The sequence below is a fragment of the Streptomyces tendae genome, assembly GCF_008632955.1.
Taxonomy (GTDB): domain Bacteria; phylum Actinomycetota; class Actinomycetes; order Streptomycetales; family Streptomycetaceae; genus Streptomyces.
The window spans coordinates 4103873-4159775 of record NZ_CP043959.1 but is presented as its reverse complement, the minus strand read 5'-3'; the positions used below and the strand labels follow the sequence as shown (position 1 = coordinate 4159775).

Sequence of the window (55903 nt, the reverse complement as noted above, 5' to 3'; positions counted from 1 at the left end):
TGAAGAGCAGGGGGCAGGGTGTGCCCGCACAGAGCGCCGGCGGCACCTGACTCTCCCGTTTCCGCAGCTAAGGCCACCGGACCTGGCTGTCAACGGCGGCTGCCGCGTCGAACGGATGGACCGCGACGACGAGCAGCTGATGCGCCGCCAGATCTTAGGTGTATTGATCACGACCACCCGAGCTCGCTACCGGACCAGGATTTCGTGAGGAGGCGCAACAGGACCACCAACCCGAATCGGGCAACGGGCGGTCCTGTTGAGGCACTGGTACCCGGCCAGGTTCGGCGTGGCGAACAGCACGCTCAGCCCCGCGCTGTAGATACCAGGCGATCCTCATCTGCATGTCGACGGCGCCGGACGGGCCGGGAGAGACAGTGACCTGCTTGATGTGTGGGACTAGAGTGATCGGCGCTCTGGTCCGATCCCATCCAGCCGCAGTGAGGTCGCCATGGAGTCCCAGGAAGCACCCTCGGCCGGGTATGCCGAAGTTCGCGTCGTCGCAGCGTCGCCCGAGGACGCACGGCGGGTGGCGGAAGTTCTCCGTCGTTGCTTCGCTGCCACCGAACAGCGCAGTTATCCGGCGAACGGCGAGGGCGGTACCCGTCTCGAACTCACCGTGGACACCACCCGTGCGGCAGAGCCCGCCCGTTCGTGGCTGGAGTCCAGCCGTTCAACGAACGCGAGCCCGGCGGGACTGATCGTCCGCCCACCCTGTATCGGAACGGCGTACGGCCTCGACTCGGCTCAGGTCCGATCGTGTGCCCGGGCGAGGTGAGCGTTTGATGCGCCATCCTCACCTGCGTCGTTTCCATGTGCGTGTCACGCGAGGGATCTCCTCGTACGACAATCGGCCGACCAGCGCGCCGCCGAAGATCACGACTCCCACGCCGAGCAGCCAGGACTCGACGACCAGGACGGTTCCGACGGGTCCGTAGGCGACGGCGTTGGATGCGATCAGCGGCGAGAAGACGACGGCGGAGAAGACTCGCAGACCGAGCAGCCCGATCACCGTGGCCACGGCGCCCGGCAGGAGGGCGCGCAGCGGATCCGCCCGCCGAGCAGCAGGTGCTGGACCAGAGGAACAGGACGGCGCTCAGCGACGCGACAGCCCCGCCTGCCAGCGGTTGCGGCCGTAGCGTGGTGGTGGCCGAGGCGAAGAGGTAGCCGGTGAGGACGCCGAGCCAGACCACATGCCGCCACCTGGCCACCAGCGGCCGGCGGCAGGTCCCAGACCTTCTCGTAGCCGGTCTGCACGGCCGCCCCGAAGGCCAGGCCGAACAGGGCGAGGGCGGCGATACCGAACACGGTCGTGCTCCGCAGCGCCTGGCCGGCCGGGCGAACAACATCTCGACCTGCTCCCTGGCGGCCGTCGACACGCCGAGTCCCTCCCCAGCCACTGTGCGAACCCTCGCCGTGCTCGGATCGGCGGAGGAGACGATGATCAGCAAAGGCACCAGCGTGAGCAACCCAGCGCCGAGAAGCCCAGCGCACGCGACCCCAGTTCCAACTGCACACTCCGCCGCCAGCCACGTCCGACCGGCGAACGACTGACGGCGCGGCGCAGCCGCCCGAACGGAAAGGAACGGTCCGCGGCCTCGAGGGCTTTTCAGGCATGTCTGTCGATTACCACGGGCGATGCCTTCAACAGGTGAGGGCGCGACATGACGTTTCCCGACAGGCTGTCCCGGATGGACGAGCCCACCGGTCCGGGGGTCGGGACACGCGTCGGGACTTCCGGTGTCCCGGCCGTCCCGGTCCACAGCACCGGTCTGCGCCATCCTGCAACTGAAGGTGTCACCACGGTGGGTACGGGCACTCGGCGAAGTGCCCGTTTCCGGTACACCCCCACGCGAAGGGAAGCCGAAGGATGATCCAAACTGCGGACATCCGTGAATGGCGCGCCCACGACGTCGTCGACGCGGATGGCCACAAGATCGGCACGCTGGAGGCTGTGTACGTGGACACCAGCACCGACGAACCTGCCATGGGCACCGTTCAGGTCGGACTGCCCACCCGCCGCCATTTGGTCTTCGTCCCCTTGCACCGCGCGGTCGTCGGGCCGGGCTACGTCAAGGTCGACTACAAGCGGGCGCTGGTGAAGCGGTGCCCGGCGATCGGGACCGACGACGTGCTGCCCGTCGAGGACGAGGCGGCGGTGTTCGCGCACTACGGCCTGCCCTATCAGCCCGGTGCGAACGGTGAACGGCAACTCGCCCGACGCTGACCGAACCCGCCACCGCACCCACGGCGTCCGCTACTTCCACGGCTGCTACTCCGTCGGAGACGACACCCTCTGGGGCGTCAACCGCTGCAAGAAGGGAGCTGGCAACACCCTGGCCGCACTCAGGTCGATCCGCGCGGCCCGGCCGGACGGCGCCCCGATCTACGTCATCTCGGACAACCTCTCCGCCCACAAGGGCGACATGATCCGGCGCTGGGCGAAGAAGAACCGGGTCGAGCTGTGCTTCACCCCGACCTACGCGTCCTGGGCCAACCCGATCGAGGCCCACTTCGGGCCGCTGCGGCAGTTCACCGTCGCCAATTCCCACCACCGCAACCACACCGTCCAGACCCGGGCCCTGCACGCCTACCTGCGATGGCGCAACAAGAATGCCCGGCACCCCGACGTCCTCGCCGCCCAGCGGAAGGAGCGTGCTCGCATCCGCAGCGAGAAGGGCCTGCGCTGGGGCGGACGACCAACGAAAGTCGCGTGACCTCGATCAGGGCACCGACAACACTGGCGCCATGACCGATGATCGTGAGGCTCTGCAGGCCAGCTGGAATCAGACCCATGACCACCTCGACGCCGCCCGAACCCACCTCACACACCTGCCGGACATCGATCTCTCAGCGACGCTGGAGTTCCTGGAGCACAACGAGCTGGGACTCGCCTTCGACTGCCTGGTCGATCTCGGTGACGACCTCGACCTGCCCCTCAGTTTCTGGCAGCACTTGGACCGAGCGGCTCGTGAGATGCGGCTTTACAGCGATGCGCTGCACAGGCCCCACCTCACGGCTGCCGACTTCTGCCGCCGTCACCTCGCCGCTGCCTCCGAGCAGGAATGATCCGCCAATCCGGCGAACCTTCCCGGTCAGAGCACTAGTGGCCTGCCGTCGCACGTCCCGCACCGACGAAGGCCACGAAGAAGTCGTGGGAGACGTGGCTGCGTGCTCACATCGATCCCGCGTGGCGGCCGGGGGAGTGGGACAGCGCCGGATGGCTGTTCACCGGAGACCTCGACTACCCGCGCACCTCGTCCTATCGCAGCCGGGACTCAGAGCTGGAATTCGGCCGGGGACAGCCCCAGCGTCGCGCAGGCCTCGCGCAGGACCGCCGCCTCTGCCTGGGAGAAGTGGCCGTCGGCACCGGCGATGATCATGCCGGTCTGGATCACGGCGCGGGCCTCGGTGGGTTTCTTGGCGGCCTTGGCGATCTCCTGCATGGCCTCGGCCTTGCCGTGCTGGAGGTTCATCGTGAGCTGGTCGACGTGCTTGTTGAAACGCTGCCGCAGCTGCTCCGGCGGGAAGTTCTGGAGCACGTCGTTGCTGAGGATCATCGACTCGACCTGCTGCCGCTCGGCCGGGTCCACCTGTCCGTCGGCTGCCGCGACCAGCGCGCACACCGCCATGCTCGCGTCCCGGTAGGCACCGCTCTTCAACTCGGTCTTCAGCGAGCCGAGCTGCGTCTTCAGCACACCGATCAGCTGGGCCTTGCTGCCACCGCCGGACCTCGTCCCCCCGCTCTGCCCACCGGTGGCGCCACGCCCGCCCTGATTCTGCTGGAGAGCCTTGGCCTGGTCCTTGAGCTTGTCCCAGACTGCCATTGAGTCACCTCGGTCATCGTCGGAAGTCATGTCGCGAACCCGCTCCCGCGCGCTCACTGGCCCAACGCCCGCCCCCGGGCAAAGGTTCCGTAAAACGCGCACCTCTCTCATCACCTGTTTCTCGGCGCGCGACACGGTGATTGCCCGCACCCGGTGATCGGGTACGGGCAGTCGTGGTGACGCGAGGTGGCAGTCGTGGTGATTCCTGGTTTCAGCCGCGGTGACGCCGCGTCACGCGTCGTGGCGCGAGCGGAGCTTCAGGCGCGGGGCGAGGCGGAATGCCGCGAAGCCCGCCGTGGTCAGGGCCGCGGCCGCGGCGAGGAGGAGGCGGATGCCACCGGTGGGCTAGGCAGGGGACGGCCGCAGGTGGTGCAGGCACCGGTCCAGAACCTCAGCAGGTCTTGAAGAACGTCCAGGACCTGGTAGAGGGTCAGGCCGGTGTGTGGGCTTTTGGGTCGAGCCGCCCTCGAAGTGGTCCAGGCCCAGGCCGTGCTTGAGTGTTCGCGGTAGTCGTGTTCGATCCGCCAGCGCATCTTCGCCCACCGCACCAGGTCGCCGGTCGACGCGAGGCTGCCGCTGTCGAGGTCCGTCGACTGCCGTCCGTGGTCGAGGAGCCGGTGCCGCCGGTCGTGCCCGAGGTGCTCGTGCTGGGCGTCGGGCTCGGGGACGCCGAGGGCTCGTCACCGGCGACGACCTAGACCGCGAGCTGGGTTATGGCGTCACCGACCGACGCGGTGCCCGTGCCCCTCACCGGCGGTCAGGGTCGGCGCCGTGGCCTCGCCCGAGTCGTCGGTCCTGACGCGGACGTCCTGCTCGCCGTCCTCGAAGCGGGGGCGTCGTCGCTGTCGTCCTCGACGCGGAACTCGACCTCCGTGCCGGCCGGCGCTGTGGCGCTCGACCTGATCAGGCGGGCCTGGAGGGCCTCCGCGGAGTCCTGGCCCTGTTTGGCCTGCTGGTCGTCACCGCCCGCGACGGTCACGGTGTAGGACGACTTCTTCATCTTCACGGTGAAGACCGTCGAGGCGCCGCCGGCCTCGGCGCGGACCGTGAACGTGCGTTCCTTGTCGGTGCCCGCCTGGAGCGGCGCGGCCCCGGGCGTCGGTCGGCACGGCCGGCTCGGTGGTGTCGGCGCCCTCGCCGATGCCGCCGCGCACCGGCTCGTCGGAGGCCCGCCAAAAGAGGTCGTTTTCGGCCGGGGCCTGGGTGCGGTCGCCGCTGAGCAGCCGGGTGCCGGTCACCCGGTTCGGGTCGACATAACTGCTGCCGCCCGCGCCGCTGCCGGCCACGCCCCGGTCTTCGTCCGTGCCGCCGTCACCGCCGCCTCCCACGTAGCCAGCGCCTCCGCCTTCGCCGCCCGTACCGTCCTTGCCGCCGCGGACGCGTCGGCGCCGGGGAGCCGTTGCCGCGCCCGCGCCGCCGGTGGGACCGGCCGCGCCCTTGCCGCCGCGCTCCAGCTTGGTGCCGTCCTGGCCGCGCTCGCCGCCACCGGGGCCGCCCTGGCCGGACTCCGGGCTGCCGTACCCACCGCCGCCACCACCGGTGCGGATGAGCAGCGGCTTGCCGTCGCCGGTGCCGACGCCGTCGTCTTCTTCGAGGGCATCGGCGTCGCCGACATGGAGGCCATCCTGAACGACCCGCGGTGGGTGGAGTGGCGTGGCGGCCCAGCCCACGAGTTCAGCGGCGTCCTGGGTCTGGCGGCCAAGGCTGCCGTCGACGGCGGTCATGCGGACGTGGTCACTGGTTTCCGCACCGAGGTGATCGAACGGGCGCATGACGGCCGCCTGATCCTGGTCGGTGAGGGCGGCTGCCGCCTGGACCCGGTCGACGAGGTTGTCGTGCTGACCGGCTTCCGCCCTGATCTGTCTTTCCTCGGGGAACTCCGTCTCGGGCTCGACGAGCGCCTCCAGGCGCCCGTTGCGCTGGCTCCGCTGATCGATCCGAACCAGCACTCCTGCGGGACCGTCTACCCGCACGGCTACCGTGAGCTCTCCCATCCCGAGCAGGGTGTGTATCTGGTCGGGATGAAGTCCTACGGCCGTGCCCCGACGTTCCTGGCGATGACCGGTTACGAGCAGGTCCGCTCCGTGGCGGCGGCGATCGCCGGTGACCTGGAGGCGGCCGACCGTGTGGAACTGACCCTGCCCGAGACGGGAGTCTGCGGCGGCGCCGGGCTGTTCGACGCTCCCGACGCTGCTGAGAGCGACGGCGGCTGTTGCGCGCCTACTCCGCAGCTCGTCCAGTTCGGCGTCCCCGCCGCGGCCAAGGCGGCGGCTGCCGAGGAGGCTCCGGCGGGCGGCTGCTGCGGCTCGTGAGCGACCTGGACACTCCCGTGGGTGGGGCCGCGACCGGAACAGGGGACCGGTCGCGGCCCCGCGCCGTCCTGCCCGCCCTTCGTGTCACGCAGGCCGTGGAGCGCGGCGGCTCCACGCGCCAGGGACCGGGACGGTGGGGACGCCGCCAGCGGTTCCGGTCGTCGTACGGCAACGCGGCATCGCCGGCTGGTCACGCCCCAGGGAGCCGGCGCTGTGCGATGTCTGCAGCGGCAGGGCCTCCGCCGCCTCCTTGCCCTCGTGGCCTCCGCCGTGGGCCCCGGCCTGGACGGCCAGAATCGTGGGCTGCTGACATTTCCGCCTATGGCCTGGACATCAGCGAGCCGGAGACGATTCGCGGAACGGGTCGGGGGCAACCGCACCTTCATGAGTCACGGTGCGATAGTGCAGGCCGCCTCAGAAAGCGACGGCGGCAGCCCGGTGTTCGTCCTGCTCTTGTGTTTCTTCCTGGTCATGGGGGTGGTCCAGGTCGTACGCCCTCAGTTGCTGTGGAAGGCCAACAGCCGCCTCCAGCGGGGCTGGGTGAGAAACCCCGAGGCGAGTGAGCCCACAAGCAAGGGCTACGCGATGAACCGTGTGGTCGGAGTGATCTTCTTGGGCTTTGTCATATGGATGCTGGTTCAGCAGTTCTGACCCCGCCCGTGTCACCGTCCCCGCAGCCGATCGGATCTGGCGCGGTGCTGGCTTGGCATGTTCTGGGGTAGGGCTCTCTCGGCCGACTTCGCGATCATGCGAGTCCACCAGCAGGTTGCCGGAGCCCGTAGGAAGAGGCCCCGGCCGGTGATCCGGACGACCATGCCGTCGGCGGGTTCCGTGGCGGACTGACCTGCAAGATCCACCTGCCGGCGAAAGCGGGTCCTGCCCCATGGCCTTCCTGTTCACGCCGGGCCGGTGGGCGACGCCCCGCAGCTGGTCGAGGTCCTGGACCGGATCCGGGTTGCCCGCCCGCTGGGCGGGCGCCCCCGAACCAGGCCGGGCCACGTCAGCGGCGACAAGGCATTCAGCTCCCGCCGAAACCGTGGCTACCTGCGAAGACGCCGCATCCGGCACACCATCCCGGAGCCGAAGGACCAGCGGGCCGACCGGCACCGCAGGGGCAGCGCGGGCGGCAGGCCAACCGGCTTCGACCGCGACCATTACCGACGCCGTGACGAGGTCGAGCGGACCATCGACCGGCTTGAGGACTCCCGTGCGGTCGCGGCCCGTTATGACAAGGGGGGCCTACGTCTTCAACAGCGCAGTTACCGCCGCTGCGATCCGGCGCTGGCTCCGTCAGTGATCCGCCGGACAGAACCTACTAACCGCTGTTCCGGTGTTCTCTGAGGCCGGAGTTCTGCGCCGAGTGTGGCTGGTGGGTGCAGGGCTGCCACCAGCAGAGTTGAGGAACTGAGGGGCGGGCGCCGCTCGCCGATGTCGAGTTCCGGGGTTCATTCCGAGGGGGCGTGCCGGTTGTGGCGCGGCGGATGGGCTCGGGAGTGGGTGCCCGCCGTGGGTCGGCGAGCGGGTTTCCGGTGCAGCGGCTTCTGTCAGTGCTGTGCGGGCCCGGTCTGTGGAGGTGTTTGGGAGGGCCAGGGGTTGGGTGGAGTGGCGGGGGCTGGGAAGGTTTGCCCTGCGCCGTAGGGTGCCGAGCTGATGGGCGCCGCGCCAGGGGGTGTTGGTGCGAATGAGGCTGGGGCGGTTGACGGTGAAGTCTGGTCCGGGTGTCTCTTGCGGGCTCCTACCGCGACGGAAACGCCCGCGATTTCCAGGGCGATGCCGGCCATGCCGAGGAGGATCGGAGTGTGCAGGCCGTCCTCGGTGCCGCAGATTTGCACCGGTTCCTGTCCTATTTTCGTGGCTCGGCACTGCCACCCTGTGGCGTCGTCCATGTCCCATAGGGCGGCATAGGCGAGTAGGGCGAAGCCGGAGAGCATCAGGGCGATCTGCAAGGTGCGGGCTATCGGTGACATGGGCAGTCACCATAGCGGCCTGGGTGGGTTCTTCGGGCGCTGTCACGTTGGCTGGCCGGACTGCCGATTCAGGCGCCCAGCTTCCGCGGCTGGTTCTTTCTGGCCTTCGCCGGCGATCCGTTCGACATGTTTCCCCGGGACCTGAAGGTGTCGTTCGCGCTCGTAAAACTGCTTGGCGGCCTGGTTGGTAGTTCATGGCCCATTTGTCGGTCTGCGTGCGGCGCGGTTTCGGTCTCGTCCTCGGTGGCGGGCTCGATTCCGAGGATTTGTTCGTACATCCGCTGCTGCACGGTGGTGAGCTGGTCCCCGGCGAGTCGCACCGACTGCACCCACCGTCCGAGAACCTCGACCTGGTGCAGAACCTGGCGAAGAACACCTGCGCCGTCACTCACTGAGGGCCTTCGTCGACCACGGGTCGGGTGGAGCCGGAGAGCCGGTCGCCGCGCTGCTCGGTTCCGGTGGTGTGTTCGGCGCAGCGAGTCATAGCGAGGGGGGTGTCTGTCTCCCTTGTTGGGTGGTTGGTGCCCTCCGGGCCGGGTCGGGCCGGGTGGTTGTGGGGGGTGGTGTGGCCGGTTGGCCGGTGTGTGCTGGGTGTGCGGGTGCCGGGGTGTCGTGGGTGTTGGCCGGCTGCGGGTGTGCGGGTGCCCGGGGTGCTGGCTGGCGGCTGGTCGGTGGCTGGTGGTGCTGGGTGGCTGGCCTGTTGGGTGGCGGCTGGGTGGGGTGCCGGGGTGCTGGTCGGTGGGCGGCTGGTGGTGCCGGGCTGGCTGGGTGGGTGGGTGTGTGGTCAGGGTTGGTGGGTGGTGATGTGGTGGTTGAAGTGGGTGAGGTGGTGGGGTGGGTGAGGGGATGTGGGTGAGGTAGGGGTGGGGAGGTGGAAGGCGTTGGTGAGGGTGGTGGTGTGGGGGTGAGGGTGTGGATGGTGTGGTCGTGGAGGGTGTGGAGGGTTTGGGTTTGGTGGGGGTGAGGTGGCCGGTGGTGAGGAGGTCGGTGGTGTGGGGGTGAGTTGGGTGAGGAGGAAGAGGCGGCAGAGGTGGGTGAGGAGGTGGTGGGTGGTGGGGTTGGTGGTGTGGTTGATGGTGGTGAGGAAGGCGTTGGCGGCTTGGAGTTGGGCGTGGGTTTCGACCATGCGCAGGGCGGGGTGGAGGCGGTGTTGAAGCGGGTGAGGGGGTCGTTGGTGGGGGTGGTGCGCAGGGCGTGGCGGGCGCGGGTCTGCCAGAGGTGTTCGGCGTGGGCGAGGAGGTTGCGTAGGTGGGTGTTGTCGGTGAGGTCGTGGGGTGGGGCGGGTGGGGGGTGGTGTGGTTGAAGATCATTTCGGCGGCGGCTTTGGTCCAGATGACGAGGTTGTCGCCTTCGGCGGTGATGGTGCCTTCGGTGTAGTGGGGGAAGTCGGCGAGGGCGTTGACGGAGAAGAGGGCGTGGGCGCCGCAGCGTTCGCGGGCTTCGGTGGTGAGGGTGCGGGCTTGCCAGGTGATCCAGGCTTTGGTGATGGCGATGAGGCGTTCGGTGTGGGGGTGGTCGGGGGGGTGGGTGTGCTGGTGGGTGACGGTGCGGTGGAGGAGGGTCATGGCGTAGGCGGTGGCGAGGGCGGTGATGAGGCGGGCGTGGTGGGTGCGGTGGGCGTGGAGGGGGGTGTGCTGGCCGGGGGGGGGCCGGTGATGTGGCGGTGGTGGGAGTAGCGGACGGCGATGGTGAGGGCGGCGCGGGTGGCGCCGACGGCGGCGGCGCTCATGCAGAGTTTGCCGGTGGTGACGCGGTTGATGGAGGTGAGGAAGCGTTTGCGGCGGTTGCCGAGGGGGCTGTGGAAGGTGTTGTCGTCGGTGAGGCGGCCGTGGTGGGCCTGGAGGAGGGCGGTGCGGGGGAGGGGAGGTGGTCGAAGGAGGTGAGGCAGTGGTCGACGGGGCGCCGGGGCGGTGGGGAGGCGGTGGACGCGGATGTGGGGAGGGTGCTGTGGGTGTCGGTGAGGGGGTGAGGAAGAGGTAGACGCCGTGGTCGGTGTTGTTGATGAGGAGACGGGCGGCGACGACGGCGGTTTTGGGGCCGCCGGTGGTGCTGGTGTTGGGCATGAATTTCTGGGCGCCGGGGTGGGGGGTGTGGAGGGTGAAGCCGCCGGTTTGGGGGTTGAGGGTGGCGGTGGTCTGGAGGTTGCCGGCGTCGTTGCCGTGGGCGAGTTCGGTGCACAGGAAGGTGCCGGTGTGTTGGAGGGTGGTGTAGGGGGTGAGGTCGCGTTCGGGGCCGTCGTTGTGGTCGAGGAGGCTGCCGAGGAAGAGGTTGTAGTGGATGCTGGCGAGGGTGCACAGGCTGCCGCCGCCGTGGGTGATGGCGGCCCATTCGTGCAGGGCGGCCAGTCGTTCGGGGTCGCGGGCGAGGTCTTCGGGGGAGGTCAGGGTGCGGTTGAGGGTGTGGAGGCGTTCGTAGGCGAGGGCGGTCTGTTGTTCGGGTGAGAGGCCTTCGCGGTGGCGGAACGATTCGCCGGAGATCATGTCGCGCCAGGGGGCGTGGATGCGGTCGTGGTCGTCGCCGTTGAACAGGAGGCGGATCAGGTCGGCGACGACGGGGGAGGACTCCTCCGCATCCGCCGCGTCGCCCGCGTCCGCCGGGCCGGCGGGGCCGGCGGTGTCCGTGGTGGTGTTCCAGGTGCCTGCCGCGTTCCAGGTGCCTGCCGCGTTCCAGGTTCCGGCCGGGTTCCAGGGGGTGGCGGCCGGGGTTCCGGCGGTTCCCGCGGTCCATGCGGTGGTGGCCGTGCCGCCGGCGGCGGCCGCTGCCGCGGTCCGCACGCCGTCGATGGTTCCCCGGCTCCCGGCGCTCCCGGCGCTCCCGGCGCTCCCGGCGGTCCTGGTGGTTGCGGCCGTCGCGGCGTCGCCGGCGGTCCCCGCGTCCCCGGTCACGGCAGCGGGGGCGGCGGCGGGGATGGTTGTCGCGGTCGCGGCGCCGTCGGTGTTCCCGGTGGTGCCGCTGCCGGCGGGGCCGGTGGCGGTTTCGGTGGTTGGGGCGGTTCCCGTGTCGTCGGGGTTCCCGGTGCTCCTGGCGGGTTCGGCGCTCGCGGCGCTCGCGGTGGTGCGGGCGGGTCTGGTGGTGGTGTCTTCGGCGGGCGGTCTGCTTTCGGCGGCTGTGGTGCTGCCGCCGGTGATGCTGGTGTCCTCGGTGTTTCCGGCCCCGCCGGCCCCGCCGGCCCGCCGGGCCCCCGCCGGCCCCGCCGGCCCCGCCGGCCCCGCCGGCCGGCGGCGCCGGCGGCGCCGGCGGGGCGGGAGGCGGCGGGGTCGGTTTCTGCGGGGCGGGGCGGGTGGGGGCGGCCCGGGGTAGTGGGGGAGTCGGGGGTGACGGTCAGCACGGTCATGCTCTCTCCGCGTGGTCGTGAAGCGACAGTGGGAAGCGCAGGCCGCAAAGATACGAACCCACCGGTTTGCTTTTCAAGGCACTCAGGGCACCGAGAAGTGGCGGGGGTCACTCCGTATGGCGGATGCCGGGGCGGGAACCGCACCCGGGACGGGTGATTCCGGTTCATATGCCGGTCGGTGAGCGGGGCATTGAAAAACCGGTCAGCAGGTTTTATTCTCCTGGTGCCGGGTCGGACCGCGACGAGGGGGGTGTGCAGTATGAGGCGTGCGGGAGCCGGTCTCACCATGATCCGCCGTCAGGCGTACTGGTAAGATACAAACCTGCCGGTTTTTTCTCGTGGCGGCAGGAGCGGCGGAGGTGTTCGGTGGCGCAGCAGGAGCGAGCGGTCAGGACGCGCAGGGCGATCCTGACGGCGGCGGGTGAGGTCTTCGACGAGGTCGGTTACGAGGCGGCGACCATCTCGGCCATCCTGCACAGAGCCGAGGTCACCAAGGGCGCGCTGTACTTCCATTTCTCCTCCAAGGAGGAGCTGGCGCAGGCGGTTCTGGCGCAGCAGCTGTCGTCGGTGCCGGTGGTGCCGGCGAGGGAGCTGGCGCTGCAGCGGGGCCTGGACGAGGCGCTGGTGCTGGCGCACATGCTGGCCGTGGGGGATCCGATGGTGCGGGGCAGTGTGCGGCTGACGGTCGAGCAGGGCTCGCCGCAGGACGGCCTGGACCGGCGGGTGCCGATGCAGGGGTGGATCGAGCACAACATGGACATCCTCTCCGCGGCGCGGGCCAACGGTGAACTGCTGCCGGGGGTGGACGTGGCCGCGGCCGCGCGGATGTTCGTCGGCGCGTTCACCGGCGTGCAGATCCTCTCCAAACTGATGACCGGCCGCGCCGACCTGGTCGAGCGTGTCGCCGATCTGCAGCGTCATCTCATGGCCGGTGTCGCGGTTCCCGCGGTACTCGTCCAGCTGGACTTCTCGCCGGGCCGTGGCGCCCAGGTCTACGAGGAGGCCCGGCAGGCCGGCCGGGAGAGTGAACCCGCCGGGGTCGAATAGCACCACCGCACCACCGCACTTCGGCGCCATCGCACCACCGCACCATGGCAGTGCGGCGCCACCGCCACCGCGGGACGGCGCCACCGCACCACCGCACTGCGGTACTTCGGCGCCACCGCGCCGCTACGCACTTCGGCGCCACCGCGCCGCTACGCACTTCGGCGCCACCGCGCCGCTACGCACTTCGGCGCCACCGCGCCGCTACGCACTACTGCACTACGGCACCACTGCACCACTGCACTGCGGCATCACCGTGTGAGGGTGTGATGGTGGCCGCCTGGTCGGCGGCATCTGTCCGTCCCGGGTCCCCGCGTTTCGTGTCCGTGTCGCTGGGTGGCGTTCTTTGCAGGCTGGAGCGCTCTGACGTATTCGAGAGGGCAGCCGCAACTCCCGTGACAGAAGCAGGGGTTGCGCTGCCTTCGCGGGGGTGTCTGTGTCGGCGGGGGGTGGCCCGGGCCCGGAAGGAGGAGTGCCCTCCTGGGGTGCGTCGGAGGGGTGCACCCCTCGGACCGGTTTCGGGAGGGTCGCGTTCCGTGGCTCACTTTGAGGAGGTGAGCTCTCGGCCCGGCGCCGGGGTCGCGTCCTTGGACGTCCACGCCGGCGAGGGGGTGCGTGGTCAGGCGGCAGGCCGCGGCGGGGGTGAAGGGGTGTGTGCCGCTTCGGCCGGATGCCGGGGGTGTGTTCGCGGTCCGGCCGGTTTCGGGGGGTGTTCTGCCGCTGCGCGCTCGCGTGCCGGGGGGTGATCCGGAGAGGGGTGCATCCGGCACGGTCCGGGGGTCCTGCGCGCCTGGGGGAGTGGTGCCGGGATCACGGTTGCCGCCCGGCGGGCTCGGGGACTTCGGGGTGTGGCGGCCCCCGGGATGCAACTCCTCAGGTGCGGCCGGGGGTTGTGCGCTTCCCCGGCCTCGGCCTGGGCGTGTGACCTCCGGGTGTGGCCCGTCGCCCGGGGTGGTGTTTCCGGCTCGGCCCGGGGTTCCCGGTCCCCTGTGCTGTAAGGGGGGCGGCGGTGCCCCTGCCTGTGGCCCGTTCCGGGGCCGTGCCCCCGGAAGGGGGGCGTTCTGAAGAAGGGTGCGTTCGCGGCGGGTTGGGGGTGTGTTCCCCAGGTGTGTTCCCGGCGCGGTCCAAGAAGGGTGCGTCCGGCTCGGGCCGGGGCTGTGCTGTGCCCCTTCGGGTGTGGTGCCCGGCTTGTGGTTCCGGTTCCGGCTGGTTCTCAAAAGAGGATGCGCTGTGCTTCGGGCCAGGGGCTGTACTCCCGGTTCGGCCCGGGTGCGTGCACCCGTTACGGCCCCGGGGATGTGCGCCTGCCGGTCTTGGACCGGGTCGGTGCCTCCGGGCCCGGCCCGGGGGTCTCCCCAGACCTGGCCCGGGGGTGTCTGCGGGCCCGGTCCGGGGGGTGTGTCTTCGTTCCGGCCTGGAGGTTGTGCCTGCGGGTGTGGTGCCCGGGGCCGCGGCTCCCGGTCCCGGCCCGTGGGGTGTGGGGCCCGGGGGCGTTGCCCGGGGATCGCGCCCGGGGGTGTTGCCCGGAGATCGCGTCCGGGTGTTCGGGCTTCGGGGGTGTGGCCCCTTGGGTGTGTGGAGTTGTCGTCCGGTTCGTCAGGTGAGCGTCATCAGTGGGGGTAGACGATGGAACGTTCGAGCTGTCCTTTTGCTCTGGATGTCACGGGCAGTGATCTTCCCGGTGAGGTCGCGGTGTTGCGGGAGAGGGGGCCGGCGGTCCGGGTGGAGCTGCCCGGCGGGGTTCAGGCGTGGGCGGTGGTGCGGCAGGAGTATGTGGAGCGGCTGCTGACCGATGCGCGGGTGTCGAAGAACGCGCGGCTGCACTGGCCGGACTTCATCGAGGGCCGGATCACCGAGGCGTGGCCGCTGTATCCGTGGGTGGCCAACGAGAACATGCTGTTCGCCTACGGGGCGGAGCACACCCGGTTGCGGCGTCTGGTGGCGGGGGCGTTCACCGCCCGCCGCTCGGAGGCGCTGCGTCCGCGGGTGCGGGAGATCGTGGCGGAGCTGCTGGACGAGGTGGAGAAGGCCGGGCAGGAGGGCGGGCCGGTCGATGTGCGGCGGCATTTCGCCGAGGTGCTGCCGATGCGGGTGATCTGCGAGCTGTTCGGGGTGGGGCAGGGAGCGGCCACCGACGAGCTGTGCGCGGCGCTGCACACGGTGTTCAGCCCGGCGGTGGGGGCCGAGGAGATGGAGGCGGCGCGGATGAAGTCGTTCGCGCTGCTGGCGGCCATCGTGGCGGACAAGCGGGCCCGGCCCGGCGACGACCTCACCAGTTCCCTCATCGAGGCCCGGGACCAGGGCGACCGGCTCAGCGAGCACGAACTGCTGGGCACCCTGTATCTGATGATCGCCGGCGGGCAGGACACCACCGCCACCCTGATCACCAACGCGATGGGCGCCCTGCTCAGCCACCCCGGGCAGCTGGAGCACATCCGCGCCGGACGCGCCGGCTGGGCGGACGCCGCCGCCGAGACCATGCGGGTGCACACCCCCGGCGCCTACTCGCCGATGCGGTTCGCGGTCGAGGACATCGACCTGGAGGGGGTACGCATCCGCAAGGGCGACGCCATCCTGGTCAACTTCGCCGCCGGCGGCCTCGACCCGCGCCGCTACGGCGAGGACGCCGCCCGCTTCGACGTGCTGCGCACCGACCGCGACACCCTCGGCTTCGGGCACGGCGTGCACCGGTGCATGGGTGTGCCGCTGGCCCAGGTGGAGACGGCGGAGGCCCTGTCGGCGTTCTTCGGCCGCTTCCCCCACGCCCGCCTGGCCTGCAGCCCCGACGAACTGCAGCCGATGCCGACCTTCCTGATGAACGGCTACCGCACGGTCCCCGTGCAGCTGCACCCGGCCGCCACCGCCTGAACCACCCCGGAAACCAACAAGAATCCCCCCGCCCCCGCGCGGGAGCGGGGGGCGTGCTGTGCTCCGGGCTCCACGGGCCACGACGGCCCGTGGAGCCCGGCACCCCACCCCGTATGGCCCGGCGCCCTCCACCCTCCGGAACAGCCCGGCCCGCGGCTCCCGGCCCGGAACGGCTGCCCCCGGAGAACGGTCTGGCGTCCTTCACCCCGGGACCGGGCCCGGCGTTCTCGACCCCGGGACCGGACCCGGCGTTCCCCACCCCGGGAGTAGCCCGGCGTCTTCCACCCGGACCGGGCCCAGGCGCTGTTCACCCCGGAACCGGGCCCAGGCGTCCTTCACCCCGGGACCGGGCCCGGCGCCCCCCGGCAACAGTCCCGCCCGCCGCCGCCGGTCCCTGAACGGGCCGGGGTGCGGGGGCGGTTCGAGTGATCCTGTGGTGCCTCTGTAGCGCGATGCCGGACGGTGACGTCACCGGAAGGGAGCGGACATGGACGAACCGGACAGCCCCCGCCCCGCGCTGCGTATCGAGCGCGGACGGGCCGACGAGATGGAACTGGCCGCGGTGACGGCCGTGCTGTGCTCCGTGCTGGCCGGGCGCGCCGCCGCCCCCCGGGAGCAGGCCCCGCCCGGCGAGGAGCCGTCCTGGCCCCGGACCGCGCACCCGGCCGCCGCGGCCTACCGCCCCCCGCACAGCTGGCGCTAGCCCGGCCCCGCCGGCCCCCGCACCCGCCCCGGGACAGGCCCCGGGGCGGCCGCGGGCGGTCACCTTTTCAAGGTTTTCACATGCGCGGTCCCGCACCCCCCTTATAAACCGCACAAGCGGTTTGTTAATGTGGGGTGATCATCATCGGGGCCGTGCTCAGGGAGGGAGGCACCGTGACAGTCCTCAACGACGTTCCCCCGCTGTCCGCGCGGTTCCCGGGCGCGCGCGGACGCGTGGCCGAACTGCACGAGATCCGTGCCCGGGCACTGGCCGGCCCGGGCGGGAAGGCGACCCAGGCGCAGCATGCCAAGGGCAAGCTGACCGCGCGGGAGCGTATCGAACTGCTGCTGGATCCGGGCTCGTTCCGTGAGGTGGAGCAGTTGCGGCGGCACCGGGCGACCGGTTTCGGTCTGGAGGAGAAGAAGCCCTACACCGATGGTGTGATCACCGGCTGGGGGACGGTGGAGGGGCGGACGGTGTTCGTCTACGCCCATGACTTCCGGATCTTCGGCGGTGCGCTGGGGGAGGCGCACGCCGCGAAGATCCACAAGATCATGGACATGGCCATCGCGGCCGGGGCGCCGCTGGTGTCGCTGAACGACGGTGCGGGGGCCCGTATCCAGGAGGGCGTCTCGGCGCTGGCCGGGTACGGGGGGATCTTCCAGCGCAACACCAGGGCGTCGGGGGTGATCCCGCAGATCTCGGTGATGCTGGGCCCGTGCGCGGGCGGTGCCGCCTACAGCCCGGCGCTGACGGACTTCGTGTTCATGGTCCGTGAGACCTCGCAGATGTTCATCACCGGCCCGGACGTCGTCAAGGCGGTGACGGGGGAGGAGATCACCCAGAACGGGCTCGGCGGTGCGGACGTGCACGCCGAGACCTCCGGGGTGTGCCACTTCGCCTACGACGACGAGGAGACCTGCCTTCACGAGGTGCGCTACCTGTTGTCCCTGCTGCCGCAGAACAACCGGGAGAACCCGCCGCGGGTGGAGAGCTCCGATCCCGCCGAACGCCGCGGCGAGGTCCTGCTCGACCTCGTCCCGGCCGACGGCAACCGCCCCTACGACATGGCGAAGGTGATCGAGGAGATCGTCGACGCCGGCGAGTACCTCGAGGTCCACGAGCGCTGGGCCCGCAACATCATCTGCGCGCTGGCGCGGATGGACGGGCAGGTCGTCGGGATCGTCGCCAACCAGCCCCAGGCGCTGGCCGGCGTGCTGGACATCGAGGCCTCCGAGAAGGCCGCCCGCTTCGTGCAGATGTGCGACGCCTTCAACATCCCGATCCTCACCTTCCTGGACGTCCCCGGCTTCCTGCCGGGCGTCGACCAGGAGCACGGCGGGATCATCCGGCACGGCGCCAAGCTGCTCTACGCCTACTGCAACGCCACCGTGCCGCGCATCAGCCTGATCCTGCGCAAGGCCTACGGCGGCGCCTACATCGTCATGGACAGCCAGTCCATCGGCGCCGACCTCACCTACGCCTGGCCGACCAACGAGATCGCGGTGATGGGTGCCGAGGGCGCGGCCAACGTCATCTTCCGCCGTCAGATCGCCGAGGCGCCAGACCCCGGGGCCATGCGGGCGCGCATGGTCAAGGAGTACAAGTCCGAGCTGATGCACCCCTACTACGCGGCCGAACGGGGCCTGGTCGACGACGTGATCGACCCCGCCGAGACGCGTGAGGTGCTGATCCGGTCCCTGGCGATGCTCCGTGCCAAGCACGCCGACCTGCCGTCACGCAAGCACGGCAACCCGCCCCAGTAACGGAGCACCCCCCATGGTCAAACAGGAACGAGCCCTGCGCACCCGTGAGGCGCTGATCAGGTCGGCCGCCACGGTCTTCGACCGTGACGGCTTCAGCGTGGCCTCGCTCAGCGCGATCAGCTCGCTGGCCGGAGTGAGCAACGGAGCGCTTCATTTCCACTTCGCGAACAAGGCCACCCTGGCCGACTCCGTGGAGGACGCCGCGGCGCAGCGGCTCGACCACCTGATCACCGACCATGAGGGGACCGCCGGCAACTCCCTGCAACTGCTGGTGAACGTCTCGCACGACCTGGCCCGGTGTCTCCACCGTGACGTGGTGCTGCGGGCGGGTTTCGAACTGAGCCGCCATCAGGCCCGCACCGGCGGCCGTGACCTGCACCGCCACTGGCACCAGTGGGTCGAGGCGGCACTGAAACGCGCCGACGGCGAGGGCGTCCTCAACGCGGTCAGCCCCGAAGCGGTGGCCGTCTCCGTGGTCGCGGCCACCACCGGCTTCGAGGTCCTGGGCACCCAGGACCCGCAGTGGCTCTCGCACCGCACCGTCACCCGGTTCTGGCAGCTGCTGCTGCCACGCCTGACCGCGGCCGCCGCGCTCGCCGACGTCACCCCGCCGGCAGCCGCACCGCCCCCCACCCCCCGGCCGTCCCCACCCCCCGGCGGCCGCCGCCCGCATCCCCGACCAGCGCGGCGACACCACCCTCTGATCCCTCTGGCCCGCACCCGCCCCTGCGGGGGCAGCCGGGCGGCGGCCCGACGCCGCCCACCACCGCGCCCGCCCGCTGCGCCGCCAACCACGCCGACGCCCGCCCGTCCGCGCCCTCCGCCACCACGCCCGACGCCCGTCCGCGCCCACCCGCGCGCCTGCCTGCCCCCTCCCGCCGGTGGTCTGCGCCCTCCCGTCACCCGCGCCCCGCCCGCCGGCCGTCCCCGCCTGCCCTGACACGCCGTCCCGCCGGGCCGTGCCGTCCCGCCGGGCCGTGCCGTCCGCCGCCCGGCCGCACTCGCCTGCCCTGGGCGGCCTGCGCCGGGTCCTGCCTGTGGGGGCCGTTCCGCGGCCGGTGGAGGGGTCGTTGAACACGCAATAAAACAAACTTATTGGTTTGCTTTCGTGGGGTGCGACGCCGCCGGGCGTGACCGGCCGGCCGTCCCGGCCGTCATGCGGATGGCGTGCATCCGCATCCTGTATGCGGCCGGACCCGGGGCACCCGGCCCGGTGCGCGGCCCGCCGCCGCGCCCGCACCCGGCCCTTCGTCCGCCGCGCCGGCGGCGTCGCACCCCGTCCGCACCGGCACCGCGATGCGTGTGTTTCCGCAGATGAAGCGCGCGGGAGCTGGTCGGCTTCACCGCCGCCGAAGGTGGAGCCCGAGATGCCGCGGCGCAGGATCCACACGCCCTTCGTGCCCGCGCCGTCCTCGGACTTGGCGAGGTCGGCCAGGTAGGCGAGGGCGGTGAAGGCGGAGGCGCCGGAGCCGATCACGGCGGTGCGCTTGCCCGCGTACCGGGCCGGGCGGCGGGGTCCTTCAAGTCCGGGACGCGGTAGGTGATCCGGTCCCCGGCGGCCTTCTCGCCGAGCGCAGGCAGTCCGCTGCCGCCGGCCGGGGACGGCGTGGTCCAGGTGCCGGAGGCGTCGATGACGGCCCGGGCCAGGAGGCGCTCCTCACGGCCGTCGGCGTGGGCGATGTGTACGACGAACGGCTGGGCCTCGCGGTCGGCGTCGACGATCCGGTCCCGGCCGCTGCGGGAGACGCCAGTCACGCGCGCGCCGGTGCGGACGCGGTCGCCGAGGACTGCGGCGAGCGGCTGCAGATACCGGTCGGCCCAGTCGCCGCCGGAAGGGTAGGTGGCCGGGTCGGGGCGGGTCCAGCCGGTGGGAGCCAGGAGCTTCTCGGCGACGGGGTCGACAACCTCGCCCCAGGTGGAGAACAGGCGCACGTGGGACCACTCGCGCACCGCGGCGCCGGCCGCGGGCCCGGCTTCCAGAACCAAGGGCTCCATGCCCTGGTCGATGAGGTGGGCGGCGGCGGCCAGGCCTGCGGGTCCGGCTCCGATCACGACGACGGGCAGCTCGGTGGTGGCGGGCGCATTCACGGCGACTCCTTGCGTGTTTCGACATCTGTCGATGGCTTCCGCCGCCCAGCATGGCACCTGTATTGATGAGCGTCAACATAGACAGTCATCAATTCAAGGCGGATTGCTCTGATGGAGCACATCGAGACCACTGTGATCGGCAACGGCCAGTCGGGCCTCGCGGCCGCCCACGCGCTGCTGCGCCGCAGGCCGCGGCCGGTGGCGCTGGAGGCGTCCGGCCGGGCGGCCGAGCCGTGGCCGCACCACTACGACAGCCTCACACTGTTCTCACCCGTCCGGTAAGGCACCCTGCCCGGGATGCTGTTTCCCGGCGCTGACCGCGACCGCTACCCGAACCGCGACGAGGTCGTCACCTACCTCACCACCTACGCCGACCGCCTGCTGGAATGGCAGCGCAGCCTGTCGTCGACCTCGCTGCACGGTGTCGGCCGGGACACAGAGCGGGTCGTCCGGCGCCTGGCCGCCCATCTCACACGTCGGCGACGGACCTCCCACACTGGTTTGACGTGTGTCAACATAGACGTATGTCGAATGCCAAGGTGCTGCCGCTGCTCGAGCCCGTCGACGGTCGGGTAGCGCCGTGCTGCCCTCCGCTGACCGAGCGCCCGATGACCGCCGACGAGGCCGAGACCGCAGCGCGGATGTTCAAGGCCCTCGGTGACCCGGTCCGGCTCCGGTTGTTCTCCGCAGTGGCCTCGCACGAGGGCGGCGAGGCCTGCGTGTGCGACATCTCCGACGTCGGCGTCTCCCAGCCCACCGTCTCCCACCACCTGAAGAAGCTCAAGGAAGCCGGGCTGCTCACATCCGAGCGACGTGGCACTTGGGTCTACTACCGCGTCGAGCCGTCCGTGCTCGCCGCCATGGGCCAACTGCTGGTTGGTACATCGGCTGCCGCATGACCACACTCGGACGCCCGGCGGCGGCGCCCAGCCGGCGGCGCCGCCGGGCAGTTGCCAACAGCGGTGTAGACGAGGCGGGCGGTTGCTGTCCTGACGGCATTGAGTGGTGTCGCCAGGGTGTCGGCTTCTTGTGGCGGGTGAGAGCTCACGAACGCGGTGATCTTCCAAACGCCGGTGGACCTCCCCGAGATCGCCCGCCAGCTCCTGTAGGAAGGCTGGGAGATCAACCCCGAGGACCTGGACCACATCTCGCCGTACCTGACGGCACATCAGGCAGTTCGGCGAGTACTCACCCACGAACTCGGCATTGAACCCGGGGCATACGACTCCGAGCCCGACTTCACCGCCTTGCGTAGCAGTACCTGACCACCGCCGGCCTCGGCCAAGTCACCTGACTCAGGCGAGTCCACAAGCGATCCTCTCAGGCCAGAGCCGCTGACGCGTCATCCGAAGCCGCGAAGAACTCGACGATGATGCTCACCCCGGCATCATGCCGGACCATCCACGACCGTGATCGACCGGACGGCTCCTAGCTAGAGCAGGCCGGCGACCTCACGCACGGCGTCCCGGGCGGTGCGGCCGACGCCGATGAGGGTGGCCGAGGCCGGGCCGGTCCAGTCGCCGTAGCCGAGCAGGTGCAGCCTCGGCTCACCGAGGGCACGTGTCCCGGCGGTGGGGATGTGCCCGCGTGGGCCCCGCAGGTTCAGCGGGGCAAGATGGGCCAGTACCGGGCGGAAGCCGGTGCACCAGACGATCGCGTCCGCGTCGCTCCGGCTGCCGTCGGCCCACCCGACACCGGTAGCGGCGAGCTGGGCGAACATCGGCTTGGCGGTCAGAAGCCCGGCGCGGCGGGCTTCGCGTACGGGTGGCACGGCCACGATGTCGCCCAGCGAAGCGACTCCGCCGGTGTCGGCGCGGCCGGCGTCCAGGGCGCGACGGCGGCCGGTGGCGACATCGAACAGAGCACGGCCGTCGATGTCGTCCGGCAGGAACCGCGGCGGGCGCTGGGTCACCCACGTCACCTCGACCTGGCCGTCCAGGGCGAGGTCGGCGGCGATCTGAGCGCCGGAGTTCCCGCCGCCGACCACGACGACACGCTGGTCGGCGAAGTCGGCCGGGCAGCGGTAGTTCACCGTGTGCAGCAGTCGGCCGGTGAAGGTTCGGTGGCCGGGGGCGGCGGGGAGGAAGGGCCGTGACCAGCTGCCGGTGGCGCTGACGACCGCACGGGCCCGCCAAGTGCCGGAATCCGCCTCGATGAGTAACCCGTCGCCGTCACGGCGTACGGCGTCCACACGGGTGCCGTGCTGGACGGGCAGGTCGTAGCGCTTCTCGTAGTCGGTCAGGTAGTCCACCACGTGCCCGGCACCCGGGTACGTCTCGCCCGCCTGGGCGGGCATGAGCCGTCCGGGCAGAGAGGAGTGCTCGGCCGGGGAAAACAGGTGCAGCGAGTTCCACATGTGCTGCCAGGACCCGCCCGGCTCCGCCTCCGCGTCCAGGATCACGAAGTCGAGGCGCTGGCGGCGCAGGTGGTAGCCGGCAGCGAGCCCTGCCTGGCCGCCGCCGACCACCACCACGTCCGTCTGCTGGGTCACGGGGCCGTCGTCACCATGCCGGCGGCGAACTTCCTTCGCCATGCGAGCGCGATGTGGACCAGGCCGATCAGCACCGGCACTTCGATGAGCGGGCCGACGACACCGGACAAGGCCTGGCCCGAGGTGACGCCGAAGGTGGCGATGGCTACCGCGATGGCCAGCTCGAAGTTGTTGCCCGCCGCCGTGAAGGCGAGCGTCGCGGTGCGGTCGTAGGCCAGGCCCAGGCCCTTACCGAGCAGGAACGTGCCGAAGAACATCACGGCGAAGTACACCAGCAGCGGCAGCGCGATCCGGACGACGTCCAGCGGCTGCGACGTGATGGTCTTTCCCTGCAACGCGAAGAGGATGACGATCGTGAACAGCAGCCCGTACAGCGCCCACGGGCCGATCGTCGGCAGGAACCGCTGCTCGTAGTCGGTGCGGCCGAGCTTCTTCTCGCCCAGGCGGCGGGTGAGGAAGCCGGCCAGCAGCGGGATGCCGAGGAAGATGGCGACGTTCAGCGCGATCTTCCACATGGAGATGTCGAGGTGCTCGCCGTCGCCGAGGCCGAGCCAGCCGGGCAGCAGATCGAGATAGAACCAGCCGAGCAGGCCGAAGGCGAGGACCTGGAAAACGGAGTTGAGGGCGACGAGGACTGCGGCGGCCTCACGGTCGCCGCAGGCGAGGTCGTTCCAGATGATGACCATGGCGATGCAGCGGGCCAGGCCGACGATGATCAGGCCGGTGCGGTATTCCGGCAGGTCCGGCAGGAAGATCCATGCGAGCGCGAACATGACCGCCGGGCCTACGATCCAGTTGATGACCAGCGAGGAGGCCATCAGCTTGCGGTCGCCGGTGACGGCGTCGAGCCGGTCGTAACGAACCTTCGCCAGCACCGGATACATCATGATCAGCAGGCCGAGTGCGATCGGCAGGGACACCCCGCCGATCTCCACCTTCGCGAGCGCGTCGTTCAACCCTGGGATGAGCCTGCCGAGCCCGAGCCCGACGGCCATGGCGAGCAGGATCCATACCGCGAGGTAACGGTCGAGGGTGGAGAGCTTCTTGACGATCGAGTCGTCCCCGGCCGCATCGGTGCTCTGGGCGCGGGCGGTGGTGGGCTCGGCGGAGGTCACGGGCAGGCCCTCTTGTTCTCCGCGGCAGTGCGGGCGGATTCGGCGAGCTCGGCGAACTGCTCCGAGAGGCCGGCCAGGACGTCGGGCCTGAGCTTGTAATACGTGAAGCGGCCGCACGGCTCGGTCTCCACCAGTCCGGCCTCGCGCAGCACCTTCATGTGGTTGGACAAGTTGGTCTGCTTGGCCCCGGTCTCCTCCACCAGGTGCGTGGTGCACAGCGTCTCACGCGCCAGCAGAGTGACGATCTGCAGCCGGAGCGGATCGCCCAGCGCCCGGATCACATCAGGATCGACTGAAGTCAGCATGCGCTGATACTGTCACATCATCGATCGCTGATACCAGCGGATGCTGACGTCGTGGGTGACGTGCAGCCGCCGCGAGACGAGAGAGCCCCTCATGCCCGTGAGCACCGGCAAGAAGCCGTCCGTCCTGTTCGTCTGCATCCACAACGCAGGCCGCTCCCAGATGGCCGCCGCCTGGCTGACCCACCTGGCCGGGGACCGCGTCGAGGTGCGCTCCGCCGGCTCCAACCCGGGCGAGCAGGTCAACCCGGCCGCCGTCGCCGCGATGGCCGAGGTCGGCATCGACATCTCCGCCGAGGTCCCGAAGATCCTTACCGTGGACGCGGTGAAGGAGTCCGACGTGTGCATCACCATGGGCTGCGGCGACACCTGCCCCGTCTTCCCCGGCAAACGCTACCTGGACTGGAAACTGGACGATCCGGCCGGCCAGGGCGTCGATGCGGTCCGGCCGATCCGCGACGAGATCAAGACCCTGGTCGAGGGCCTGATCGCCGAAATCGCCCCGTCCAAGCCGGAAGCGACGGCGTAAGCGGGAAACGCGACGTCGCCATCGCGACGCCCAGCACTCGTCACCAAAGGGCCCTGCTGACGCAGGAACACCGCAGCCCTTGAGTACGTGCCTGGTACCAGGTGCGCGGCTGCCACCGCTTCTTCACCGAAGGAGGACGGCGGCGAGATCCTCTTCGCCGACCAGGTCGGTCTCCTCTCCGATCAGGTCACCGGTCGCACCTGGGGCGAGAAGGGGAAGACGCCCGTGGTGCGGCGGAGCGGGAACCGGTTCTCGGTGAACGCGATGTCGGCGATCAGGACCAAGGGCTGGATGGACCCGGAACCCGGCCGAACTTGCCACCGAGACCTGCCGCTTCTTCCGCAGACGACAGCGCCGGCCACGCTTCGTCCGCGACTACTTCGGCGGCCCGCACGTCCGCTACGTCCTGGACGAGAACCTCCTGAGTTTCTGATCAATAGGACAGAGTGTGCTGCGACCGAGCAGGAGCGTATGGCCGCAGCCAGGTGAGGGTCAGGGTCGTCCGGGTGCCGAGGGCGGACGGTTCAGGAGTGGGCGGTCTCGTCGATCGTGCCCCGAATGTCGAGGAGTTGGTCGACTCCGGTGATCTCACACAGTCGCCGTACCGGCTGGGACGGCGCCACCACTCGCAGGGGGCCGGCCTGGTGGGCGAGGATCAGCAGGTTCAAGAAGGACGAGTCCGCGAAGGTGACGCCGGAGGCATCGAGGATCACCATCGGGTACTCCCTGGCCGCAGCGTCCAGCGCGTCCGCAAGCGGCTTGATGGAGTCCATGTCGTAGGAGCCGCGAGCCTCGATGACCCGGGCGCCGGACCTTTCGGGCTGCTGTGCCTCTGCCGTGTGGGAGGCGTGCGCGGTGCTGCGCCCAGGCCCCCCACCGCGGTCGCTCACAGGCGTGGGTGTACCGACCTCGTTCCAGGGCACCTTCCGGCTCCTTCTGTGGCAGCACCCCTGCGGGGGCATGTCAGCGATTGCAGGAAAATTATGTCATGCAACAGGCTTCAGGCAAGACACGTCCTCTAAAATGATCCGCATGGTCGCAGTGCCCGAATCCCACACCGGATGGACGTTCATCACCAGCCACGCCCGTGTCCTGGCAACGGTCGCCGACAACCCGAACGCCCGCATCCGTGACATCGCCGCCCATTGCCGGCTCACCGAACGCGCCGTGTCGCGGATCATCTCCGACCTCGAACGGGACGGGTACCTCTCCCACACCCGTAACGGGCGCACTAACACCTATCGCATCGAACCGGACAAGGTGTTGCGTCATCCCGCCGAAGCCGGCCTCCCCGTCGCATCGCTGCTCTCCCTGCTCGTGCAGGACGAGACCGACCGCACCGGCGCCCCCCGTCAGGGCGCACCAACAGCCCCAGCTGGATGACAGCGCCGGGCACCTGGCATGACCGTCATCCGGCAAAGGAAAGCCGCCGACGTCCTGCCATCAGTCGGCCGCCGGCACTGCCTCGCCGCAGGCGGTGCCTGACTGGTCGGACGGCTGGGGGATGACGGCGCGGATCCCGCGTCGGCGGAGGTGACTCCGGATCGCCCGTGATGAGTACGCGCGGTCCGCCAGGACGCGGTCTGGGCGAGTCCTTGGCCTTCCGGGTCCGCTTCGCGGAACATGAATGGCGGTCATGACGGTCTCGGAGGCCGGGGCATCGCCGGCCTGGCCTGCGGTGATACGAAGGGCCAGAGGCCGTGCACGGCTGTCGCTGGCCAGGTGAACTGCGGTGCTCAGGCCGCCGCGAGAGCGTCCGCGGGCATGGTCGTCAGGTTCGGCCCCGTCTGGCGGCGCTTTTTCCTGGCACCGGCAGCGTGCTGGTGGGCCGGGGCAGACGGTGGAGTCCACCGAGACCGTCCAGCCGATGTCGGCATCAGCGTCAGCCTCTGCCAGGACTGAGACGAGAATGCGTTCCCAGGTGCCGTCCATAGCCACCTGATCAGGCGTTTGTGGGCTGTCTGGAACGAGCCCGGTTCGTCGGGCAGATCCCAAGAGGCGAGCAGGTGCGGTTTTTCCACGCGATGGCCTCCAGGGTTCGGCAGTGATCAGCCCACCGTCGGCCGCGGACCGGATCGGCCGGCATCAGCGGCGCGATCCGGTCCCACATCGCGTCAGCGATCACCAACCGAACGGACACATTCGATCAACTGACCAACCGATCAAAGAGACACGCTCCAGTCCCGTCAGGCCCGTCGGCCGGCGTATATGGCGGCGTGAGCAGGGCACTCAGGAGCGGAGGGAAACCCGGCTCGTTGATGCCGCAGCGTTGTTCTGCAGCCCGCGACTGCGGCTCGACTGCACGTTCGAGGGAGAGATCATCCGTGCGCGCTGTCACCGTCCGCCCCCTTGCCGCACAATCGCTGGAGATCCGGGAGGTTCCCGAGCCCGTGCCCGCCCACGATGACCTTGTCGTCGAGGGACTGGCGGTGGGGGTGTGCGGCACGGACAAGGAGATCGTGGCGGGCGAGTACGGGTGGGCGCCGCCGGGCCAGGAGCGGCTGGTGATCGGCCATGAGTCGCTGGGCCGGGTGCGTCAGGCGCCACCGAACAGCGGATTCGACACCGGAGACCTCGTGGTGGGGGTCGTGCGCCGTCCGGATCCGGTGCCGTGCGGGGCGTGTGCGCGGGGCGAGTTCGATATGTGTCGCAACGGCCGCTACACCGAGCGGGGCATCAAGGAGCGCGACGGCTACGCCAGCCAGCTGTGGACCGTGGAGAGCGACTACGCCGTGAAGCTCGATCCTGCGCTGGAGCGGGTCGGGATGCTGTTGGAGCCTGCGAGCGTGGTCGCCAAGGCCTGGGAGCAGGTCGAGCGGGTGGGCGGCCGCGCCTGGTTCGAGCCGCGGCAGGTCCTGGTGACGGGGGCCGGCCCGATCGGTTTGCTGGCCGCCCTGCTGGGTGTGCAGCGCGGACTCGATGTGCACGTCCTGGACAGGGTCACGTCGGCCGGAAGCCGACTCTGGTGAGGGACCTCGGCGCCACGTATCACAGCGAGGACATCGACCAGGTCATCGCCGAGGTGCGTCCCGATGTGGTACTCGAGGCGACCGGTGCTGGGCGCCTGGTCTTCGCCGCCATGGCGGGCACAGCGCCCTATGGCATCGTGTGCCTGACCGGGGTCTCCCCACGTGGCCGGCAATTGTCGATCGACGCCGGCAGCATCAACCGGGAGCTGGTCTTGGAGAACGATGCGGTCGTCGGCTCGGTCAACGCCAACCTGCGCCACTACCAGCAGGCCGCGGACGCCCTGGCCAAGGCGGATCCGGGCTGGCTGGAGCGGATAGTCACCGACGGGTGCCGCTGGAACGCGCCGCCGAGGCGTTCACCGCTCAGGACGAGGACGTCAAGGTCGTCATCACCCTCACCGCGGACGTCTGACAGTCACGCCTGCGGTCTGGCCCGCCTGCGTCCAATGTGTCGGCGTCGGGCACGGTGTGAAGACGGTCGATTGGGACGGTCGGGCGGCGGCTTCGTCCTGGCGCCCGTCTCTTTCAGGATCCTCCGTCTGTCGAGGTCGGACAGACGCCGGCCTCGCTTCGCCTGACTCGCTCCTGACCAGCGTCTGTCATCCGTCGGGCTCGGCTGCACCTCCGCACCGTACGCTGTGGCGGGGTCGATGGGGCGGACCACGGCTGCTGTTCCGCGCGGCGGTCGGGTCGATCGGGATGGCGCGGTCCGGGTCCTGGCTGGTGTCGCGCGGCTCCAGGCCCAGACAGTTGGTGCGTTCGGCGCGGGTGACGGCGACGGGGGTGCGCAGGCGGCAGGTGACGGGGGTCAGCCGGCGACTGCACGCGCACCAGGAGGCTGCCGTCACCAGGGACGGTGACGCCGACGAGGCGCCTGCTGGCGTCCTGACGCGCGGGAAGTAATCGGGTCGCGCCTTGGTGGAGCCGCGTCCTACCCTGCGCGTCATGGCAAAGGCACCCGTTCTCACACCCCAGGCGGCCGACTTCCCCCGCTGGTACCAGGACCTGGTCAGCAAGGCCGAACTGGCCGACAACGGGCCGGTGCGGGGAACCATGGTCATCCGACCGTACGGGTACGGCCTGTGGGAGCGGATGCAGCAGGAGGTGGACGCCCGGATCAAGAGGGCCGGGGCGCAGAACGCGTACTTTCCGCTCTTCATCCCGCAGTCGTACCTGACGAAGGAGGCCGAGCACGTCGAGGGCTTCGCGCCCGAACTGGCCGTAGTCACTCATGGCGGGGGCAAGGAGCTGGAAGAGCCCGTCGTCGTCCGCCCCACGTCTGAGACGATCGTCAACGACTACTTCTCCAAGTGGGTGCAGAGTTACCGCGACCTTCCGCTGTTGATCAACCAGTGGGCGAACGTTGTCCGCTGGGAGCTGAGGCCGCGGGTGTTCCTTCGTACGACGGAATTCCTGTGGCAGGAAGGCCACACGGCACACGCCACCTACGAGGACGCCCGGGACTACGCCGCACACATCCACCAGGAGGTGTACGCCGACTTCCTGGAGAACGTCCTCGCCATGGATGTCGTACCCGGTCGCAAGACGGTCAGGGAGCGGTTCGCCGGTGCGATCAACACGCTCACCCTGGAAGGCATGATGGGCGACGGCAAAGCCCTCCAGCTGACCACAAGCCACGAACTGGGCCAGAACTTCGCCAAGGCGTTCGATACGCGCTACCTGTCGAAGGACGGCCGTGAGGAATACGTCTGGCAGACGTCATGGGGTTCCACGACCCGGATGGTCGGCGCACTGGTGATGATGCACGGCGACGATGACGGCCTTCGCATCCCGCCGCGTCTGGCGCCGGTTCAGGTGGTCATCGTGGCCGTCAAGGGTGACGACGCGGTCCTGGACACGGTCCGCGGGCTCGGTGACCGGTTGAAGACGGCTGGTATCCGCGCCCACGTCGACGACCGCACCGACACGCCGTTCGGCCGTCGCGCGGTCGACTGGGAGCTCAAGGGGGTGCCGGTACGGATCGAGGTCGGGCCACGTGACGTGGAGAACGGGACCGCCGTGCTGGTCCGCCGCGTAGCGGGAACCAAGGAGCCGACGCCGATCGGGGCACTGTCCGAAATCCTGCCCACGGTACTGGAGGACGACCAGGCGCTTCTGCTGGCGCAGGCTCGTAAGCGTCGCGACGACCGCACCGTCGACGTGACCACGGGCGAGGAGGCTGCGGAGGCGGCGAGCACCGGCTGGGCGCGGATTCCCTGGGAAACGCTGGGCGTGGAGGGTGAGGCCAAGCTTGCCGAACAGGGCGTCACCGTGCGCTGCTTGGTCGCCGCAGACGGTTCCGTTCCCGAGAGCGACGACCAGCCTGGCAACATCGCCGTCGTGGCACGCGCCTACTGACCCTGGTGAGACGGACGCTGCTCCCCCTGGCTACCGTGGGCGGCCTCACGGCACGGCCCGCATCGCCTTGCGCAGCGCAAGGCGCAGCGATCGGACGTTCCAGGTTCTGGTCCGGCGAATGAGATCGGCGTGGGCATTCACACGGCGCCGAGAAAGCCCGGATCAACGCCGTCGAACTGTCGGCATGAGTCCCGGGCTACGCCAAGCAGCTCTCTCATGGATACGGCACGGCGGCTGGCCGCGGAGATGTCCTGGCGCGCCTCGGCAGACCACAACGGCGGGAACAGTGACAGGCCCTGATTACCGCCCAGCGCCCAGACCTCCTCGTGCCAGCCGGGCCAGCGCAGAGCGGCGTAGAACTCGTCGAGCGCCCCGGACACCACCCAGGCCAGCCACGTCGGGTGACCCACCCCCAGAGCCTCCCAGCGAAGGGAATCCGGAGCGAAGTAGACAACCTCACCGGGCTGGCCGGCGGCGGCGGGAGCAGCGCCGCTGAGGGCGAAGACGCCGCCCAGCACGTCGTGTGCCACCACCAAGCCCGTCTCGAGCCGCCACGCTGGGTCGAACGTTCCAGGGAACTGATTTACGCGAGCCAGGCTCGGCACCCCGTGCGCGGCCCCACTTACCGGGCTGCCAAAGACTCGCAGCCATCCGTTGTCCACCAGCAGACCCCCGCAGTGCAACGCCACCGCACCCAGGTAGGACCTGGCAGTGACCTGCAGCTGAAGAATTGACGCCCTGCCCAGATCACCATCGAGCGGAAGCACCTCGACAGACACCGGACTTGCATCAAGTGTCTCCTTCAGCTCAGGCCAGGCAGGTTCTTCGACATCGATCAGCTGGCTCAACGCACGCATGCCCGCATCGTCGCACCTGCACTACGCATCCCAATAGGCAGGTCGCTCCGGTGAGCTCCCCGCCTATCGAGATGACCTCGAAGTAACCATGCCCCCCTTCATACGTGTTGAAAGGGGCGTACGGTACAGGGCTGGTGCCAGGTGGTGACGTACGAGCTGGCCGGGTAGTCAACCGCATCCACACCATAGGGCGGGGTCCGCTCACCGCGGGGCGCCCGGCGCTTCCCACAGGGTGCGCGGGATATTGGGGGCCGGGGTATCACCCCTGGGTTTCCTCGCGAAGCTGCAATCGGCGCCAGTTACGCAGGCGGCGCATCCTGCCGGTGATCTCCCGCAAGGGCGCCCCGAACATCAAGGGCCTCGGCAAGCTCCGCTACGTCGTCCAACAGACCTTCTCGCTCCTGCACCGCTTCAAGCGCCTGGCCGTCCGCTGGGAGAGACGCCTCGTCCTGCGCGACGCCCTGGCCTCACTTGCCTGCGGCCTCACCTGCTGAAGACGCGTCAAGAACAGGTAGCGTGATCATTCTTCGGCTCAGACGAGAGGGCGAGGGCTGTTGCCAGAACACAGGGTGCGGGCGAGCGAGCTCTTGACCGAGCACGAGGTCGAACTGCTTCGGCGCTCCCTCCTTGAATGGGGCGGTCCAACGCGGTGCAGTGACCCCCTCGCCGTCGGCATGGGGTTCGCGGACGCTCAAGATCTGCTTGATCAGTGCCGCGTGCTGAATCTTGCACTCGGTGAAGATGCTCCGCTCAGGGCAGTGGACTGGGCACGGATGCTCCTGGCAACAGAGATCGTCTTTGTCAGCGACCTTGCTGGCTCGGGCGTCGAATGGTCAATGACCACGGGGTTCACCGACGAGGCCACGATCAGGACACTGCGGTCAATCCAGCGCAAGCTTGCCGGCACCGTGAGGCCAGCGACGGGGCCAGGTTCCTCCCCGTGGGGCATGTGCCGCAGCAGTAGCGCGGTAAGACATCAAAGCGCCACTACTTAACCAAACTGTCCCCGAAACAGGGGAGACGCCAGAGCACACCGAAGCACTACGCCGAGAAGTGACCGCCGGCCCGGCCCGCCCGGCCCCGACGGAAAGCCGCCGCAAGAATCGCCACGACCACGCCCCCAAAGGCCCAGGCACCGAGGATCCAGAACGCTCCAGTGGTGGCACTGCCTCCGAAGTAGACGGTGTTGCGCACCACGGTCGTCCCCGCCCCGGGAGGCAGCGCCTGCCCGATGGCCGCCCAGAAGGGAGGCAGAAGGGATGCGGGATACACACCACCAGAACTGGGATTACCCAGAACGGTGAAAATCAGGATGGTGAGTCCCAGGCCTACGGTTCCGGCCACGGACTGAAGGGCGACGCCGACCGCACCGGAGGCGAACACCACGAGCGTGCCCATGCCGACGAGTTCCCAGAATGATCCGGGCAGGCAGTCGAGAACGGGGCCCACGATGAGGGCTCCCCCGACGCCTGAGACGAAGGCGTAGGGAACCATGGCCGCGAGACGCACGAGGGTGCGGTGCAGGGTGGGGCGTTTGGAACCCGCCGCCATGTTCAGGGCGGACGCGGCAAGGTAACCGCCAATGGTCCAGCTCAGGACCAGGTAGAAGGATGACAACCCTCGAAAGTCTCCGGCCGCGGGCGGGCGGAGGTCGCGGACGACGATCCGGCGTTCTTGCGCGCGGGCGACGTCCTGCAGAACCCCGGTAGCCGCCGTCGCGGCGGACGGACCGCCTGCGGAGGCGACGAGCACGGTGTCGGTCGGTCCCGTCGGAGCCAGGAGGAGGACGGCGTCCGTACGCCGGTCCAGCAAGCGCGCCCGCGCTTCGGCACGGTCGCGGACAGCCGTGACGTGAAGCGGATCGCCGGGCAGGGCGTTGAGCCGTTCCACCGCCTCTCGTTCCGCCTCGGGAGGCGCCACCAGGGTGACCGGGATCTTGTGCGGCTCGGGAGCGTGGAAAGCGCCCATGTAGGAGAGGGCGAAGCCCAGTTGCAGCAGGAGCACCCCGAGCATGACGAGTGCCGCCCGGGCCGTGATGGCGTCACGCAACTGCGCGCCCGCACCCTCCTCGACCGGTGTCGACCTGCCCGTTGCACCCGCCACCTGGACTCCCCTGCCGCGGTTGAGAACATGCAGCAGCCCATCCTGCCCCGGCCCCCTGAAGCTGCTCCGCGAACACGCACGCGGACGGCGCTGTGCGACCCGTCCGGGCGAACGTCGGACTTGAACGTCCGGGAACTGTTCACGCTGGGGCGTCTACGGCAGGCATGTTCCTTGGTGAAGGCCGCCCGCGGTCTGACCGTCACCGAGGACGAAAGGAGCAAGCCGGCCACCTGCAACCCAGGCGATGCGAGCAAGTGCAGGGTCCCGGTCTCGGACAATTCGCCGCTCCGCCACCGAACATGACGGGAAATCGACATGACAGGTGCATGACTTATCAAGGCGCCTCGGCGTACCATCGCATGGCCCGGACGGGGGCGGCCGACGGTGCGCCGGCCCACCGGACAGCTGAGCCACTCCTTCGCTCCACCCGGCCCCGCCGGGGCCGGCCGGACTCCCCCCACGGAACAGGAGCAGCGATGCCCTTCACCACTTGGATCAAGGCAGGCACGTCCGCGACGGCGCTCGTTCTCGCGACGGCGGGCGCCGCGTCCGCCGCTCCGGCCGTCGAAGAACCCAGCGCCCAGGCTGCGGTAGTAACCCTCCGCTACGACGACAGTCGTGCAGCGGGCTGGGAAGCCGCCATCGCTGCCGGGGTCGCCTCATGGAACGCCAACGTCAGCAACGTGAGGCTGGTGGAAGCGGCGCCTGGCGGCGCCGCAGAGATCGTGATCGTCGCGACGACGGGCTGGCCGCAGGCCACGCTCGGTCCCGTCCGGCCCGGCCGCCAGGTCCGCGTCGAACTCGGCAGTCAGGCCGTCAGCGACGGCTACAACAAGACCCGGATCGCCGCCCACGAACTGGGACACAGCCTCGGTCTGCCGGACACCAAACCGGGCCCGTGCTCCCAGCTGATGTCCGGCTCCAGTGCCGGCACGGCCTGCACCAACGCCGTCCCCAACGCCACCGAACGGTCCCGCGTGCAGTCCAACTACACGAGCGCCCTCGCCCTCCCGGTCGTCACGGACGGCCGGACACTGACCGACGCGCCCTGACCCGACGGTCGCGACCCGACACCTGAACCGGGCGGACCGGCGGCCGCGCCACCCGGTGCGCCGGTCACGCCTGTCAGAGTACGGAAGCTGCCCCTGCGACAGTGGCCGTCGTCGCTGTCACGGGTGGCGGTCGTGCCCCGACGGAGAGGGGGTACGGCAACAGCGTTGCCATCTCAAGCGGGCGCACGGCGCGTGGCATCCGGACAAGGCCAGGGCGGGCGGCAGTCGCGCTCGTCGGACTCGTGGACGAGATCCTGTCTGCCGCGCATCCGGTCAGTCGGGTCACGGTCGGTCTGCGGACAAGCCCTCACGCCGGCGCAGCGCGGTTCGCCTGAGCTGTTAGATTGGGAAGGAAGACAGGTCGCTGATCGAGGAGTCACAGACGTGGTGGGTGAAGACGACATCTCCGGGTGAGATCCGGATCTGACGGCCACCGGCCGGCGCCAGGAGCGCTGCCGGAGTGGTCCGTCTCGTCGTACCCCTTTCCACCGTCTGCCCAGGGCAGATGTTCACGCTCTGCCCTCCGTGCTTCCGAGGTTCTTCCATGTCCGACGCAGCCATCGCCTGCTCGAACGTCTCCTTCGCCTGGCCCGACGACACCCCGGTCTTCCACGACCTGTCGTTCTCCGTGGCCCCCGGGCGCACCGCCCTGGTCGCGCCCAACGGCTCCGGCAAGACCACCCTGCTCAAGCTGATCGCCGGTGAACTCACACCCACGACCGGATCGGTCTCCGTCAGCGGCACCCTCGGCTACCTTCCGCAGAGTCTGCCCCTGACCAACAGCCTCACGGTCGCCGAGGTGCTCGGCATCGCGGAGGTGATCCGCGCGCTGGACGCCGTCGAGTCCGGCGACGTCGACGAGCAGCACTTCGCCACCATCGGTGACGACTGGGACATCGAGGAGCGCACCCGCGCGCAGCTCGACCGCCTGGGCCTGGGCGACCTCACCTTGGACCGCAGCCTGAGCACGCTCAGCGGTGGCCAGGTCGTCTCCCTCGGCCTCGCCGCCCAGTTGCTCAAGCGTCCCGACGTCCTGCTGCTGGACGAGCCCACCAACAACCTGGACGCTCAGGCCCGGCACAAGTTGTACGACGTGCTGTCGGACTTCAACGGCTGCCTGCTCCTGGTCAGTCACGACCGCGCGCTGCTCGACCGCGTGGAGCGCATCGCCGAACTCGGCGGCAACGAACTGCGTTTGTACGGCGGCAACTTCACCGAGTACGAGGAGGCCGTCAGGGCCGAGCAGGAGGTCGCGGAGAAGAACATCCGCAACGCCGAGCAGGAGCTGAAGCGGGAGAAGCGCGAGGCGCAGCAAGCGCGCGAGCGCGCCGAGCGCCGCGCCGGCAATGCCGCCAAGAACCTCAAGAACGCCGGTCTGCCGCGCATCTTCGCCGGCAACATGAAGCGGGGCGCGCAGGAGGCCGCCGGCAAGTCCGGCACCCTGCACGCCGCCCGGGTCAGCGAGGCCAAAGCCCGCCTGGACGAGGCCGGGCGCGCGCTGCGCGAAGAGGTGCGCCTCAGCCTGGAGCTGCCCGACACCCAGGTGCCGGCCGGCCGCAACCTGTTCCTCGGCGAGGGCATGCAGGTGAGCCTTGGCGACGCGGACGTGTTCGGAGCGGGCGGCGTCGACCTGACGATCCGCGGCCCGGAACGCATCGCGCTCACCGGACCCAACGGTGCCGGGAAGACCACCCTCATGCGCTTGATCACCGGTGACCTCACCCCCGACAGGGGCGAGCTCAAGCGCAACGACGGCCGCATTGCCTATCTGTCCCAGCGGCTTGATCTGCTGGACCTGGACCGCACCGTGGCGGAGAACTTCGCGGAGTTCGCTCCCGAGCGGCCCGAGGCGGAGCGGATGAACCTGCTCGCCCGCTTCCTCTTCCGGGGGCCGCGCGCCCACCTGCCGGTCGGGGTGCTCTCCGGCGGTGAACGGCTGCGCGCCACTCTGGCCTGCGTACTGTGCGCCGAACCGGCCCCGCACCTGCTGCTGCTCGACGAGCCGACCAACAATCTCGACCTGGTGAGCGCCGGCCAGTTGGAGAGCGCGCTCAACTCCTACCAGGGCGCCTTCATGGTGATCAGCCATGACGAGCGGTTCCTCGCCGCGATCGGGATCAGCCGCTGGCTGCGGCTGGCCGACGGCGTGCTGGCGGAGACGGGAGCCCCCGGGGTGTGAGCCGCAGGCGTGTGACCTGCCCCGCGCCCGAGGGTCCGCGCTCGGTGGGCCGGGCACCGACCAGCTCGGACGGACACCCGTGCCCGACCCGCTCTGATCGCCCGCGCCCGCGGGCGCGGCCTCGGGCGGGCGGACGTCGAGTGCTCGCCGGCGTCTCCCTGACCACTTCCCCGGGCCGCCTCATCGGGCCCGGGAAGTTCCATCACGGTGCACCGTTCGGCTTTCTGGCGACATACCCCTCGGCCAGGACGGTGACTATGGGAGAACTCCCCGCGCAGCCGAAGGGATTCGGGGATCCTTGTGATCGTGACCGAAAGTTTGAGCGATACCGTTTCAGACAGTGAGCTGAGGGCGCTTTTTCGGGTCCTGGACGGACAGCGACGCCACGTGCTCGGCATCCTTGACGGACTCGACGCCAAGGATCTTCGACGGCCCGTGCTGCCCTCCGGATGGCACTGCCTGGGGCTGGTCCAACACCTGGCGCTCGATGTGGAGCGGTTCTGGTTCCGCGCAGTCGTGGCCGGGGACGAGGAGGTCATTCATGGCCTGACGAGCGGCGACGAAGCGTGGAGGGTGGCCCCGGACGTACCGGTCAGTGAAGTACTCGACCTTTATCGCCGGGAGGCGGAACTGGCTGATGCCGTCGTCGCCGCTGCCCCTGCCGACGCCGCATTGGCCTGGTGGCCCCGCGATCTGTTCGGTGAACCGCACCTGCACACCGTGCGCGACGTTCTGCTGCATGTCATCACCGAGACTGCGTGCCATGCAGGTCACCTGGACGCAGCTCGAGAGCTGATCGACGGCCGCCGCTGGCTGGTCCTCACCTGAGCATCAGCGGGTCCCGTCGGCGGCTGGGACTACGGCTACGGCTTCGAAGCCCTCGGAGCGCTGCGTCTCTCAGCGGGTGTCGCGTCGGTCCTCGGTGATCCAGCGGGCGGCGGGAAGTCCGGACAGAGCGGGTGCACACTGGACATCGGGCATGCCCGACTGCGAGGTGGTGCAGATGCGCAGCCGTTTCCGGGACGACCGGGGGCTGACCGTGCGGATGGGTGTCACGCTGTTCCTGCTCGGTCTGCTGTACGTGGGGTTCGTCGCGGCGCTGATCGTGCTGCTGAAGTCCTGGGTGCTGGTCGTGGTGATCGTGGCTCTGCTGTTCGGGGCGCAGTACTGGTTCTCCGACCGGATCGCGCTGTTCGCGATGCGCGGCCGGGTCGTCGACCGGGACGACTACCCGGAGCTGCACGGCGTGGTCGACCGGCTGTCGGTGCTGGCCGACATGCCGAAACCGGTGGTCGCCGTGTCGTCGATGGACATGCCGAACGCGTTCGCGACGGGCCGGACCCCGGACAAGGCCGTGATCTGCGTGACGACCGGCCTGCTGCGGCGGCTGGAGCCCGCCGAGCTGGAGGGCGTGCTCGCGCACGAGCTGTCGCACGTGGCGCACAAGGATGTCGCCGTGGTCACGATCGCGTCCTTCCTGGGCGTGGTCGCGGGACTGCTCGTGCGGTTCGCCTTCTACTCGCAGCTCTTCGGCGGCGGCCGGCGGGACCAGAACACCGTGGCGCTGCTCGCGATCGTCATGGGCGTCTCCGCGGCGGTGTACACGCTCAGCTTCTTGCTGGTGCGGGCCTTGTCCCGGTACCGGGAACTGGCGGCGGACCGGGCCGCCGCCCTGCTCACCGGGCGGCCCTCGGAGCTGGCGTCCGCGCTCACGAAGGTGACCGGCGACATCGCCCGGATACCAACCCAGGATTTGCGCACGGCTCAGGCTTTCAACGCCTTCTACTTCACCCCCGCTTTCGGCGCCGATCCGGGCCTCGGACGGCTGTTCGCCACCCATCCCAGCTTGGAGCAACGGCTCGACCAGCTCGGCCGTATCTCCGCGGAGCTGGGCGAGGCGGCACTGCCCGGAAACCCCTGAGCGGCCGGCCATGAGGCTGCTCGACATCCTGCTCGGCCGGACCAGGGCCGTGGGACCGGACCTCGACCGGCTCTTCGCGCTGCCCTCAGCGGCGGTGAGCCTGGAGGCCGCGACCGGTTTCCGGCCCACCGGCCACGGTGCCGTGTGCTTCGCGACGGTCGAGGGCGCGGCCTTCGAGCAGACGCACCGCGAGGTCCGCGCCCTGCTGGACGCGGACGTCGGCCGGGTCCCGGTCGAGCTGAGCCGCGACTCCTACGGATACTCCTGGCTCGTCTCACGTCGTTCACCCGACGAGCTGTCGCTCCTGGTGAACGACGTGCACGCGGTGAACACGGAGCTGGAGGCCGGCGGTTTTGGACCGCAGCTCCTCTGCTCACTGGCCGGCTTCCGTGACGACGGCGGACGCCGCGTCGCGCTGGTCTACCTGTACAAACGCGGCACGTTCTACCCCTTCGCCCCACTACCCGGCGACCGCCAGCGACGGGACAACGTACTGGAGCTGCGGATCCGGGCGGTGCTCGCCGGGGAGCTGCCCGTAGAGGGTGACCTGGGCCGCTGGTTTCCGGTGTGGGGCGCACCGGGGCTGTGGGAGTGAGCCCGCACCAGGGCGCGGTGGGTCACCGGGCTTCTCAGGTGGCGGTGGGCCAGGTCCGCAGCAGGGCGGCGATCTTCCCGGCGGTGCAGGCCGGGTCCAGGAGGAGGTCCTTGAGGGCCACGGCGTTCTCCCGAGTGGGTTTGACCGTGATCCCGGCGGCCTCGAGGTACATGACACCGGTGGCGGCGGCGACGGCCATGTTGGAGCGTTCCAGCCAGCGGCAGCGGCCCAGGGTGTGTACCAGTGCAGCGGCCTTGGCGTAGGGGCCGTCGTAGACGGATTGTTCGAAGAGCACGGCGCGGTGGCGGGCGACCGCCGACACAGGGACGCCGTAGTCGTCGGGGGCCGGATCGTTCACGCCGGCGGCTTCGGCGACCTGCAGGATCCAGGGGACGTCGATGTTCAGATTCATCAGGCGGCGTGCGCTCCCCGAGCGCTCCGCGGCTGCTGGGCATCTTCGGCGCCGTCGAAGATCGTCTGGTGCTCGGAGAGGAAGCGGGCGGCGGCGTCCACCGCGCGTTCACGCAGACCGCTGGCGTCGTCCTGCACCAGCCGGGCGAGATAGTCCCCGATACTCAGACCCAGGTCGGCGGCGCGCTTCTTCGCGAGCTCCGCGACGTCCTCGTCCACCCGTGCACCCAGTTGCGTCTTGGCCATGCCCGCATGGTAACAGCTGTTACCGCGGGTCGAAAAGGACATGCGGCCGATCCCCGTCGATGAGGTTCGGCGAACGGTGTGCGACCGGTGCGGCGTCCGTACGACGACTCGCCCACGCGGAGCTTCCGCCTGTCCGCCCGGCCTGGACGTCGCGGCAGCCGCCTCGTGACGACCCGCTCAGGTGACCGGTCCCGCGCTGGGAGGGGCCGGGTCGTACGCGCCCTCCAGGGTGAGGTCACGCAGGCGCGAGGCGGCGGTCAGCAGATCCCCGTGGCTGGTGAAGAGGGCGTTGACGCCGAAGCGGAGCAGGTCGGGCACGCGCATGTCGGCCACGACACCGCGCCCGGCCAGGGCGACGGCCAGTCCGTGGGCGTGGGGGTGGCGCAGAGTGACCTGACTGCCGCGGCGGCCGGGGTCGGACGGGGTGACCGAGGTGAAGCCGAGGGGCGCCAGGAGTTCGTCCGCGCAGCGCAGGAGGAAGCCGGTGAGGGACAGGCTCTTGGCACGCACCTGGTGCAGGTCGACGCTGTCGAAGGCGGTGAGGGCCGCTTCGAGGGCGAGCAGGGACAGGATGGGCGGGGTTCCGATGCGGGCCCGGGCGATGCCGGGCGCGGGTGTGTAGTCCCGTGCCAGGGCGAACGGGTCGGCGTGGCCGGTCCAGCCGGGCAGCGGCGTCTCGAGCGCGGCGTGGTGGCGCTGTGCCACGTAGAGGAAGGCGGGGGCGCCCGGGCCGCCGGAGAGGAACTTGTAGCCGCAGCCGACCGCCAGGTCCACGCCGAGGGCGTCGACCTCCAGGGGCAGGGCGCCGGCGGCGTGGCACAGATCCCACAGAGCGAGGGCGCCGGCGTCGTGGGCGGCCCGGGTCAGCGCCCGCATGTCGTACAGCTCGCCGGTGCGGAAGTCGACGGGCGAGTAGCTGAAGACGGCGACCCGGGGGCCCTCGGTGGCGAGGAAGTGCGGGAGGTCCGGCGGCGGTACGTGCCGCACCTGAAGGCCCCGGCGGCGGGCGACCGCGTCGGCGAGGTAGCGGTCGGTGGGGAAGTGCCTGGGGTCGGTGACCAGCAGCGGGCGGTCCGGGCGGAGCGCGGCGGCGGCGTCGAGCGCGGTGAACAACTGCACGCTGGTGGAGTCGCCGGCGACCGTCTGCCCCGGCGCGGCTCCGATGAGTGTGCCGATGGTGTCGCCCACGCGCAGCGGCGCCTGCCACCAGCCGGCCGCGTTCCAGGAGCCGATGAGTGCGGTGCCCCACTGGCGCCGTACGACGTCGTCCAGGGCCGCCGGCACGGCGGCGGGCAGCGGGCCCAGGGAGTTGCCGTCGAGGTAGACGACGTCCGGTGGGAGCAGGAAGCGTTCACGGACGGGGGCCAGGGGGTCGTCGGCGTCGAGCCGTGCGGCCTGCTCGCGCAGGGCGGTGGCGTCCGAGAGTGCGGTGGTCATCGGTGTGGGGCCTCCTCGCCCGAGCGGCCGGCGCCCGCCGGGGTGGAGGCGGCCGCCATGTCCCGGAGGGTGTCGGCGACCGCGTGGGCGCCGGGTGCTCCGGGTTCGATGAGGGTGTAGTGGCCGGTGCCGGGCAGGACGACCGTCCTGAGGTCCCGGTGCACGGCCGCGTAGTCGCTGAACTGGGTGAGCGGGACCTCTTCGTCGGCGGCGCCGTGCAGCAGCACGGTGGGGACACCGGTGGTCCCGGCGTCGCGCAGCAGGGTGAGGGGGTCGACCTCGGCCAGCCGTTCGGTGAAGTGCTCCTCGCCGCCGAGGAGTTGCAGGGCGGCGTCGTTGCTGAGGCGGTCGCGGCGGGTGGCGGTGAGGTCGGTGATCGGCGCGAGGGCGAGCACGCTCGTCGGCAGGGTGCGGGTGTGCCAGCGGGAGCCGGGCGGCAGCAGGCCGCGGGCGGCGCACCACAGGGCCAGGTGCCCGCCGGAGCAGTGGCCGGCCAGGACGTAGGGCCGCCCCTCGGGCAGCGTGTCCACGATGCGGGCGATGTCGTCGAAGGTCTCGGGGTAGCCGCCCGCGCCGCCGGACCGGCGGAAGCCCGGGAGCAGCACGCTGAAGCCCTGCGAGGAGAGCCAGGCCGCGAAGGGGGTCAGGTGCATCCGGTCGTAGCGCCAGTAGCCGCCGTGCAGCAGGATCACCAGCGGGGCGTCGGGGTCCTCGGACGGCCAGGCGTCGTAGGACTGGTGGGGGTGGTCCCCGTAGCGGCCGTGGACCGGTGCCAGGACCGGCTTCAGGCTCAGGACCCGCTGCTCCTCCTCGGCCGCGAAGGCGGAGATCGTCCTAGACGTCACCGCGCACCTCCCACAGTTCGGGGAAGACCGGCCGGGCCGCCCGCTGCTCCAGCCAGGCGAGCCCGGCCGATCCGGCGCTGCCGGGTCTGGCTCCCATGGCCCGGCGGACCACCAGGACGTGGTCGAAGCGCCAGCGGGTGACGAGTTCGGCGATGTCGGTGAGCAGTTCGCCGAGTGCGAGGTGGGGGTGGTGCTGCGGTCCGGCGTAGACGCGCCGCCAGGTCTCCACCACGCCCGGGTCGCCGTCGTAGGGGCTGGTCACGTCCCGTTCGCGGACGTGGTGCGGGACGGGGAGGCCCTGGCGGTGGAGGTAGGCCAGCACCTCGTCGTACAGGGACGGTTCGCGGTAGGTCTCGCCGAGCGCCTCGTGGACGGCCGGGTCGCCGCGGTGGGCGCGCAGCAGTCCGGCGGACTTGTCACCGAGGAGGAACTCCATGTGCCGGTACATCGCCGACTGGAAGCCCGACGCCCGGCCGAACGCGGCACGGAAGCCGTTGAACTGGGCGGGGGTCAGGGCGGCGATGGGCGCCCAGGCGCCGCCCAGGGCGGTCAGCGCGCGGCGGCTGCGCACCAGCGCGTCCATGGCGGCGGGCAGGTCGTCCTTGGCGAAGGCGACCTTGGCGGTGCGCCACTCGTGCACGATGAGGGTGAACCACAGTTCCATCACCTGGGTGGTGACGAGGAAGCCCATCTCGTCCGGGGCCTCGGTGAGCGGGTGCTGCAGTGTGTTGAGGACGGACGCGTGCACGTACGTGTCGTAGGGGCTTGCGCCCTCGAAGGGGCGGGTCAGGGTGTCGTCCGTGGCCGGCCCGTCGAGGGTGGTCGTGCGGTCGTTCATCACTTCTCCTAGAGGTGTGGACGGGTCACACACCGAGGTGGGCGCCGCCGGAGGCGTCGATCCACTGGCCGGTCACCCAGCGGGCGTCGTCGCTCGCCACGAAGGAGACGACGTCCGCGATGTCCGCCGGGTCGCCGAGCCGGCCGAACGTGGAGGCCTCGGAGTAGCGGCGGCGGATCTCCGGTACGGCGAGGGTGGGGTTGATCTCCGTCTCGGTGTAGCCGGGTGCGACGGCGTTGACGGTGATGCCCCGGGGACCGAGTTCCTGGGCCAGGGAGAGGGTGAGGTAGTCCAGGGCGGCCTTGGTCATGGTGTAGGAGACGATCGGCGGGAAGGCGATACGGGTCGCGACGGACGAGATGTTGATGATCCTGCCGCCGTCCCTGAGGCGGTCCAGTCCGCGCTGGATGATGAAGAACGGCGCCTTGGTGTTGATGGCGAAGGCGCGGTCGTAGTCGGCTTCGGTCACCTGGGCGATGGGGCGGGGGACGGTGATGCCCGCGTTGTTGACGAGGATGTCCAGGCGGGCCGGGGTGTCCTGGTCCGCCAGGGCCTCGTCGAAGGCGGCCCACAGGGTGTCGGCGTCGCCGGGGACGCCGAGTTCGGCGTGTACGGGGAAGGCGCGGCCGCCGTCGGCCTGGATCTCCTTGACGGTCCGCTCGGCGGCCGTCAGGTCGTGGCCGTAGTGGACCGCCACGAGGGCGCCCTCGCGGGCGAGGCGGTGGCTGATGGCTCGGCCGATGCCGCGGCTGCCTCCGGTGACCAGGGCGGTCTTTCCCGCGTGGCGGTCGGTGGCGGTCATCGTGGTCTCCTTCGCTGAAGGGGGCGTGGCGGGCGGGGTCAGGCGTCGAAGTCGAGGACGAGCTCGGGGGTGCGGGGCCTCGCGCGGCAGACGAGCGTGTAGCCGGCGGCGCGGTCCCGTTCGTCCAGGGCGTGCTCACGGTCCGCCGTCACCTGTCCGGACAGGACCTTCGCGCGGCAACTGCCGCAGACGCCCTCACGGCAGGCGTACGGCACGTCGGGGTGGCTGCGCAGCAGCGCGTCGAGCAGGGCCGGGTCGTCCGGCAGCACGGTGGCGGCCCGGCGGCGCCCGTCGAGGAGGGCGGTGACCCGGTACTCCCCCGCCCCGGGTGCCCGCCCGGCATGCTCCGGCGGCACCGGCTGCGTGCCGTCGGCCGTGAACAGCTCCCAGCGGACGAGCGACGGGTCGGCTCCCGAGTCGGCCAGGACGCGCCGTGCGGTGGCGACGAGGCCGGGCGGTCCGCACAGGGCGAACGTGGTCTCCGGGCCCGGGCGGGCGTCCACGGCCGCCAGCAGCCGGCGCACCCCGGACGCGTCCAGCCGCCGGGCGAGCGGCCCGCTCCCCCGGTCCTCCCGGGTCAGCACGTACAGGACGGTGAAGCGGTCCAGGAACTCGTCCTTGACCTGGGCCAGTTCGTCGGCCAGCACGGCGTCGGCGGAGGTGCGGACCGAGTGCACGAGGCTGACACGGCAGGCCGGGTCCCGGCGTAGGGCGTGGGCGGCCATCGGGGCCAGCGGGGTGATGCCGGTGCCGCCCGCGAGGAGGAGGTGGTGGGCGCCCGGCAGCTTCGGCAGGGCGAAGCTACCGGTGGGCGGGGAGAGTTCGAGACGGGCGCCCGGTGCGAGCCGGGTGGTGGCGTGGTCGCCGAAGCCGCCGGGACCGGACCTCTTGATCACCAGGCGGAGTGCCCCGGGTGTGTGCGGTGGCGGGCAGATCGAGTAGCTGCGGCGCAGTTCGGAACCGTCCCGGCGGTGACGGACGACGACGTGCTGGCCGGGGTGGTGGGCGAAGACGTCGCGCAGGTCGGCGGGCACGTGGAGGGTGACGGCCACCGTGTCGGCAGCCAGGTGCCGGACCTCCGTGACGTCGAGTGTGTGCCGGCCGGTGCGGTGGCGCGGACCGGCCGGCGCCTGGTCGCGCAGGGCGGGCGGGGCGGTGTTCACGGTGTGCCTCACAGCGCGGTCAGGTGGGGGAAGGGCTCGCGGCACGCCGTGCACCACAGCACCGACTGGCAACGGGACGGCCCGAAGTCGCTGTGCGGCCGGGTGGCCGTCGAGCCGCAGTGCGGGCAGGGCACCGCGCCCAGTGCGACGGGGACCGGGCCGTCGGGCGCCGGGGACACGGGTGGGGCGATGCCGTGCGCGGCGAGTGCGCGACGTCCTTCGGGGGTGATGCGGTCCGTCGTCCAGGCAGGCGTGAGGACCTGCCGGACGCGGCCGTCGGGGTGACCGCAGGCGGTCAGGACGTCCCGTACCGCCGCGGTGATCTCGGGCAGCGCGGGGCAGCCCAGGTAGGTGGGCGTGATCTCCACCTCCAGCACGCCGTCGGCGCCGGGAGCGACGGAGTGCACCACGCCGAGGTCGCCGAGGCCGATCACCGGCAGTTCCGGGTCCGGAAGCGCGGCCACCCGCTCGCGCACCTCCTCGGCGCGGAGGCGGGCCGTGACCGGTGCGTGCCCGCTCACCAGGTGCCTCCGGGGAACTGTCGCCGCACGGACTGCAGTTCCGCGATCAGCGGGCCGAACTCCTCGGTGTGCAGGCCCGAACGGCCGCCGGTGGCCGACCAGCTGGGAGCGGGCACGGCGAGTTCCGCCTCGGTGACGACCTCGGTGACGCGGGCGAGCCAGGTGTCGTGCAGCGCTGCCGGTGAGGGCACGATGCCGGACGCGGCCAGGCGGCGCAGGACGTCGTTCTCCTCGAAGAGTTCGCCGGTGTAGGGCCACACCCGCTCCAGGGCCCGCTGCATGCGGCGGGTGCTCTCCGGCGTGCCGCGTCCCAGTGTCACCGTCCAGCGGTCGGCGTGCAGCCGGTGGAAGGCGACCTCCTTGGCGGCGCGGACGCCGAACGCGGCGACATCGGGGTCGGTGCAGTGCGCCAGCGCCTCGTAGTGCAGGACGGCGTAGTGGGTGTAGGCGAGTTGCCGGGCCACGGTCACGGCGAAGTCCCCATTGGGGAGTTCGGTCAGCAGGGCGTTGGTGAACTCGCGCTCGGAGCGGGTGTAGGCGAGGTCGTCCTCGCTGCGGCCGGTCCCGTCGAGGCGGCCGGCGCGGGAGAGAAGCGTGCGGGCGTGGCCGATGAGGTCGAGGGCGATGTTGGACAGGGCCAGGTCCTCGTCGATGGTCGGCGCGCGGGTGATCCACTGGCACAGCCGCTGTGCGAGGACGAGGGCGTCGTCGCCGAGGCAGGTCAGGTGCCGGGCGAGGTCGGGATCGGCGGCGGACGTCGGCTCGCCCGGCGGGGAGCCGGGGCGCACCGCCGTGACGTCACTCGTGGTGCTCACCTTCGGGGCCTTTCTCGGTCAGCGGCGCGTAGTGCTCGGGGTAGCGGTACGGCTTGTGGCGGGCGCCCGCGAAGTACGGGTCGCGTTCGTCCGGGGAGGCCGTGTGCAGGGCGTCGGAGCGGACCACCCACAGCGACAGGGGCTCGCCGCGCCGTGTGTACAGATCGCGGGCGGCGGCCAGGGCCGCGTCCGGGCCGGCGGCGCGCACCGACCCCACGTGCTGATGGGCCAGGCCCCTGCGGGCCCGCAGGAACACCTCCCAGGAAGCAGGCGCGCCTTCCCGTGCCGTGCTCATACGGCCGCTCCCGCGGGCTCGTCCGTCCTCGCGGCGTACGCCACGGCGGCCTCCCGGACCCAGGCGCCGTCCTCGTGCGCGGCCAGCCGGTTCGCGATGCGCCGGCGCGCCCAGTGGGTGTCGTCGCCCAGGGCTGTGCGGTAGGTGTCCCAGTCGACGGGCGTGAAGTCGTAGTGGCCGCGCTCCTCGTTCCAGCGGATCGCCGGGTCGGGCAGCGTCAGGCCGAGGCGCTCGGCCTGCGGGACGCAGGTGTCGACGAAACGCTGGCGCAGCTCGTCGTTGGTGTGGCGCTTGATGCCCCAGGCCATCGCTCGGCGGGAGACCGCCGCTCCCAGCGCGGCGGTGCGCGCGTCGGCGCCGCCCGCCTCGGTGTCGGGCGGTCCGAACATCAGCGCCACCGCCGGCAGCCACCAGCGGTTCACCGCGTCCTGTGCCATCTCCTTCTGCTCCGGCGTCCCCTCGCACAGGGCGCGCATCAGGTCGTAGCCCTGCCGCACGTGGAAGGCCTCCTCCTGGCAGACGCGGCGCATGGCCCGCGCGTAGGGCCCGTAGGAGGTGCGGCACAGGGGGGCCTGGTTGATGACGGCCGCGCCGTCCGTCAGCCAGGCGATGGCGCCGGTGTCCGCCCAGGTCAGCGCGGGATGGTTGAAGGTGGCCGAGGCGCGCTGGCGGCCGTGGTGCAGGGCGTCCAGCAGGTCGGCGCGGTCCACGCCGAGCGTCTCGGCCGCGGAGTACAGGTACAGGCCGTGGCCCGCCTCGTCCTGCACCTTGGCGAGCAGGACCGACTTGCGGTGCAGGGACGGGGCGCGGGTGAGCCAGGCACCCTCGGGCTGCATGCCGATGATCTCGGAGTGGGCGTGCTGGGCGATCTGACGGACCAGCATGCGGCGGTAGCCGTCGGGCATCCAGTCGCGCGGTTCGATCGTCTCGCCGTCGGCGATGAGCGCGTCGAAGTGGGCGAGCAGCTCGTCCTCGTCCGATGCGGCCGCGGTGGCGGGGGTGGTGGTCGGCGCGGTCACCGGGCACCGCCCGGGCGTCCGGGGACCGTCGCCGCGGTGCCGTGCTGCGGGCACCGTTCCCGGACCCGTACCGGCTGCCTGGGCACGCGCATCACTCCTTCGGCTGGGAAACCGCCCACCGCGGGCCGGGCGGAACGGGTTGCTTCGTTGCGGTAAGAGGCCGGGGCCGGGGCCCGGCTATCCCCGCCGCGTCAGGTTCGGGCGCGTGACAAAGCTCACGGGAAGGCCCGGGGAGTGGGATCGGCCGCGGCCGCCTCTTGACGGGGTGACAGTCGTGGACCGCGGCGGCCGGCACGCCGGGGCGAAAGGGGAAACCATGAGCACCATCAGGGAGTTGCTGGTCGAACTCACCGGCACCGTCGAGTACGCCGACCGGATCGGCGACGACGCCGACCTGGCCGCCAGCGGCATCGACTCCGGGGACCTGGTACGTCTCGTCCTGCTGGTCGAGCAGCGGCTCGGCGTCGAGATCACCGCCGAGGACATGGAGGAGTTGCGCACCATCGGTGACTACGAGCGTTTCGTGGCCGAGCGCACGGCCGCCAGGGCGAGCGGCGGTGTGTGATGTGGCTGACGCAACTGCTGGAGCGCAACCGTCAGTGCCGGCCCGGCCGGACCGCGCTGGTGGACGAGGAACGCAGCGTCACCTGGGCCGAACTGCATGACCGTACGCTGCAACTCGCGCACGGTCTGGCCGACTTGGGGATCCGTCGGGGCGACCGGGTGGCCGTGCTGTCCAAGGACCGGATCGAGGTCCTGGAGAGCTACTTCGCGCTGGCCCGGCTCGGCGCGCTCTTCGTGCCGCTGAACCACAGTCTGGCCGAGCCCGAGGTCGCCGGGATCGTCGAGCGCGTCGGCGCGGTGGCCGTCCTCGGTGAGTCCGAGCTGCTGGACCGGCACACCGGGCTGCCGTCCTCGGTGCGGCTCCGGGTGGCCTTCGACAAGCCCGCGTTCGCGGCGCTGGGCACGCTGGCCGCCGAGCGGGACCTGCCGGACGTCGCCGACACGGACCCGATCGCCGTGCTGCACACCTCGGCGACCACCGGGCAGGCCAAGGGGGTGACCGTCGACAGCGCGTCGTTCCGCGCCATCGCGCTGGGCTGGCTGGTGATGGCCCGCCCCACGGACGACATCGTCATGGTCAACTGCTGCCCGCTGTACCACGGCAGCATGGTCGTCTCCCTGACCTACCTGGCGGCCGGCGCGACGGTCGTGCTGATGCCCGGGTTCACCCCGCAGCGGGCGCTGTCCGCGGTGGAGGCGCACCGCGCCACCCACATGTGGCTGGTGCCGCAGATGCTGCGCTTCATGCTCCAGGCGAAGGCGTCCCTGCGCACCGACCTGTCCTCCCTGCGGGAGGTGCTGTACGGGGCTGCCCCGATGCCGCTCGACGTCTACGCCGACGCGGTGGAGCGGCTCGGGTGCGGCTTCCGGCAGGTGTACGGCATGACCGAGGTGGGCGGCCCGTTCGTCACGCTCGGTCCCGACGAGCACCCGGCGCCCGGAGACGTCACCGCCCGCATCCCGTGCGGGCGGGTCGTGCCGGGCATGTCCGCCCGCGCCGTGGACGAGACCGGCCGGGAGCTGCCGCCCGGCGAGATCGGCGAGATCGTGGTGCGCGGGCCGGGCGTCATGCAGGGTTACTGGAACGACCCGGAGGCCACGCGGGAGATCACCCGGGAGGGGTGGATCAGGACGGGCGACCTCGGCTTCATGGACGAGGAGGGCCGCATCAGCCTGGTGGACCGCACCAAGGACGTGATCATCCGGGCGGGGCAGAACGTGTACCCCTCGGAGATCGAGCGCGCCCTGATGACCCACCCGGCGGTCCGGGACGCGGCGGTCGTCGGCATGCCCGACGAGGACTACGGCGAGGTGCCGCTGGCGTACGTCGTCCCGGAGACGGGCACGGAGCCGGGCACGGCGGAACTGCTCGCCCATGTCGCGGGGCTGCTGGCGCCGTACAAGCGGCCGCGGCGGGTCGAGTTCATCGAGCAGGTGCCGCGCAATCCGGCCGGGAAGATCATCAAGAAGCTGCTGCGGGCGTGAGCGCGTGGGGCGGCGAACGGCGATGACCGGGAACCCGATGCGGCCCGGGCCGGCCACGGCGTCTCCGTCGCGGCCGGCCCGGGCCGCTGCCGTACGCACACGGCCCGGGCGAACCGGAGCGGAGCGTGGCGGGTCGGCCGAGACCGACGCGGAGTCCTGGCGGACCGCGCAGGACGGTGCGGAGCCCGCTTCTGGGTCGCCGGCGAGGACAGCCCAGGCCGGTGCGGAGCCCTCGGCTGGATCGCCGTCGAGGACAGCCCAGGCCGGTGAAGCACCCGCGTGGACGGCCGCGCCCGATCCGGAACCCGAGCCGGCAGCTCCGTCCGCTGTAGAACCCGCGTGGACGGCACCGGCCGACCCGGAACCCGAGACGACAGCTCCGTCCGCTGCGGAACCCACGTGGCCGGCCGCGCCCGATCCGGAATCCGAGACGACAGCCCCGCCCGCTGCAGGGCCCGTATGGGCGGGCCGTGTCGTGGTGAGGGCCTCGCGGGCGGCCCGGGCACGTGTGGAATGCGCGCGGCCGGCGCAGGCCGACGAGGCTGCCGTGTGGCCGACCGCCTCGTGGGTTCGGGCCGGTGTGGAGTCCGTGGGGGCAGGACCGGGTGGTGGAGAGGCGCTGTCCGCGGTCGATGGGGACCTGGTGGCGCTCGGGCCGCTCGTGGCTGCTGCCGGGCTCGGGCTGGGCGTGGCCGCCGTGTCGGAGCCGGGTCCGGAACCGGCCGGGCCCGCCGAGGCGGCCGCCGCTGCGGCGATGCCGCCGCGGCGCCGGCTGGAGTTCCTGGCCGGCCGGCGGGCCGCCCGGCGGGCCCTGCGTGCGGTGGGGCTGGACTGCGGGGAGATTCCCCGGTCGGGGCGCCTGCCGGTGTTCCCGCCGGGCCGGACCGCTTCGATCTCGCACAGTACGGGCATCGCCGTCGCCGTGGCCGGTGCCCCCGGCCGGGACCTGCCGGTCGGCTGCGACCTGGAACTGCGGCCCCTCCCCCGCGAAGCGGCCCGCCTGGTGCTGCGCGAGGACGAGGAGTCCCTGCTCGCGGAGGCGGCGCTGCCGCCCGGTGCGGACGCGCTCTGGTCGGTGACGGAGTTGTTCTCCGCCAAGGAGTCGGCGTGGAAGGCCCTCACCGTGATGACGGGTGAGGGCCGGGAGGGTCCGGAGAGGAGTCTGCGCGGGTTGCGGGTCTCGCCCTGCGGGGACGGCCTGCGGGTGTGCCTGCGCGCCGATCCCGCCCATGCCGTGCGGGTGCGGGTCGTGCGCGTCGGTGCGGGAGCTTTCAGCTATGTCACCGGCCGGGCCGGTACGCGCGGCTGAGCGGACGCCGCCCGTCCCCGGCGCACCGGGGGCGGGCGGCGGATCGGTTCAGCGCTCCGGCGTGCCGCCGTCCCGGTAGGAACGCCGCGCCGTGTCGGCCGCCTTGTCGGTCTTGGCGTCGTACTTGTTGCCCGTCCGGTCGTCGACCCTGCGCTCGGCGTGCGAGACGCCCTTGTCCGCCTGGTCGGGGTGACCCTTGGCCATCTGCTTGGCCTTGTTCATCATGTCGCCCAGCTTGCCCATGGGGGTACCTCCGGGGGTGCGTGTGCCTCGTACCCCGCCGCAGGTACCCCTCTGGCCGGGCGTGAATCACCCGCGGTCGCCGACTCTGGCGGCCATGTTCCCTGCCGGGTGGCGGTTGTCGTGGATAAGCTGGTGCGCAAGGCCGATCTCGTCGAAATCGAAGGTCCGGGACAGGCAGGGGTCGATGATTCCCTGGTCGATCAGCCGCGTCACCTCGCGTGCCTCGCGGGCGGTGGCGACGTGCGAGCCCTGCAGGCGCTTCTGCCGCATCCACAGGAACCGCAGGTCGACGTCACCGTTGTAGCCGGTGGTGCCGCCGCAGAGGACGACCATGCCGCCGTTGTCGCACAGGTACAGGGACGTGGGGATGGTGTCGGCGCCGGAGTGCTCCAGCACGATGCGCGGGCTGCGGCGCTCGCCCAGTACGTCCCAGAAGGCCCGCCCGAAGGCCCGGGCCCCGGACAGCCAGCGGCCCATGGCCTCGTCGTCGGAGGTGTCCGGCAGCCGTCCCCAGTGGCCGAACTTCCGCCGGTCGATGTAGCCCTCGGCGCCCAGCTTGAGGCAGAACTCCCCGCGTTCCTCGCTGGAGACGACGGCGACGGGGATGCCGCCGACGTGCCGTACCAGTTGGATGGCGATGCAGCCGAGTCCGCCGGCGCCGCCCCAGATCAGCACCGGGTCGCCCGGGCGCACCGTGTGCGGCGGCCAGCCGAACAACTGGCGGTAGGCGGTGGCGGCGGTCGCCATGTAGCAGGCCGCCTCCGCCCACGACAGCCGGGCGGGCTTGGGGTGGCACATGTAGTCGTCGACCACCGCGAACTGGGCGAACGAGCCGTAGTTCTCCTCATAGCCCCACACCCGTTGGCTGGTGGACCAGGTGGGGTCGCCGCCGAGGCGGATGTCCTCGGCCTTCTCGTCCCAGCGGTTGGCGAGGACGACCACCTCGTCCCCGAGCTTCACCCCGCGCACGTCCTCGCCGACCGCCCACACGATCCCGGACAGGTCGGAGCCGCCGATGTGGAAGTCCTCGGTGGCGCCCGCCTTCTGCCGCGCGGCGATCACGTCGAGCGGCGAACCGAGCGCCGCCCAGACGTTGTTGTAGTTGATGCCGGCCGCCATCACCTTCACCAGGACCTGGCCGCGCCCCACGGGCGGGACGTCGACCACCTCGGTGCGGAAGGCGTCGACGGGCTGTCCGTAGCGCTCACGGCGGATGAGCGAGGCGTACATCTTCTTCGGGGCGGTGCCGATCTCGGGCGCGTCGCCGAGTTCGTAGAGGTCCTGGGTCGCACGCACGCTGGTTCTCCTCGACGCGGATTCAGGGGGAAGGGGATGTGGAGGCCCGGTCGCCAAGACCGCGCAGGGCCTTGGCGACCGCTTCGCCGATACGGGCGAGGGGTTCCGGTTCGGTCATCTCGTAGTGGCCACAGGGCACGTGATGGTCGTGGAGGGTTCCGTCGACGTAGGGCCGCCAGCTGTCGGCCTTGCCCGGCAGCACCGCCAGGTCCGCCGGGAAGTCGCTGGGCTGCTCCTCCGCGGCGCTGAAGAACAGCACGTCCCCGCGGTAGACGCCGGGAGCGAACTGGGGCGCGATGCGCAGGTTGTTGCGCATGACGGCGGCGATGGCGGCGGCCTCGGCGCGGGTGACGGGGACGCTCGACGGGTCGGCCGTGACCCGGGCGTCGATCCGGTCCAGGACGGTCTCCACGGGCACCCCGTCGACCGCGAGCCCGGCCACCCTGGACAGCAGGGCGGCGACCTGGCGTTCGGCCGCCTCCGGATCGTGAGCGGTGCCGTGCGGCTGGGGGGCGTCGAGCATGGCGAGGAGTTCGACCCGCTCCCCGTCGCGCTGGAGGGCGCAGGCCATGGCGTGGGCGACGAATCCGCCGTAGGACCAGCCCAGCAGCCGGTAAGGGCCGTGGGGTTGCACCTGGCGCACCAGGTCGAGGTAGTGGGCGACCATGGCGGCGGCGTCCGGGGCGGGCGGCCGGGTGCCGTCGAGGCCGGCCGCCTGGATGCCGTGGACGGGCTGGTCGCCGCCGAGGTGGGGCAGCAGGCCCGTGTAGCGCCAGGCGATGCCCGCACCGGGGTGGACGCAGAAAAGGGGCGTGGCGGTGCCTTCGGCGCGCAACGGCAGCAGGGGGCCGAGCGCGCTGGGGGCCGCCCCAGGCGCCTTCTCGTCCGGCTCGTCGGCCGTGGCGAGGACCCCGGCCACGGTGGGTGCGGCCAGCAGGGTCGCCGCCGGGACGTCGAGGACACCGGCCTGGCGCAGCCGGCCCGCCAGCAGCACGGCGCGCATCGAGTCGCCGCCGAGGTCGAAGAAGTTGTCGTGCAGCCCGATGCCGCCGATGCCGAGGGTCTCCTCCCAGAGCCGGGTGACCTCGCGTTCGCGGTCGGTGCGGGGCGGTACGTGCTCGGTCGTCAGCCGGGGCCGTGGGGCTAGGCCGGGTTCCGCGGCGGCCGGGGTGTCGTCGGACGTGGCGGGGTCCGTCCGGGCGCCCGGCGCGTCGATCCAGTGGCGTCGGCGTTCGAAGGCGTACGGGGGCAGCGGCACCCGTCGGGGCGCGCCCGGCACCGGGGGCAATGCGCTGTCCACGCCCGCGCTCCACAGCCGTCCCAGTGCCTCGGCGAGGACGAACCCGTCGGACGCCTCGGCCTTGGCGTGCCGCATGGTGGTCACCGTGACCGGTGCCTCGTCGGTGAGCCGGCCGGTGGCGAGCTTGGTCAGGGTGTCGCCGGGCCCGATCTCGACGAGGACGGGGCGCAGCCGGTCCCACAGGGCGGTGATGCCGTCGGCGAACCGGACGGTGTCGCGGGTGTGGTCGATCCAGTGCCGTACGGAGGTGGCCTGGGCGTCGGTGATCCAGGTGCCGGTGACGTTGGTGACGTACGGGATGCGCGGCGGGCGCAGGGTGACCTGGCGCAGGTGGGTCTCGTAGGCCGGCAGGACGGGGTCCAGGACGTGGGAGTGGGCCGCGACGGGGATGCGCAGGCGGCGGAACGGGACGCCGCGACGGGTGAGTTCGGCCTCGAAGCGGGCGACGGCGTCGAGGTGCCCGGCGACGGTGCAGGCTTGGGGGCCGTTGACGGCGGCCAGGGACAGATCGGTGTCGAGGAGGGGCCGGATCTCGTCGGCCGGGGCGGCGACGCCGACCGTGGCTCCGCCGGCGGAGCTGATGAGCCGGATGCGTTCGGTGACCAGGGGCAGCATGTCCGCCAGGTCGATGACGCCGGCCAGGCAGGCGGCCGTGTACTCGCCGAGCGAGTGGCCGATCAGCGCGTCGGGGCGCACGCCCGACTCCATGAGGGTGCGGGCCAGGGCGTACTCGGTGACGACGAGTCCGAGGAACGCGGAGAGGTCGTCGGGCCGTCGCTCCTCGAACAGGGCGGTGCGCAGGTCGGTGCCGAGGACGGGCCGCAGGATGCGGCGCACTCGTCGACGGTGTCGCGGTGGACGGCGTGGTCGCGGTACAGCTCCTTGCCCATGCCGGGGTACTGGGTGCCGCCGCCGGGCAGCAGGAACGCCACCCGGACCGGATCGTCGGACAGCGGCGGGGTGGCCGGGGCGGCGGAGCGCAGCGCGTCGAGGGCCTCGGCGCGCGAGGCGGCCGAGACGGTGAGCCGGTGGCGCAGCGCGGGCCGGTCGGTGCGCAGGGAGTGGGCCACGTCGTCCAGGCGCAGGTCCGGCCGGCGCTCCAGGTGCCGGGCGAGTGCCTCGGCCTGGCCGCGCAGGGCTCCGGCGGTGCGCGCCGACAGCGGCAGCACCACGCGGCGTTCCTCCTCGGGCGGGCGCGGCGCGGCGGGTGCGACGCGGGGTGCCTCCTCCAGGACGACGTGGGCGTTGGTGCCGCCGATGCCGAAGGCACTGACGGCGGCCCGGCGGGGGTGCTCCCCCTCGGGCCAGTCCTCCAGGGCGGTGGGCACGCGGAAGGGGCTCGCGTCGAAGTCGATGAGCGGGTTGGGCCGGTCGAAGTGCAGGCTGGGCGGGATCTGCCGGTGTTCCAGGGCGAGGACGGCCTTGATGAGTCCGGCGATGCCGGCGGCGGCTCCGAGGTGGCCGATGTTGGTCTTGACCGAGCCGAGCGCGCAGAAGCCGGTCCGGTCCGTGCTGTGCCGGAAGGCCTCCGTCAGGGCGGACACCTCGATCGGGTCGCCGAGCTTGGTGGCGGTGCCGTGCGCCTCGATCAGGCCGATGGTGCCGGCGTCGACCTCGGCCTGGGCCTGCGCGGCGAGGACGACCTCGGTCTGTCCGGCGGCGCTGGGGGCGCTGAAGCCGACCTTGCGGCGGCCGTCGTTGTTGACGGCGCTGCCCCGGATGACGGCGCGGACGCGGTCGCCGTCGGCGAGGGCGTCCTCCAGCCGCTTGAGGACGACGGCTCCCACTCCGTCGCCGGAGGAGGTGCCGGCGGCGTCCGCGGCGAAGGCCCGGCAGTGCCCGTCGGGCGAGAAAGGTCCGTCGGGCACGTGGCGGTAGCCCAGGACGGCGGAGGGGTTGAGGGAGACGGCGGCGGCGAGGGCGGTGTCGCAGCGGTGGTCGAGCAGGTCCTGGCAGGCGGTGTGCACGGCGACCAGCGCGGTGGAGCAGGCCGTCTGCAGGGACACGCTGGGCCCGGTGAGGCCGAGTTCGTAGGAGACGCGGGTGGCGAGGGTGCCGAGGGAGTTGGCCGTGGCCGCGTGGACGAGGGCCACCGAGCCGGGCTGCCCGGCGAAGCGGGGGTGGACGTGGGCCGGGTAGTAGCGGCTGTCACCCGCCCCGGCGTACACGCCGAACGCCTCTCCGGACCGGTCGGCGCCGAGGCAGCCGGCGTCCTCCAGGGCGTGGTAGGCCGTCTCCAGCAGCAGTCGCTGCTGCGGGTCGACGACGGCGGCTTCGGCGGGGCTGTAACCGAAGAAGCCGGAGTCGAAGCGGTCGATGCCCTCGACGACCGACGCCTTGCGGATCAGTGACGGGTCGTCGAGGTCGCGCGGGTCGCCGCCCGCGGCGAGGAACTCCTCGTCGGTGACGGGCCGTACGGACTCCCGGCCGGCCGCGAGGTTGTCCCAGAAGGCGTCGAGGTCGTCGGCGCCGGGGAAGCGGCCCGCCATGCCGATGACGGCTACGGCGGGGAAGTCCTCGTCGTGGGGTGCGGTGGTGTCGTGCACGGCCTGTGCCTCGTCCTCTCCCGGTTCGTGGGTGTGCGGTGTGCCGTCGGCCCGGTCACGCATGGCCGCGGTCCTTGCCCTGACGGGCGGTGCGGCGGGCGCGGGCGGCGCGTTGCCGGCGGGCCTGTTCCCGGGCGCGGTCGAGGCCGTCGCCGGTCTCCGGCCGGGAGGGCGCCTCGGCGTCCGGCACCGGGCCCGCGCCGGTGGCCGACAGGTGACGGGCCAGGTCCCGGACGGTGGGGTGCGCGAACAGGTCGACCACCGACAGGTCGCTGTCGAGGGCGCGGTTCACGGCGGTCTGGGCGGTGACCAGGAGCAGGGAGTTGCCGCCCAGGTCGAAGAAGTTGTCGTCCAGGCCCACCCGGTCGCGACCCAGGACGTCACACCACAC

The 55903-nt window shown here is 71.3% G+C and carries 53 protein-coding genes and 6 pseudogenes (1 of these 59 only partly in view); 31 read left to right on the top strand and 28 right to left on the bottom strand.

Translation table 11 applies throughout. The features are described from left to right. Nucleotides 1-448: 448 nt before the first annotated feature. Entirely contained in the window at nt 449-775 is a 327-nt protein-coding gene (locus tag F3L20_RS34785; RefSeq protein WP_240810698.1) for a hypothetical protein, read from the top strand. Between the two features lie 18 nt (nt 776-793). Here F3L20_RS34785 and F3L20_RS35690 read toward each other — a convergent pair. Further along, nucleotides 794-1564 (bottom strand): annotated as a pseudogene (locus tag F3L20_RS35690) (ribonuclease BN). Between the two features lie 303 nt (nt 1565-1867). Here F3L20_RS35690 and F3L20_RS19055 point away from each other — a divergent pair. The 3 genes and pseudogenes from F3L20_RS19055 to F3L20_RS19045 all read left to right on the top strand — a co-directional run bounded on the left by F3L20_RS19055 (nt 1868) and on the right by F3L20_RS19045 (nt 3066). After that, nucleotides 1868-2224: a PRC-barrel domain-containing protein gene (locus F3L20_RS19055; RefSeq protein WP_150155397.1), complete on the top strand. Its 357-nt coding sequence runs from the start codon at nt 1868-1870 to the stop codon at nt 2222-2224. 4 nt (nt 2225-2228) lie between these two features. Next, nucleotides 2229-2714: pseudogene (locus tag F3L20_RS19050) on the top strand (transposase); the annotation flags it as partial. A gap of 31 nt (nt 2715-2745) precedes the next feature. Continuing rightward, on the top strand, nt 2746-3066 hold the full coding sequence (locus F3L20_RS19045; RefSeq protein WP_150155396.1) for a MafI family immunity protein: 321 nt from the start codon (nt 2746-2748) through the stop codon (nt 3064-3066). A 209-nt stretch (nt 3067-3275) separates the two neighbouring features. Here the strand turns inward: F3L20_RS19045 and F3L20_RS19040 are convergent, their stop codons facing one another. Next, entirely contained in the window at nt 3276-3824 is a 549-nt protein-coding gene (locus F3L20_RS19040; protein WP_150155395.1) for a tellurite resistance TerB family protein, read from the bottom strand. Nucleotides 3825-4581: 757 nt separating this feature from the next. Next, nucleotides 4582-4830: a hypothetical protein gene (locus F3L20_RS19035; RefSeq protein WP_150155394.1), complete on the bottom strand. Its 249-nt coding sequence runs from the start codon at nt 4828-4830 to the stop codon at nt 4582-4584. 1 nt (nt 4831) lies between these two features. Here F3L20_RS19035 and F3L20_RS35685 point away from each other — a divergent pair, with 1 nt between their 5' ends. From F3L20_RS35685 to F3L20_RS35460, 4 genes and pseudogenes are all read left to right on the top strand, one after another. Next, nucleotides 4832-6136, top strand: coding sequence for a flavoprotein (locus F3L20_RS35685; protein ID WP_431193165.1), 1305 nt, complete (start codon nt 4832-4834; stop codon nt 6134-6136). 258 nt (nt 6137-6394) lie between these two features. Next, the gene (locus tag F3L20_RS34775; protein ID WP_240810697.1) at nt 6395-6787 is read left to right on the top strand and encodes a DUF6199 family natural product biosynthesis protein; all 393 of its coding nucleotides are present in this window, start codon (nt 6395-6397) and stop codon (nt 6785-6787) included. A gap of 99 nt (nt 6788-6886) precedes the next feature. Then, nucleotides 6887-7433, top strand: a pseudogene (locus F3L20_RS19015) (IS5 family transposase); the annotation flags it as partial. An 864-nt stretch (nt 7434-8297) separates the two neighbouring features. Continuing rightward, entirely contained in the window at nt 8298-8498 is a 201-nt protein-coding gene (locus F3L20_RS35460) for a hypothetical protein (RefSeq protein WP_167534556.1), read from the top strand. Nucleotides 8499-9476: 978 nt separating this feature from the next. On the opposite strand, the pseudogene F3L20_RS35680 reads toward F3L20_RS35460, so the two are convergent. Beyond that, a pseudogene (locus F3L20_RS35680) lies at nt 9477-9695 on the bottom strand (acyl-CoA dehydrogenase); the annotation flags it as partial. A 74-nt stretch (nt 9696-9769) separates the two neighbouring features. Here F3L20_RS35680 and F3L20_RS19000 point away from each other — a divergent pair. The 7 genes from F3L20_RS19000 to F3L20_RS34765 all read left to right on the top strand — a co-directional run bounded on the left by F3L20_RS19000 (nt 9770) and on the right by F3L20_RS34765 (nt 18758). Then, entirely contained in the window at nt 9770-10072 is a 303-nt protein-coding gene (locus F3L20_RS19000; RefSeq protein ID WP_150155391.1) for a hypothetical protein, read from the top strand. A gap of 16 nt (nt 10073-10088) precedes the next feature. Next, a complete protein-coding gene (locus tag F3L20_RS18995; protein ID WP_150155390.1) occupies nt 10089-10544 on the top strand; it encodes a hypothetical protein in 456 nt (151 codons plus the stop codon). A gap of 1259 nt (nt 10545-11803) precedes the next feature. Beyond that, nucleotides 11804-12484: a ScbR family autoregulator-binding transcription factor gene (locus F3L20_RS18990; RefSeq protein ID WP_150155389.1), complete on the top strand. Its 681-nt coding sequence runs from the start codon at nt 11804-11806 to the stop codon at nt 12482-12484. A gap of 1689 nt (nt 12485-14173) precedes the next feature. Continuing rightward, entirely contained in the window at nt 14174-15349 is a 1176-nt protein-coding gene (locus F3L20_RS18985) for a cytochrome P450 family protein (RefSeq protein ID WP_346768027.1), read from the top strand. A 487-nt stretch (nt 15350-15836) separates the two neighbouring features. Next, nucleotides 15837-16052, top strand: a complete 216-nt coding sequence (locus tag F3L20_RS18980) for an acyl-CoA carboxylase subunit epsilon (RefSeq protein WP_150155387.1) — start codon at nt 15837-15839, stop codon at nt 16050-16052. A gap of 233 nt (nt 16053-16285) precedes the next feature. Next, nucleotides 16286-17818 carry an acyl-CoA carboxylase subunit beta gene (locus F3L20_RS18975; RefSeq protein ID WP_206338930.1) on the top strand — a complete coding sequence of 511 codons (1533 nt, stop codon included), beginning with the start codon at nt 16286-16288 and terminating at the stop codon, nt 17816-17818. A gap of 13 nt (nt 17819-17831) precedes the next feature. Then, nucleotides 17832-18758 carry a ScbR family autoregulator-binding transcription factor gene (locus F3L20_RS34765; protein WP_240810696.1) on the top strand — a complete coding sequence of 309 codons (927 nt, stop codon included), beginning with the start codon at nt 17832-17834 and terminating at the stop codon, nt 18756-18758. Nucleotides 18759-19142: 384 nt separating this feature from the next. On the opposite strand, the pseudogene F3L20_RS18965 reads toward F3L20_RS34765, so the two are convergent. Further along, nucleotides 19143-19906 (bottom strand): annotated as a pseudogene (locus F3L20_RS18965) (NAD(P)-binding domain-containing protein); the annotation flags it as partial. Between the two features lie 111 nt (nt 19907-20017). Here F3L20_RS18965 and F3L20_RS34295 point away from each other — a divergent pair. Both F3L20_RS34295 and F3L20_RS18955 read left to right on the top strand, forming a co-directional pair. Then, nucleotides 20018-20188 carry a hypothetical protein gene (locus F3L20_RS34295; protein ID WP_206338797.1) on the top strand — a complete coding sequence of 57 codons (171 nt, stop codon included), beginning with the start codon at nt 20018-20020 and terminating at the stop codon, nt 20186-20188. A 242-nt stretch (nt 20189-20430) separates the two neighbouring features. Further along, complete coding sequence (locus F3L20_RS18955) at nt 20431-20805, top strand: ArsR/SmtB family transcription factor (protein WP_150155386.1); 375 nt, start codon at nt 20431-20433, stop codon at nt 20803-20805. Nucleotides 20806-21338: 533 nt separating this feature from the next. On the opposite strand, the gene F3L20_RS18950 is transcribed toward F3L20_RS18955, so the two are convergent. Genes F3L20_RS18950 through F3L20_RS18940 form a run of 3 tightly spaced genes read right to left on the bottom strand, consistent with a single transcriptional unit; the run spans nt 21339 to nt 23817 of the window. Then, nucleotides 21339-22397: an ArsO family NAD(P)H-dependent flavin-containing monooxygenase gene (locus F3L20_RS18950; RefSeq protein WP_150155385.1), complete on the bottom strand. Its 1059-nt coding sequence runs from the start codon at nt 22395-22397 to the stop codon at nt 21339-21341. After that, nucleotides 22394-23512, bottom strand: a complete 1119-nt coding sequence (gene arsB / locus F3L20_RS18945; protein ID WP_150155384.1) for an ACR3 family arsenite efflux transporter — start codon at nt 23510-23512, stop codon at nt 22394-22396. Before arsB ends, F3L20_RS18950 begins: the two co-directional genes overlap by 4 nt. After that, nucleotides 23509-23817: an ArsR/SmtB family transcription factor gene (locus F3L20_RS18940; protein WP_150155383.1), complete on the bottom strand. Its 309-nt coding sequence runs from the start codon at nt 23815-23817 to the stop codon at nt 23509-23511. Before F3L20_RS18940 ends, arsB begins: the two co-directional genes overlap by 4 nt. 91 nt (nt 23818-23908) lie before the next feature. On the opposite strand from F3L20_RS18940, the gene F3L20_RS18935 reads away from it, so the two are divergent. Then, nucleotides 23909-24343: an arsenate reductase ArsC gene (locus tag F3L20_RS18935; RefSeq protein ID WP_150155382.1), complete on the top strand. Its 435-nt coding sequence runs from the start codon at nt 23909-23911 to the stop codon at nt 24341-24343. 524 nt (nt 24344-24867) lie between these two features. Here the strand turns inward: F3L20_RS18935 and F3L20_RS18925 are convergent. After that, nucleotides 24868-25233 (bottom strand): STAS domain-containing protein, encoded by a 366-nt coding sequence (locus tag F3L20_RS18925; RefSeq protein WP_240810695.1) that lies wholly within the window; start codon nt 25231-25233, stop codon nt 24868-24870. A gap of 142 nt (nt 25234-25375) precedes the next feature. On the opposite strand from F3L20_RS18925, the gene F3L20_RS18920 reads away from it, so the two are divergent. Continuing rightward, the gene (locus F3L20_RS18920; protein WP_150155380.1) at nt 25376-25726 is read left to right on the top strand and encodes a helix-turn-helix transcriptional regulator; all 351 of its coding nucleotides are present in this window, start codon (nt 25376-25378) and stop codon (nt 25724-25726) included. Nucleotides 25727-25786: 60 nt separating this feature from the next. On the opposite strand, the gene F3L20_RS34760 is transcribed toward F3L20_RS18920, so the two are convergent. Beyond that, on the bottom strand, nt 25787-26275 hold the full coding sequence (locus tag F3L20_RS34760) for a transposase (protein WP_431193164.1): 489 nt from the start codon (nt 26273-26275) through the stop codon (nt 25787-25789). A gap of 392 nt (nt 26276-26667) precedes the next feature. Here F3L20_RS34760 and F3L20_RS35455 point away from each other — a divergent pair, with 392 nt between their 5' ends. From F3L20_RS35455 to proS, 3 genes are all read left to right on the top strand, one after another. Further along, the gene (locus F3L20_RS35455) at nt 26668-27312 is read left to right on the top strand and encodes an alcohol dehydrogenase catalytic domain-containing protein (protein ID WP_346768026.1); all 645 of its coding nucleotides are present in this window, start codon (nt 26668-26670) and stop codon (nt 27310-27312) included. Next, a complete protein-coding gene (locus tag F3L20_RS35450) occupies nt 27309-27890 on the top strand; it encodes a hypothetical protein (protein ID WP_346768025.1) in 582 nt (193 codons plus the stop codon). Before F3L20_RS35455 ends, F3L20_RS35450 begins: the two co-directional genes overlap by 4 nt. A gap of 367 nt (nt 27891-28257) precedes the next feature. After that, the gene (proS, locus tag F3L20_RS18905; RefSeq protein ID WP_150157410.1) at nt 28258-29670 is read left to right on the top strand and encodes a proline--tRNA ligase; all 1413 of its coding nucleotides are present in this window, start codon (nt 28258-28260) and stop codon (nt 29668-29670) included. 137 nt (nt 29671-29807) lie between these two features. Here proS and F3L20_RS18900 read toward each other — a convergent pair whose 3' ends face one another. Continuing rightward, nucleotides 29808-30527: a DUF2625 family protein gene (locus F3L20_RS18900; protein ID WP_150155379.1), complete on the bottom strand. Its 720-nt coding sequence runs from the start codon at nt 30525-30527 to the stop codon at nt 29808-29810. Nucleotides 30528-30850: 323 nt separating this feature from the next. Here F3L20_RS18900 and F3L20_RS34030 point away from each other — a divergent pair, with 323 nt between their 5' ends. Next, on the top strand, nt 30851-31021 hold the full coding sequence (locus F3L20_RS34030) for a hypothetical protein (protein ID WP_167534554.1): 171 nt from the start codon (nt 30851-30853) through the stop codon (nt 31019-31021). A gap of 547 nt (nt 31022-31568) precedes the next feature. On the opposite strand, the gene F3L20_RS18890 is transcribed toward F3L20_RS34030, so the two are convergent. Beyond that, entirely contained in the window at nt 31569-32630 is a 1062-nt protein-coding gene (locus F3L20_RS18890) for a DUF3533 domain-containing protein (protein WP_150155378.1), read from the bottom strand. Between the two features lie 476 nt (nt 32631-33106). On the opposite strand from F3L20_RS18890, the gene F3L20_RS18885 reads away from it, so the two are divergent. The 5 genes from F3L20_RS18885 (at nt 33107) to pspAB (ending at nt 38377) form a co-directional block, all read left to right on the top strand. Continuing rightward, nucleotides 33107-33682: a snapalysin family zinc-dependent metalloprotease gene (locus tag F3L20_RS18885; RefSeq protein WP_150155377.1), complete on the top strand. Its 576-nt coding sequence runs from the start codon at nt 33107-33109 to the stop codon at nt 33680-33682. A 544-nt stretch (nt 33683-34226) separates the two neighbouring features. Further along, a complete protein-coding gene (abc-f, locus tag F3L20_RS18880; RefSeq protein WP_150155376.1) occupies nt 34227-35861 on the top strand; it encodes a ribosomal protection-like ABC-F family protein in 1635 nt (544 codons plus the stop codon). A 306-nt stretch (nt 35862-36167) separates the two neighbouring features. Beyond that, nucleotides 36168-36689, top strand: a complete 522-nt coding sequence (locus F3L20_RS18875) for a DUF664 domain-containing protein (RefSeq protein WP_431193163.1) — start codon at nt 36168-36170, stop codon at nt 36687-36689. A gap of 175 nt (nt 36690-36864) precedes the next feature. After that, on the top strand, nt 36865-37782 hold the full coding sequence (gene htpX, locus F3L20_RS18870; protein ID WP_150157409.1) for a zinc metalloprotease HtpX: 918 nt from the start codon (nt 36865-36867) through the stop codon (nt 37780-37782). Nucleotides 37783-37792: 10 nt separating this feature from the next. Continuing rightward, nucleotides 37793-38377, top strand: a complete 585-nt coding sequence (gene pspAB, locus F3L20_RS18865) for a PspA-associated protein PspAB (protein WP_150155374.1) — start codon at nt 37793-37795, stop codon at nt 38375-38377. A 34-nt stretch (nt 38378-38411) separates the two neighbouring features. On the opposite strand, the gene F3L20_RS18860 is transcribed toward pspAB, so the two are convergent. From F3L20_RS18860 to paaA, 11 genes are all read right to left on the bottom strand, one after another. Beyond that, on the bottom strand, nt 38412-38789 hold the full coding sequence (locus F3L20_RS18860) for a fic family toxin-antitoxin system, toxin component (protein WP_150155373.1): 378 nt from the start codon (nt 38787-38789) through the stop codon (nt 38412-38414). Beyond that, nucleotides 38789-39034, bottom strand: a complete 246-nt coding sequence (locus F3L20_RS18855; RefSeq protein ID WP_150155372.1) for a hypothetical protein — start codon at nt 39032-39034, stop codon at nt 38789-38791. Before F3L20_RS18855 ends, F3L20_RS18860 begins: the two co-directional genes overlap by 1 nt. Nucleotides 39035-39211: 177 nt before the next feature. Further along, nucleotides 39212-40471 carry a kynureninase gene (locus F3L20_RS18850; RefSeq protein WP_150155371.1) on the bottom strand — a complete coding sequence of 420 codons (1260 nt, stop codon included), beginning with the start codon at nt 40469-40471 and terminating at the stop codon, nt 39212-39214. Then, nucleotides 40468-41316 (bottom strand): alpha/beta hydrolase family protein, encoded by an 849-nt coding sequence (locus F3L20_RS18845; RefSeq protein ID WP_150155370.1) that lies wholly within the window; start codon nt 41314-41316, stop codon nt 40468-40470. The genes F3L20_RS18850 and F3L20_RS18845 overlap by 4 nt, the downstream gene beginning before the upstream one ends. Continuing rightward, nucleotides 41306-42154 carry a tryptophan 2,3-dioxygenase gene (locus F3L20_RS18840; RefSeq protein ID WP_150155369.1) on the bottom strand — a complete coding sequence of 283 codons (849 nt, stop codon included), beginning with the start codon at nt 42152-42154 and terminating at the stop codon, nt 41306-41308. The genes F3L20_RS18845 and F3L20_RS18840 overlap by 11 nt, the downstream gene beginning before the upstream one ends. A 25-nt stretch (nt 42155-42179) precedes the next feature. Further along, the gene (locus F3L20_RS18835) at nt 42180-42956 is read right to left on the bottom strand and encodes an SDR family oxidoreductase (protein WP_150155368.1); all 777 of its coding nucleotides are present in this window, start codon (nt 42954-42956) and stop codon (nt 42180-42182) included. A 38-nt stretch (nt 42957-42994) separates the two neighbouring features. Next, on the bottom strand, nt 42995-44119 hold the full coding sequence (locus F3L20_RS18830; protein WP_240810694.1) for a 2Fe-2S iron-sulfur cluster-binding protein: 1125 nt from the start codon (nt 44117-44119) through the stop codon (nt 42995-42997). 8 nt (nt 44120-44127) lie between these two features. Next, on the bottom strand, nt 44128-44640 hold the full coding sequence (gene paaD / locus F3L20_RS18825; RefSeq protein ID WP_167534553.1) for a 1,2-phenylacetyl-CoA epoxidase subunit PaaD: 513 nt from the start codon (nt 44638-44640) through the stop codon (nt 44128-44130). Continuing rightward, nucleotides 44637-45428, bottom strand: coding sequence for a 1,2-phenylacetyl-CoA epoxidase subunit PaaC (paaC, locus tag F3L20_RS18820; protein ID WP_150157407.1), 792 nt, complete (start codon nt 45426-45428; stop codon nt 44637-44639). Before paaC ends, paaD begins: the two co-directional genes overlap by 4 nt. 10 nt (nt 45429-45438) lie before the next feature. Further along, nucleotides 45439-45750: a 1,2-phenylacetyl-CoA epoxidase subunit PaaB gene (paaB, locus tag F3L20_RS18815; protein ID WP_150155366.1), complete on the bottom strand. Its 312-nt coding sequence runs from the start codon at nt 45748-45750 to the stop codon at nt 45439-45441. Then, complete coding sequence (paaA, locus tag F3L20_RS18810) at nt 45747-46769, bottom strand: 1,2-phenylacetyl-CoA epoxidase subunit PaaA (protein WP_150155365.1); 1023 nt, start codon at nt 46767-46769, stop codon at nt 45747-45749. The genes paaB and paaA overlap by 4 nt, the downstream gene beginning before the upstream one ends. 316 nt (nt 46770-47085) lie before the next feature. Here paaA and F3L20_RS18805 point away from each other — a divergent pair, with 316 nt between their 5' ends. The 3 genes from F3L20_RS18805 to F3L20_RS34755 all read left to right on the top strand — a co-directional run bounded on the left by F3L20_RS18805 (nt 47086) and on the right by F3L20_RS34755 (nt 50127). Next, the gene (locus F3L20_RS18805; protein ID WP_093766589.1) at nt 47086-47334 is read left to right on the top strand and encodes an acyl carrier protein; all 249 of its coding nucleotides are present in this window, start codon (nt 47086-47088) and stop codon (nt 47332-47334) included. Beyond that, entirely contained in the window at nt 47334-48818 is a 1485-nt protein-coding gene (locus tag F3L20_RS18800; protein ID WP_150155364.1) for a class I adenylate-forming enzyme family protein, read from the top strand. The genes F3L20_RS18805 and F3L20_RS18800 overlap by 1 nt, the downstream gene beginning before the upstream one ends. Before the next feature lie 589 nt (nt 48819-49407). Further along, nucleotides 49408-50127, top strand: a complete 720-nt coding sequence (locus F3L20_RS34755) for an enterobactin synthetase (RefSeq protein ID WP_240810693.1) — start codon at nt 49408-49410, stop codon at nt 50125-50127. A gap of 48 nt (nt 50128-50175) precedes the next feature. On the opposite strand, the gene F3L20_RS18790 is transcribed toward F3L20_RS34755, so the two are convergent. From F3L20_RS18790 to F3L20_RS35315, 5 genes and pseudogenes are all read right to left on the bottom strand, one after another. Next, nucleotides 50176-50370 carry an antitoxin gene (locus F3L20_RS18790; RefSeq protein WP_150155363.1) on the bottom strand — a complete coding sequence of 65 codons (195 nt, stop codon included), beginning with the start codon at nt 50368-50370 and terminating at the stop codon, nt 50176-50178. A gap of 66 nt (nt 50371-50436) precedes the next feature. Beyond that, nucleotides 50437-51666, bottom strand: coding sequence for a crotonyl-CoA carboxylase/reductase (gene ccrA / locus F3L20_RS18785; RefSeq protein ID WP_150155362.1), 1230 nt, complete (start codon nt 51664-51666; stop codon nt 50437-50439). A gap of 22 nt (nt 51667-51688) precedes the next feature. Beyond that, nucleotides 51689-53674, bottom strand: coding sequence for an alpha/beta fold hydrolase (locus tag F3L20_RS34750; RefSeq protein ID WP_240810950.1), 1986 nt, complete (start codon nt 53672-53674; stop codon nt 51689-51691). Beyond that, nucleotides 53644-55575 (bottom strand): type I polyketide synthase, encoded by a 1932-nt coding sequence (locus F3L20_RS34745; RefSeq protein ID WP_240810692.1) that lies wholly within the window; start codon nt 55573-55575, stop codon nt 53644-53646. Before F3L20_RS34745 ends, F3L20_RS34750 begins: the two co-directional genes overlap by 31 nt. Beyond that, nucleotides 55568-55903 (bottom strand): annotated as a pseudogene (locus tag F3L20_RS35315) (amino acid adenylation domain-containing protein); it runs 8300 nt beyond the window's last position. Before F3L20_RS35315 ends, F3L20_RS34745 begins: the two are co-directional and overlap by 8 nt.

Coding starts and splice junctions, on each gene's coding strand:
- F3L20_RS34785 (WP_240810698.1), top strand. CDS start 449: ATGGAGTCCCAGGAAGCACCCTCGGCCGGGTATGCCGAAGTTCGCGTC.
- F3L20_RS19055 (WP_150155397.1), top strand. CDS start 1,868: ATGATCCAAACTGCGGACATCCGTGAATGGCGCGCCCACGACGTCGTC.
- F3L20_RS19045 (WP_150155396.1), top strand. CDS start 2,746: ATGACCGATGATCGTGAGGCTCTGCAGGCCAGCTGGAATCAGACCCAT.
- F3L20_RS19040 (WP_150155395.1), bottom strand. CDS start 3,824: ATGGCAGTCTGGGACAAGCTCAAGGACCAGGCCAAGGCTCTCCAGCAG.
- F3L20_RS35460 (WP_167534556.1), top strand. CDS start 8,298: ATGGCCCATTTGTCGGTCTGCGTGCGGCGCGGTTTCGGTCTCGTCCTC.
- F3L20_RS18980 (WP_150155387.1), top strand. CDS start 15,837: ATGGACGAACCGGACAGCCCCCGCCCCGCGCTGCGTATCGAGCGCGGA.
- F3L20_RS34765 (WP_240810696.1), top strand. CDS start 17,832: ATGGTCAAACAGGAACGAGCCCTGCGCACCCGTGAGGCGCTGATCAGG.
- F3L20_RS34295 (WP_206338797.1), top strand. CDS start 20,018: ATGGAGCACATCGAGACCACTGTGATCGGCAACGGCCAGTCGGGCCTC.
- F3L20_RS18955 (WP_150155386.1), top strand. CDS start 20,431: ATGTCGAATGCCAAGGTGCTGCCGCTGCTCGAGCCCGTCGACGGTCGG.
- F3L20_RS18940 (WP_150155383.1), bottom strand. CDS start 23,817: ATGCTGACTTCAGTCGATCCTGATGTGATCCGGGCGCTGGGCGATCCG.
- F3L20_RS18935 (WP_150155382.1), top strand. CDS start 23,909: ATGCCCGTGAGCACCGGCAAGAAGCCGTCCGTCCTGTTCGTCTGCATC.
- F3L20_RS18920 (WP_150155380.1), top strand. CDS start 25,376: ATGGTCGCAGTGCCCGAATCCCACACCGGATGGACGTTCATCACCAGC.
- F3L20_RS34760 (WP_431193164.1), bottom strand. CDS start 26,275: ATGGACGGCACCTGGGAACGCATTCTCGTCTCAGTCCTGGCAGAGGCT.
- proS (WP_150157410.1), top strand. CDS start 28,258: ATGGCAAAGGCACCCGTTCTCACACCCCAGGCGGCCGACTTCCCCCGC.
- F3L20_RS18900 (WP_150155379.1), bottom strand. CDS start 30,527: ATGCGTGCGTTGAGCCAGCTGATCGATGTCGAAGAACCTGCCTGGCCT.
- F3L20_RS18885 (WP_150155377.1), top strand. CDS start 33,107: ATGCCCTTCACCACTTGGATCAAGGCAGGCACGTCCGCGACGGCGCTC.
- abc-f (WP_150155376.1), top strand. CDS start 34,227: ATGTCCGACGCAGCCATCGCCTGCTCGAACGTCTCCTTCGCCTGGCCC.
- htpX (WP_150157409.1), top strand. CDS start 36,865: ATGCGCAGCCGTTTCCGGGACGACCGGGGGCTGACCGTGCGGATGGGT.
- pspAB (WP_150155374.1), top strand. CDS start 37,793: ATGAGGCTGCTCGACATCCTGCTCGGCCGGACCAGGGCCGTGGGACCG.
- F3L20_RS18860 (WP_150155373.1), bottom strand. CDS start 38,789: ATGAATCTGAACATCGACGTCCCCTGGATCCTGCAGGTCGCCGAAGCC.
- F3L20_RS18855 (WP_150155372.1), bottom strand. CDS start 39,034: ATGGCCAAGACGCAACTGGGTGCACGGGTGGACGAGGACGTCGCGGAG.
- F3L20_RS18850 (WP_150155371.1), bottom strand. CDS start 40,471: ATGACCACCGCACTCTCGGACGCCACCGCCCTGCGCGAGCAGGCCGCA.
- F3L20_RS18840 (WP_150155369.1), bottom strand. CDS start 42,154: ATGAACGACCGCACGACCACCCTCGACGGGCCGGCCACGGACGACACC.
- F3L20_RS18835 (WP_150155368.1), bottom strand. CDS start 42,956: ATGACCGCCACCGACCGCCACGCGGGAAAGACCGCCCTGGTCACCGGA.
- paaB (WP_150155366.1), bottom strand. CDS start 45,750: ATGAGCACGGCACGGGAAGGCGCGCCTGCTTCCTGGGAGGTGTTCCTG.
- F3L20_RS18805 (WP_093766589.1), top strand. CDS start 47,086: ATGAGCACCATCAGGGAGTTGCTGGTCGAACTCACCGGCACCGTCGAG.
- F3L20_RS18800 (WP_150155364.1), top strand. CDS start 47,334: ATGTGGCTGACGCAACTGCTGGAGCGCAACCGTCAGTGCCGGCCCGGC.
- F3L20_RS18790 (WP_150155363.1), bottom strand. CDS start 50,370: ATGGGCAAGCTGGGCGACATGATGAACAAGGCCAAGCAGATGGCCAAG.
- F3L20_RS34750 (WP_240810950.1), bottom strand. CDS start 53,674: ATGGAGTCGGGCGTGCGCCCCGACGCGCTGATCGGCCACTCGCTCGGC.
- F3L20_RS34745 (WP_240810692.1), bottom strand. CDS start 55,575: ATGCGTGACCGGGCCGACGGCACACCGCACACCCACGAACCGGGAGAG.